Raw genomic sequence first — 45,415 nt, forward strand, 5'->3', positions numbered from 1 at the left:
CGGTCGACTTGGCCTGGACCGCGGCGGCCACGAACGCCGCCGTTCCCTCGGGCGGCAACGGCCGGGGTGCGAACGCCGCCCGGGTGTGGAACAAGCCTGACAGGCGGTCCACGCGAAAGGTCCTCCAGTCGTCCCGGTCCAGGTCCCAGGCCAGCAGGTACCACCTCGACTCGGCGGGCACCAGGGCGTAGGGCTCCGCGTGGCGGGTGGTCTCCGCGCCACCGGCCGCTGTGTAGGCGAAGCGCACCCGCTCCTGATCGCGGCAGGCCAGGGCCAGTTCGCCCAGGACCTCGGGTGAGGTGCTCGGACCGTCCGGCCCGGTGGGCTGGACGAACTCCCCCAGCGCACCCACCCGGCGCCGGAGGCGGGAGGGGAGCAGCTGTTCCAGCTTCGCCAGCGCGGCCAGGGTGGTGTCCGGGCCTCCCACCAACCGCTGGGTGGCGGCCACCCGCAGGCCGATCACCATGGCCACCGCCTCCTCGTCGGTCAACAGCAGGGGTGGCACCGCGGCTCCCGCCTCCAGCCGGTAGCCACCGTCCAGCCCGGGGACGGAGTCCACCCGGTAACCGAGCTCCCGCAGCCGCTCCACGTCGCGGCGCAAGGTGCGATCCGAGACGCCCAAGCGGCGCGCCAGCTCCGAGCCGCCCCAGTGCCGGTGGGTCTGCAGCAGGCTGAGCAGGTTCAGGGTCCGTGCGGTGGTGTCGGCCATGCCCACCATTCTGTCTGTCAATGCGGACGGAAACTGACCGCGGTGGTTCCTAGCGTGGTGCCATGACCACAGACACCATCATCCACAGCCGCGGTCTGGCCAAGCGCTTCACGGCCCCGGGTTCCCCGGGAAAGCACCTGCAGGCGGTGGCCGGCCTCGATCTCGACGTCTCCCGCGGCGAACTCCTCGCCTTCCTCGGCCCCAACGGCGCCGGCAAGTCAACCTCCCTCCGTCTGCTCACCACGCTGCTGCGTCCCTCGGCCGGCACCGCCACGGTGGCTGGTTGCGACGTGCACACCGATCCGGCGGGGGTGCGCTCGCGCATCGGCTACGTCGGGCAGGGTACGTCCGGCAGCCTGTCCCAGCGGGTGCGGGACGAGCTGCTCAGCCAAGGCGCCTTCCACGGCCTGGGGCGGCGCGAGCGGGCCCGGCGCGCGGATGAGCTCATCGAGTCGCTCGAGTTGGGCCCCTTCGCCCGGCGCACCGTCCAGCAGCTCAGCGGCGGCCAGAAACGGCGCGTGGACATCGCGCTGGGCCTCGTCCATGCCCCCACGCTGCTCTTCCTCGATGAGCCTTCCACCGGCCTGGACCCACAGAGCCGGGCCAACCTGTGGCAGCACATCCTGGACCTGCGCGAGAGCCATGGCACCACCGTCTTTCTCACCACCCATTACCTGGACGAGGCGGACCGCTACGCCGAGCGGGTGCTGGTCATGGACGCCGGCCGGGTCATCGCGGACAACACGGCTGAACACCTCAAGGCGGGGCTGGCCGGGGACGCCGTCACCCTCGGCTTCCCGGACACCGGGCACGCTGAGGCCGCCCGCGTCCTGCTCGGCCGCCTCCTGCACACCGAGACCATCGCGGTGACGGACGACGCCGGCCGCCCCGGCCTCGCGGTCACGGTCCCCGACGGCGCCGGCCGACTTCCCGACCTCATCCGCGCCCTCGACTCCGAGGGGCTGCCGCCGGCATCGGCCGCCGCCGTCCCGCCCACCCTCGACGACGTCTTCCTGTCCCTGACCGGGCGCTCGCTGCGCGAGGCCGACCTCGCCGCCGGCCCTGACCCGGACGCATCTGACACTGCGGTGCCTGACACCGACACGTCCGACCCTGACCACACCCTCCAGGAAGCGACCCGATCATGAGCTCCATCGCCACCCACAGTTACCACGTCCTGGTCCGCGAGCTGCGGCCCATGGTCCGTGACCCCTTCTCCCTGATCTTCAGCCTGGTCCAGCCCCTGGTCTTCCTCGGACTGTTCACTCCGCTGCTCATCGGCCAGTCCGGCGGTTCGACCGCCGAGACCCTGCAGTGGTTCGTCCCGGGCGTGCTCGTGATGATCGTGCTCTTCGGCACCGGCGCCGTCGGGTCGAACCTGCAATACGACCTGATGACCGGCGCCCACGAACGCACCCTCGTGGCCCCGGTCTCCCGTTCCTCGCTCCTGGTGGGACGGGCCCTGAAGGAGGTCGTGCCGATCACCGTGCAGTCTTTGGTCATCGTGGCCGTGGCGTTCCCCTTCGGTTTTCGCGCGGATCCCGTGGGCCTGGCGGCAGGTCTGGTGCTGCTGGCGGTGTTCGGGATCGGCCTGGGCGCGTTGAGCTATTCACTGGGGTTGGCCACCAAGGAGCACGAGTGGCTGTTCTGGGGCGTGCAGCAACTGCTGATCTTCCCGCTGCTCATCCTCTCCGGCATGCTGCTGCCCCTGGAGGACGGACCCGCCTGGATGCGGGTGGTGGCGGCCGTCAACCCGGTCAGCCACGTGGTCACGGCCGAGCGGGTCCTGCTGGCCGGGGATCTGGCGGCCCTGGAGGTGCTGTGGGGTGCGCTGGCCGCCGTGGCGGTCGCCGGCGTCGGGCTGGTGGTGGGTGTGCGCACCATGCGGCGCGATTGACGGCGGACCCGGAGGTCGGGGCCTCTGGCTAGACTCGGCCGGGTGAACGGACAGCAGACCCCCCAGACCCCGACCGCCCCGGAATCCGCAGGTGCCCTGCCGGAGAAGGTCTCAGATGTCTTCGACCCGCAGCACTGGCGGGTGGTGAACGGCTTCGACTTCGAGGACCTCACGTACCACCGTCAGGTGCAGCGGGACACCTCCGGGGCGATCCTGCGGGACCTGCCGACCGTCCGCATCGCCTTCGATCGCCCGGAGGTCCGCAACGCGTTCCGTCCCGGCACCGTGGACGAGCTCTACCGGGCGCTGGACCACGCCCGTATGACGCCGGACGTCGGCTGCATCCTGCTCACCGGCAACGGCCCCTCCCCCAAGGACGGCGGCCATTCGTTCTGCTCCGGCGGTGACCAGCGCATCCGCGGCCGGGACGGCTACCGCTACGCCGAGGGGGACACCGCCGAGACCGTGGACCCGGCACGGGCCGGCCGCCTGCACATCCTCGAGGTCCAGCGGCTCATGCGGACCACGCCCAAGCCGGTCATCGCCGTCGTCAACGGCTGGGCGGCCGGCGGCGGGCACTCCCTGCACGTGGTGGCCGACCTGACCATCGCCTCGCGCCAGCACGGCCGGTTCAAGCAGACCGATGCCACCGTCGGTTCCTTCGACGCCGGTTACGGCTCCGCCCTGCTGGCCCGCCAGCTGGGGCAGAAGAACGCCCGGGCCATCTTCTTCCTGGCCCGCGAGTACTCCGCCGAGCAGATGGTGCAGATGGGCGCGGTGAACGAGGCCGTGGACCATGAGCGCCTCGAGGAGGTGGCCCTCGAGTACGCCGCGGACATCAACCGCCAGTCCCCGCAGGCCATCCGCATGCTCAAGTTCGCCTTCAACATGGCCGACGACGGCCTGGCCGGCCAGCAGGTCTTCGCCGGCGAGGCCACCCGAATGGGCTACATGACGGATGAGGCCGTGGAGGGCCGGGACGCATTCCTGCAGAAGCGCGATCCCGACTGGTCGGCGTTCCCGCACCACTTCTGAGCGGGATCCAAGAGGGCAGGATCGGTCCCGCCACTGGCTAGACTCGATCCGTGCCTGTGACCCCTGCCGATCTCGACCGCGCCCAGCGTGCGCTGGCCGCTGCCCTGGACGGCTCCGGCCCTCCGGTCGAGTTCACCGAAGGCGGCCGGATCGTCCCCCGCCCCGAAGCCGCGGATCCGGCGGCCGGCGGTGCCGAGGGGACGGTCGCCGTCGTACGCACCTCCGGTTCCACCGGAGCCCCCAAGCAGACCCTCCCGACGCGCGAGGCCCTGGCCGCCTCGGCCGCGGCGACCGCCGGCCGGATCGGTGGCGAGGGCCAGTGGCTGCTGGCCGTGGGCCTGCACTACGTGGCGGGGCTCGCCGTGCTCTCTCGCTCCCTCGCGGCCGGCACCACCCCCGTCCCACTGGCCCCTGGGCCGTTCACGCCGCAGGCGTTCGTGGAGGCCGTGGACCGGATGGAGCGCGGCACCGGCTTCCGCGCCCTGTCCCTCGTGCCCACCATGCTCTCCCGCCTCCTGGTGCCCGACGCCGGCCCGGGCGCCTCGAGCCCTTCGGGTGCCGGGTTCGCCGGGGCTGCCGTGGACGCCCTGCGCACCTTCGACGCGATCCTCATCGGCGGCGCCCGCCTCCCCGACCGCGTCCGGGAGGTTGCCGCCGAGGCCGGTCTGCGGATCCACCTGACGTATGGCATGAGTGAGACCTGCGGCGGCTGCGTGTATGACGGCGTCCCCCTGGACGGCGTGTCCGCGGACCTCGTCGCCAGCCCGGACGCGGACGGCGGGCACCCGGGCGTCCCCCGCCTGCGGCTGTCCGGCCCGATGATCGCCGCCGGCTACTTCGACGACCCGGAGCGGACGGCCGCGCATTTCGGCTCCGGAGCCCGGCCGGGCGGCAGTACTCGCTGGTTCCTGACCGAGGACGCCGGCACCGTGGAGGGGGCCCCCGGCCGGCAGCGCCTCACCGTGACCGGCCGCGTGGACGATGTCATCAACACCGGCGGCGTGAAGGTCTCGGCGGCGAGGGTCCAACAGGTGCTCGAGGCACTCCCGGGTGTGCAGGCTGCCTTCGTCGGAGGCGCCCGCGACGACGAGTGGGGACAGCGCGTGTGCGCCGCCGTGGCAACGGGCCGGGGTCACGCGCCGTTCGACCAGGCCGCCGCCCGCGAGGCGATCCGGGCCCAGCTGGGACCGGCCGCGGTGCCCAAGCAGTGGCTGGTCCTCGAGTCCCTGCCGCTGCTGCCGAACGGCAAGACGGACCGCCAGTCCCTGCTCACCCGCTTCACCACCTGACCCCCACCGTTTTCAGGGCAGAAATGAGTACTGATTTCTGCCCTCAAAGTTCAAGACCGCTCAAGACCTCGTGACAGCACGCTCCAGCACCTCAGGAAGGTACACACCCCATGGCCACAGCCGCCCAGTGGATCGAGGGTGCGCGGTTGCGCACCCTGCCGATGGCGATCGCCCCGGTACTCATCGGCTCCGCCGCGGCCCACGCCCTGGACGGGTTCCACCTGGGCCGCGCGGTCCTGGCCCTGATCGTGGCCCTGGCCCTGCAAGTCGGCGTGAACTACTCCAACGACTACTCGGACGGCATTCGCGGCACGGACGATGACCGCGTCGGCCCGCTGCGGCTGACCGGCTCCGGGGCCGCCCCGGCGCGCGCGGTCAAGCTGGCGGCGTTCTCCTGCTTCGGGGTCGCCGCCGTGGCCGGCCTCGGCCTCATCGCCTGGTCGGGCACCTGGTGGCTGGCCGTCGTCGGGGTCCTGGCCATCGTGGCCGCCTGGTACTACACGGGGGGCCAGAAGCCCTACGGATACCGGGGTCTCGGCGAGGTCTTCGTCTTCATCTTCTTCGGCCTCGTGGCCGTCCTCGGCACCACCTACACGCAGGCCCTGGCGGTGTCCGGCCCGGCATGGGCCGGTGCCGTGGGCTGCGGCCTGGTCTCCACCGCGCTGCTCATGGCCAACAATGTCCGGGACATCCCCACGGACCGTCAGACCGGCAAGATGACGCTGGCCGCCCGGCTCGGCGACACCCCGGCCCGCTGGTCCTACGTGGCGATGGTGGGCGTGGCGATCGTGCTGCCGTTGTTCTTCACCGGTGAGTACCCGTGGCTGTGGCTCGTGGCGCTCACGGCCGCCGTGGCCGTCCGGCCCTCGATCACCATGATCCGCTCATCCGAACGCCGGGACCTCATCCCGGTGCTCAAGCTGACCGGCATCCTGGGCCTCGTCTACGCGGTGCTGTTCGCCGCGGGGCTGGTGCTCTAAGCCTTCTCGTCGTTACCAGGATCGAAGTACCGGCCCTCGGTGTAGGAATCCTCGGCGTCCGCATCGGCCCGCTCGGATGTGAACTGCTCCCGTGTCCCGCGGCCCTCCCAGGCGCTGGCCACGTCACTTCCGGCGCCGGTGCGCAGGTCGTTGAAGAACAGGTACCCCGCGGCCAGTGCGATGACGGCAGCCGCGATGGTGGAGAAGACCCATCCGAGGCCGAGCAGCATGCAGGCGCCCCAGACCACGAAGAAGACGGCCAGGCGGATCACGGCATACTTGAAAACTCGCACCAGGGCAGTCTACCGGGATGGGCCGGCGCACGATCGGCGCGCAGTCAGCCGGTTTAGCTGTGCTGGCACCGGTCCGTAGACTGGAGCCATGCCCCGCTTCCTCATCCCCCTCGGCATCGTCGCCGCCGGCCTCATCATCTATTCGCTGATCGAGTGCCTGATGACCCCACGCCACCAGGTGCGGGCCATGTCGAAGGCCGTGTGGATCCTGATCATCGTGCTGGTCCCGCTGGTGGGTGCGCTGCTGTGGCTCTTCCTGGGCCGGCGTCGTGGGTCCTCGAGTGGCGGTGGCACCGCCGGCGGCCCGGCGCGTCCCCAGCGCCCGCAATCCCCGGACGACGATGCTGCCTTCCTGCGCCAGCTCGACGTCCAGCGCAAGCAGGCCGCACGCCAGGCCGAGCTGGACCGCCGGGATGCCGAGCTGAAGGCGCGGGAGAAGCGGGATCCGAAGGGCAACGGCACCCCGGAGCCCGGCGGATCCAATACCCCCAAGCCCGACGGCGGCACCGACCAGTCCTGACGCCCCGCCTCGGGTGCCCGGCACCGGGGCATGAACCGTGGCGTGAACCACGATGGGGAGTTGTCCCCATCGTCGTTCCCCGTCATCGGTGCGACGCTGAGGACCGTGGCACACGACATCCAGCCCGAGGGCATTCACTCCACCCTGGTTCGGGTGGCCGGAGACGGACAGATCCTGGACACAGCCGCCGTGGCGGCCCGCACGGCCGGGGACGAGATCTCCGGCGCTTTCGGCACGGCGTCCACCGCCCAGACGGCCTTCTCCGTCTTCTGGTCGCAGCGTTCGGGCACCGGTGAGCGGATCTCCAACCTGATCCTGCACCAGGCCTCCTGTGTGGCCGATGCCGCCGACGCCTTCATCGAGTCCGACGGCATCATGAGCTCGGACGGCCGCTCGGCCCTGGGCTCCCTGGCGGACATCGTCGTGCCCGAGGACGAGGGCTGATCCGCACACCATGAGCCTTCCCCACCTGAAGACCTATCCGGCGGTCGAGGCCGCGTGGGACACGCTCAGCGATGCGGCCGCGGACCTGAAGACGGAGTCGAAGAACGTCCAGGGCTCCATGACGGATGCCCAGTCCTCCTGGCAGGGGTTCCGGACCTGGTACCGGCATGACGACACCGAGGACGCGGTGTGGGCCGGGCTGGACGCCCTCGAACCCCATGCCGAGGACTGGGCCACCGCGTTGGCCTCGGCCCAGGACGCCATCGATGATTTCGTTGCCACGGGCCAGCCGCTGCAGACCGAGCGGGAGGACCTGGACCACGAGGAGCCCGGACTGTCCTCGCGGCGCAGCGCGGCCCTGTCCTCGGAGGATGAGGCCGAGGTGGAGGAGGTCCGGGCGGCCATCCTGACCTTCAACGAACGGGCCACCAGCCTGGCGACCGATTGGGACAACGCCCAGGAGACCTTCGAGTCGGCGATCGGCGCCATCTCCATCGGCACCACGGAGGGCCTGCCGGCCGTCAACAGCCCCCGGAAGGACGGCACCCTGGACTGGGCGGCCATGACCAGCGAGCTGGATGAGGCGTTCGGCGAGCTTGACCCCCGGAGCATCTGGCGGGACTTGCGAGGACTGACCGAGGATGAGCTGAGGGATTGGCTCGAGGCCAACCCGGAGGCAGCGCGGGCCCTGGCGGAGAACGAGGTGCCGGGGAATCCGATCCCCGGTTCCGCCGAGGAGATCATGATCGAGGCCATGGCGGGTGATGCGCAGCTCAGCGAGGAGGGCATCGCCGGTATCCGCGAGGCGTGGATGGGACTCGAGGACCATGAACGCGAGCGCCTGATGCTGTTGTTTCCGGCCGTCATCGGCAATCTCAACGGCATCCCGCTGGCCACGCGCGGGCAGACCAACCAGGTCACCGTGGCGGGGCTGCGGGAGCAGACCGCGGAGAACCTCGCCGAGCACCGGGAGAACAGGCCGCAGCACGCTCCCGGCAATGCCTACGAGCGCGGCCAGTGGGAGGACGAGGAGGCCCGTCTCGAGACCGTCCTGCAGGGCCTCACCCAGGCATGGGACGCGTACGGGCGAGATGAGTTCCCCGAGCCGGATCCGCCCGCGGCCGCCAACCCTGATTCATTCGTACTCCCGGGCTACTCCACGGTGTACGTCTCCACCGAGGGCCTCGGCCAGATCGCCACCATGCGGGGCGAGCCCTCCGGTGACACCGAGCGGGCCGTGACCTTCGTGCCCGGGACCAACACCACCATCGCCAGCGTGGATCATTACAACAGCGCCTTGAACGCGATGGACGGCGATGACCCGGAGGGCACGGTCTCCATCTACTGGCAGGGGACCGACCTGCCCCAGGACCTGATCCGGGACAATGCGACACCCCACTTCAACGAGCAGGGCGCGCCCCGTCTCGCTGCCTTCGACCATGCCGCCGATCTGGAGATGTCCACCCATCGGACCCGGGATGTGGACACGACCTATGTGGGCCACAGCGCGGGCGGTTCGTTGCTCGGCACGGCCGAACGCGAGGGTCTGGACTCCACGAACATCGTCTACGTCGCACCCGCCGGGACCGGCCATGAGGTGTCCTCCCCGGACGACACCGAGAACGAGTACGCGCACCGTTACCTCATCCAGACCAACGACGACCCGATTGCCGCCGCGCAGCTCCTCGGAGGAGGAGCCCATGGCGGTTCCTTTTGGGAGGGGTCCAACCCGGTTCAGCAGATGGGAGCCGTCCGGCTGGAATCCGGGTTCATGGGCAACGGATCCACGGTGATGGGGGGCCACACGGATTACTTCGAGCACGGGTCCACCTCTGCCGAGAACATCGCCGGCGTGGTGTACGGAGGGGAGGTCGCCCCATACCTGGAACCGGAGATCCACGCCACCTTCGGCTCCCCTTATCCGGCCATCGGATACCCGTTGGAGACGGACACGGACCACTACCGCGAGAACGGCATCCCGACGGTGCCGGTCCAGGACCTGCACTGAGGGGTGCAGATCGCCGGCATGCAAGACTGGAAACACCAGGCGACGAAACGGGACCGCACGATTCACATGGGAACTGGACACACAGGCCGCAACACCGCCATGCTGGCCCTCGCGGCCTTGGCACTGGCTTTAGGGGGATGCATGAATCCGGATGCCGACACCACCTCGGACGCCGAGGCCCGTTCCGCCGAGCAGGGCCGGGCCATGGAAGCGGAGATTCCGGATCTGGTGCGCGCCGCCGGTTGGGACTCCGTTGGACAGCTGGCCGAGAACAGTTGCCTGGGGGATCCCGATCCGGAGCAGGCCAGCCGCAAGACCCATTGGACGGGAGCCTCAGGTCGCGTCGGCGTCTCCCGGGAGGATGCCGAGATCGCGGCTGAGCGGATTCAGGACGCGGCCGAACAACGGGGATGGGAACCCCTGAAGCGGGGCAACACCGCGCCGAATTCGGAGAACCTCTACGCTGCGGCCAAGGGAGACCTGGCCCTGGCCGTCACCTACACGTCCGGCACCGGCCGGCCGGGGCTGTCACTCCAGCTGTCGACGGATTGCTTGGAGATGCCCGCCGGACACACCATGACCCGATCGGTGCTGGACCCGATGTACGGATCAGCCGACCCGCTGTACCCCAACGACGACCGCTCGAAGTTCAGCAACGGAGAGCCGAAGCCCCTCCCGGAGTGACCTCTACTCCGGGATGCCCGCGTAGGAATGCAGGCCCGGGAAGTACGTGTTGACGATGGTGAAGTTGAAGACCAGGCAGGCGAAGCCGATGATCGAGAGCCAGGCGGCGCGATCCCCGGTCCAACCGCGGGTGGCGCGGGCGTGCAGGTAACCGGCGTAGACGACCCAGATGACGAAGGTCCACACCTCCTTGGTGTCCCAGCCCCAGTAGCGGCCCCAGGCGGCCTCGGCCCAGATGGCGCCGGCGATCAGGGTGAAGGTCCACATCACGAAGCCCACGGCGTTGATGCGGTAGGACCAGTTCTCGAGGCTGAAGGCGGACGGGACCAGGCGCATGAAGGCGGGCTTGCCCTCGCCCCCGGCCCTCAGACGGGCCTCACGGCGGTGCTGGAGCAACTGCAGCACGCTCATCGCGCACGTCAGGCCGAACAGTGAGGAGGCGAGCACGGCCACGGAAACGTGGATGACGATCCACGGTGACTGCAGGGCCGGCTGCAGGTGTGCGATCGGGGTCGGGAAGCCCATGGTGGCAGCGCACATCATGACCACGACCAGCCCGGAGACGAAGGTCCCCAGGAAGCGCAGATCCTTCCGGATGAGGAACAGCAGGTACACCGCGGCGACCAGCAGGGCACCGGTGGTGCAGAACTCGTACATGTTGCCCCACGGAACCCGGTTGGCCGAGACGCCGCGGGCGATCACGGCGAAGGCGTGCAGCAGCACGCTGATGACCATCAGGGCCACGGCCACGTTGGCGGCCGGGCGCCGCGTGGTGCCCAGGTATGCCATGTCCTCGTCCACGAGGTTCTGGTCGGTGACCGTCCCCGTCCCCCCGCGGCCCGTGACGGCCCCGGAGGAGCCGGCTGCCGGCGGCATGCTCGTCTCGGTGCCCGCGTCCTGGCCCACGACGCCGGCCCCCACCAGCTGACCGCGGTGCTGCAGCGCCGCTGCGGTGGCGTCATCGGACGCGCCGGTCTCGGCGGCCAGTTCGGCCTCGAGGGTGCGGATGGTCTTGGACGAGGTCGCCATATCGATGGCGAACACGATGAAGGCCGCGGCGTAGACCAGCGCAGCGATCAGCATGAACAGGTCGCTGTAGCTGGCCAGCTGCAGATTGATGGACTGCATGGGTTACTCCGGTCGATTCTCGGTGGCGCCGGTGGTCCCGGCGGTGGATGACGTGGTCTGGCGGTGGTCGAGGTCGTCCTCGGGGGCGACCACGGGCCAGGTCTTCTCGAACTGGCGGCGCAGGGAGACGTTCTCCTCGCGCAGCCCGAAGTCCTCGCCGCGGGCGAGCAGGCCGTACTCCACCATGGTGGACCCGTCGGGGCCGGTAGCGCTACGGACCCACACGCGGCGGCGGCGCACGAACAGGCTCACGCCCAGGGACACCAGGGCCAGGATGGCGAAGAAGCCGACGCCCCACTTGCCGGGATCGTGGTGGATGTCCAGGCCGACGTACCGCTGGACACCGTCGAAGCTGATGGAACCCTTGCCCTCCGGCAGGTCGTAGGACTCCCCCGGGCTCAGCGTGATGCCGCCGGACGCGAGGTCCCGGTTGTTCAGCTCGGTGAGGTTGTCCGTGTCCAGCACGTACACGTTCTGGGGTTCGCCCTCGTCCAGGCCGAGGTCCCCGTAGTACGAGTTCAGGTTCAGCTCGGGCTCGTACAGCTCCGGGTCGATGGAGACGGCCACGCCGTCCTCCCCGGTGTAGGCCGTGGGCAGGAAGAACCCGACGAAGCCCAGCTGCTCCGGTTGCGCATCCGGGGCCTTGATGACCATCAGCGAGGTGTAGAGCTGGTCCTGGACCTGCGCGACGACGGGCCCCTGGAACGCGATGTCCCCGTTGCCGTCCCGGACGGTGACCTCCGGTGCGTAGCCGTTGCCGACGAGGTAGACGCGGGTGCCGCCGATGTCGAACGGGTGGTTGACCTTCAGGTCCTGCTGCGTCGCCTCGCCGTCGGTTCCCTCCTGGACGGTCATGTGCGCGGTGAAGTCCAGGGGCTGGCCGTAGTGGGTCTCCGACTCACGGTCGAACACGGCCTCGAAGCCGTCCAGGGTCATGGAGAACGGCTCCAGCCGGTCCTCCGAGAAGGCACTGCCGGGGGTGAAGGAGTCATAGGCCACGAGGGTGTTGGCGAAGCCCTCCCCCTCCACGATGATCTTCTGCCCCGAGTAACTCAGCAGACCGCCGATGGCCATGAAGGCCAGGACGCCGATCAGGGACAGGTGGAAGAAGATGTTGCCGATCTCCCGCACATAGCCGCGCTCGGCACCCACGGAGGCGCCGCCGTCGGGCTCCTCGCGGATATCCGTGCGGTAGCCGCGCTTCTTCAGGATCGCTGCGGCCTGGGCCACCGCGTCCCGCGGGGACGGCCCGGTGGTCTCGAGGAGCACCTTGCCGTACTCGGGCAGCCGGTTCAGCCGGCGCGGGGTCCGCGGCGGGGCGGAGCGCAGGTCCTTGGCGTGCTTGGCGGCGCGCGGCAGGACGCAGCCGATGAGGGAGACGAAGAGCAGGATGTAGATGGCGGAGAACCAGACGGACGAGTACACGTCGAACATCTGGAAGCGGTCCAGCCATGCACCCTGGACGGGGTTGTCCTCGAGGTACTGGTTGACGATCTCCGGGCCGGCCGGACGCTGCGGGAACAGGGAGCCGGGCACGGCGGCCACGGCCAGCAGCAGCAGGAGCATCAGCGCGGTGCGCATGGACGTCAGCTGCCGCCAGGCAAAGCGCAGGGACTCCTTGAAACCCAGCGCAGGGACGGCCACGTCCTCGCGCTGGCGGTTCTTCCGGCCCGACTGGGCCTCCTCGGCCCGGGTGGCCCGCAGGTTGTCTTCTTGGCTCAAATCGGCAGCCTCACTTCGTTGGCGAACCAGGTCTGCAGCTGGACGACCCAGGAGTTCCACAACCCCGACACCATCAGCGCGCCGAGTACGATCAGCAGCCCGCCGCCGAAGCGCATCACGGCCACCCGGTGCCGGCGGAAGAAGGCCATGGCACCCAGGCCGCGGCGCAGGCCGAGGGCGATGAGCAGGAACGGCAGGCCCAGGCCGAGGCAGTAGATGAACGCCAGCAGCGCACCCTTGCCGGGATTGGTGGACCCCGCGGTGGACATGGCGAGGACGGCGGCCATGGTCGGGCCGATGCAGGGGGCCCAGCCCAGGCCGAAGGTCACGCCGAGGACGGGAGCGCCCCACAGCCCGGCCTTGGGCTGGACGTGCAGTCGGCGGTCCTGCTGCAGCCGGTCGAGCCCGCCCATGAACACCACGCCCAGGACTATCACCACCACGCCGAGCACGCGGGTCAGCCATTCGCCGTCACCCTGCAGCCAGATGGTGACCTGGGAGAACACGATCCCCACGAGCACGAACACCGCGGAGAAGCCCAGGACGAACAGGGCGATGCCGAGGAGCATCCGTCCACGCTTCTGGTCCTGCAGATCCGCGCCGGTCAGCCCGGTCACGTAGCCGAGGTACCCCGGCACGAGCGGCAGCACGCAGGGCGAGAGGAAGGAGACGAGACCGGCCAGCAGGGCGATGGGCATGGCCAACAGCATCGAGCCGTCCATGACGATCTCGGCAAAGGGATTGTTGACTGTGGTGGTGGCGGTGGCGATGGCGGCCTGCAGCATCGGGCGGCTCAGGCCTGCTCGTCGGCAGGGTCGGCCGGTTCATCGACGACGGTGGCGATCAGCGTCTTGAGTGTGGAACGCTCCGCCACCCCGAGGATGCGCGCCGAGACACGGCCCTGACGGTCCAGGACGATCGTGGTGGGCACGGCCTGCGGCGGCACGTAGTCCGTCATGGCCAGCAGCACCTGGCCGCCGCGGTCCTCCAGCGAGGGGTAGGTGATCCCGAAGTTCCGCTCGAAGGCCTCGGCGGTACCGGCGGTGTCCCGCACGTTCACGCCCACGAACCGCGCCCCCTGTGGCTCCCACTCCTCATGCAGGGACTGCAGGTCCGGGGCTTCCACGCGGCACGGGGCGCACGCCGCATACCAGAAGTTCAGCACCACGGGATCCCCGAGCCAGTCGGCAGCACTGACGGATTCGCCGGAGAAGGCGGTGGACGTGAACTGCACGGGTTCACCGCGGTCTTCGGCGGCGATCTCCAGCACGGATCCGTCACCGGCGATGTAGTTCTTGCCGTCCGCGTTCCCGGCCTGGGCGGCCAGCGGGTCCTCGGTGGCGCAGGCCGCCAGCAGCGGCAATGCTGCCAGTCCGGCGAGCCCGGCCAGCACGTTCCGCCGGCTCGGGCCGGTCCCGGTTCGGGGACCGGAGCCGTGGGCTGGTCGGTGCTGATGTGGAACGGTCATGGCAGCTCGGATACTCCAGTGGGGATTGGGCGTCCGTTGGATTCTACCGCCTGTAGTAGACGCGGGCGGAATCCGCCGGGAGGAACGCCGCGGTGGCGTGAGTGGCTGAGGTGCCGCGTCAGGCGCCCGGCAGGTTGGAGGCGTGGGCCAGCAGGGCGGCATTGGGCTCCCGGTACTCCACCCGCGGGGCGGACTGTCCCGGCTCGAAGTGCAGGGAGGTGACGGAGGTCAGGGTGCACTCGCGCTGGCGGGGATCATGCCAGAGCGGCCTGCCCTCGGCTGAGAGCCGGGTGACCCAGATGGGTAGCTGGTGGGAGACCACGATCGCCTCGGCGCCCTCTCCCCCGAGTTCCACGGCCCGGTCACGCAGCTCGAGGATGCCCTCGCTCATCCGGCTCACCTGGGATCGGTACGGCTCACCCCAGGAGGGACGCATCGGATTGAGCAGGAAAGGCCAGTGGCGAGGCTTCCAGAGCTGCCTGGCGACCCTCGAGCCCCCCTCGAAGTGGTTCGTGGCCTCGATGAAGCGGTCATCGACGCCCGGCTCCAGGGACAGGGCCTGGCCGATGGGGGCCGCCGTCTCCCGGGCGCGCTGCAGGGAGGAGGAAACCAGCAGAGCAGGGGTCCGCCCCGAGGCGCGGGCCTCACCGGCGAACCAGTCTCCGAGGTCCGCCGCCATCCGGTGCCCGAGTTCCGAGAGGTGGTACCCGGGGATGCGACCATAGAGGACCCTGTCCGGATTGTGGACTTCTCCATGGCGGACAAGGTGCACGGTCGCAGAAGGCATGGGTCCATACTGTCAGAATCGGGCGATAGCGTTGACCCCAGACCATTCGACCCGAGAGTCCCGCAGGAAGGGCCCGCCATGAACGAGCAGCATCCCGAACACCCCGAGCAGCCCGACGAGCCCCAGCAGCCGGGTCAGCCGGGTCAGCCGGGTCAGCCGGGTCAGCCCCGGGACGATCGCCCCCAATACGGCATCCGCCTGACGCCGGATCAGCAGGCCGAGCACCAGGCCCGACTGAGCCAGGCACAGCAGGAACGGCAGGGCCAGCAGGGCCAGCATCCGGCCCCGCCTTACGGCCAGCCGCCGCACGGTCAATCCCCCTATGGCCAGCCTCCGCAGGGGCAGAACGCCTACGGTCAATCTCCCTACGGACAGCCCCCGCACGGCTATTCCGCCTACGGGCAGCCGCCGGTCAACCAGCCCGGCCCGGGATACGGCTATCCGGGTCAGGGCACCCCGCAGCAGCTCGGTCCGATCACCCGGCCGGCCACGATCGACCGGTCCTACTGGCTGATCCTCGCGGCCGGCCTCGCGTTCCTGGTCATCGAGCTGTCCTCCCTGTTCTCGCCGAACATGGGGCTGACCCCGGAGATGCTGGACCTCTACCAGGAGCAGATGGAGGCGGCCGGCCTGGCGATCGACATGGAGTCTTTCCTGGCCTCGGTGCGCATCTTCGCCGTGGTCTTCACCGTGCTCCTGGTGGCCGTGTACTGGTTGATCGCCACCGGCATCCGCCGCGGTTCCAACGTGGCCCGGATCTTCGGCACGATCTTCGCCGTGCTCTCCCTGACCTCCGTCTTCGGCCTCGGCTTCATCTACGTGGCCCTGGGCGTCGCCGGCATCGTCTTCGCCTACCTGCGCCCCTCCAGCGAGTACCTCCGCGCCAAGGCGTGGGAGAAGGCCATGCGCCGCTAGGCCCCGCACCTCCGGTCCACCTGCCCGGCCGGCACCGCCTACTGCCGCAGCTCAGCCTGGTGGAACGCCAGGATCTGCAGTTCGGTGGACAGGTCCACGGCACGCACCGTCACCCCGCGGGGCACCACCAGGTCCACGGGGGCGAAATTCAGCAGTCCCCGGATCCCCGCCGCCACCAGACGGTCGGCCACGGATTGCGCGACGCCGGCCGGCACCGCCATGATCGCCAGCCTCGCCTCGGACTCGACGACGCTTTCCTCCAGCTCCTCGAGCGGGCGGACCACCACGGAACCGCGCCGTTCCCCGACCAGGCGGGGGTCGGCGTCGAGCACGGCACACAGGCGCATCCCACGCTCCCCGAAGCCGGCATAGCCGGCCAGCGCCGAGCCGAGGTGCCCGGCACCGACCAGGACCACGGGTTGATCCTCCACGAGACCCAGGGCACGGCTGATGGCCTGCTGGAGTGCCGCCACGGGATAGCCGACCCCGCGGCGGCCCAGCTGGCCCAGGCTGGACAGGTCCCGGCGCAGCACGGCCGGACTGACCCCGGTGTGCCGGGCCAGCTCGGTGGAGGACACGCGGGCGGTTCCGGCCCGGGCCAAGGCCGCCAGGGCGCGCAGATAGCCGGGCAAGCGGGACACCGTGGGACGGGAGAGGCCGGACCCCGGTCCCCGACCGTGGCCGGCGCCGTGACCGATGCCCGTCCCGGCGCCGTCTCCGATGCCGCCGGTGACACCGTCACCGCTCATGGCCGGTCCGCGGTCAGCATCCGCTCCAGGCGGACCGGGTCGATGCGCCAGAAGTCCCGCTGCACGCCGTCCACCATCAGGACGGGGATCTCCTCGGCATGCCGCTCCGCCAGGTCCGGACGCCCGGCGATGTCCACGGCATTCCAGCCCACCCCGAGCCGGCCACAGACCTCCTCCACCACGGCCAGGGCGTCCGCGCACAGGTGGCAGCCGTCCTTGACGAGGAGCTCGACGGCGGGGACGCGGCCAGGGGTGCGGCCGGGCGCGTGGCCAGGGGCGGAGCGGGGTGCCGGCGGGGGCTGCATGTCAGTCATCGGCTCCATCGTAGGCCCGGCAGGGGTTCACCAGTTCCGAGCGGCTTAAACAGATTCGGGGCCTTGCGGCGGGACGGCCCCGAATACAGCGAGACCTCGCGGTCAGCGCCTACTTCTTGTTGCGGCGCTGGTGACGGGTCTTGCGCAGTTGCTTGCGGTGCTTCTTCTTGGACATCCGCTTGCGGCGCTTCTTGATCACTGAACCCATAGGGAAACCTCTTGTGTGGTTGGTGAATCCGCAACAGACGCCTGTTGAAGATCCGTACATCTTTGGTCAAAAACGTTCCCTAACACCTTACCCTGCACTCGGGTGTGGCAACGAACCGGGAACATCGGCCGGCGTCAGGGCCGGCCAGAATGCCGGCACGGTGGCCGGCAGACATCAAGCGTGGCCGCCATCCGTCCCGGTGGCCCGGTGGTCCGTGGCGCCGGTCTGCAGGATCTGCTCGACGGCGGACTCAGGCACCCGATAGGAACGGCCGAAGCGCACAGCGGGGAGCTCGCCGGCATGGATCATCCGGTAAACGGTCATACGGGACACGCGCATCATCTCGGCCACTTCCGTGACCGTCATGAAGCGCGTGTCGGCGAAGTTACCGGCATCAACCACTTGCGTTCCCCTTTTCCACTGCCCTGCTTCGAACTGTCTCGATCTGGCGGCACAGTACATCTACCGCGCTAGGCGTGGCATCCTCAGACATCCTATCGAACATGCGGAGTACTCACGTCACCACAGGCTCTCCACCAGAGCATACAACGGCGTGTCAGTCGAACCAGGGATCCAGCCCATGATAGGGAAAGATCTCCTTCCGCGTCGCCATGATGGTCTGATCCACGGGGTCCGAGGGATCGTAGCCGACCTCCCAGGAGCGCCACCAGACATCCACCCCGTCCGACATGATGGCCGGGATCCCCACCATCTCCTCGTCCGGTTCCATCCCGGCAGCCCGTGCGGCGTCCTCTCGCCATGACTGCGGGATGACCGTGCTGGTCCGGAGAGGTTGTCCGGTGGCCGCGGCCACCAGATGCGTCCAGGTCCGCGGGACCACGGAGAAGGGGCTGTAGCCACCGCCCCCGGTGGCCAGCCAGCGGTCCCCGGCGAAGTCGCGGGCCCAGTCCGAGGCGTCCAGGGCGAGCTGGCGCTGACCGTCCACGGACATCCGCAGGTTCGTCAGGGGATCGTCCCCGTGGCCGTCGCAGCCGTGCTGGGTGACCAGCACCTGCGGGTCGAAGGCCCGGAGCAGCTGCGGGACCACGGCGTGCGTGGCCCGCAGGTAGCCCGCATCACCGGTGCCCGGCGGGAGCGCCACATTGACGGCCGAGCCGGGCGCCTCCGGCCCGCCGGAGTCGTTCGCGAAGCCACTCCCCGGGAACAGGGAGATGCCGGTCTCGTGGACGGAGATGGTCAGCACGCGTGGATCGTTCCAGAAGATGGACTCGACGCCGTCCCCATGATGGGCGTCCAGGTCCACATAGGCGACCCGCCGGGCCCCTCGGTCGAGGAGCCGCTGGATGGCCGCGGCACAGTCGTTGTAGATGCAGAATCCGCTGGCCTTGCCACGGCCGGCGTGGTGCAGCCCCCCGGCGAAATTCACGGCGTGCAGGGCCTCCCCCGCCCAGATGGCCTCGGCCGCCGCCACGGAGCCGCCCAGGATCCGGGCTGAGGCCTCGTGGATGTGCGGGAACACCGGGTTGTCGTCCGTGCCCAGCCCCCGCTCCAGATCCTCGGCTCTCTCGCCCGTGCTGACGGCGCGGACGGCACGGATGTACTCGAGGTCATGGACGGTGGCCAAAACCTCGTCAGAGGCCACCTCCGGCTTGATGAGACTCACTCCGGGCCGGTCGAGCAGGCCGAAAGCCTGAGAGAGCCGGTGGGTCAGGTCAAGGCGCACCGGGGACATGGGATGGGCGGTGCTGAACTTGTAGCCCAGCAGTGCCTCGTCCCAGACCACGGCCGTCGCCAAGGGGGGACGGTCCTCGGGCGCCGGGACGGGGGCCTTCTTGGGGGCAGGACTGGACACGGCGCTCGGGTCGATACCTGGATCGGCACGTGGAACAGTGCCGGCCGCGTCGTTCGGTGTGTTGGTCATCACCACACAGACTATGCTTCCGGCGTCACCACTGGCAGGTGATGACGTCATGGACCGGATCTCGCACCGGATGGTGGATGATGGGATCCTTCATGACAAGGGACGGAACAGGCGGAACAGCGGAACAGAAGGGACGTGATCACCGGCGCATGACCCGGCACCAACGCATCCCCCGCCCCCATTCCCTGTCTCGCTCCCCGTCCCGGCCCCCGGCCCGCCGCAACACCGGAGGCCGGATCCCGACGCCGTCGGGCGGCCGCGTGGCACGCCCGCCTTCCGCCCTGCGCAGGGCGCTGTCCCCCCGCGTCGGTCCCCCGGCCGGCGGTCCGGACCGCTCCGGGCTCCGGGAGGTGTTCGAGCGCCTCCGGTTGTTCGTCTCCACGGTGGCCGGAGCATCACCGGCGCGGGCCGCGCTGCTGGCCTTCGCCGTCGTCATCCTGGTGTTCACCGCCCTGCTGTCCCTGCCCTTCGCCTCGAGGACGGGGCGCGTCACGGCCTTCCACGACGCCCTGTTCGTGGCCACCTCCGCGGTCTCCGTCACGGGATTGACACCGGTGAACACGGCGGAGCATTGGAGCTTCGCCGGCCAGCTGGTCATCCTCGTGGCCATGCAGATCGGCGGGTTGGGGATCCTCTCCATGGCCGCGCTGCTGACGTTGGCCGTGTCCAAGCGGCTGGGCGTGCGGTCCAAACTGATCACGCAGGAGGGCATGACCACCGGCAGGATCGGGGAGGTCGGGTCCCTGTTGCGCGTGGTGGTCGGCACCACGTTCTTCTTCGAGGCCGTCCTGGCGGTGGTGCTCGTCCCCCGGTTCATCGTGCACACCGGCTCGTGGGGAGACGGCCTGTGGAACGGGATCTTCTACTCGGTCTCCGCCTTCAACAACGCCGGTTTCACCCTCCACGCGGATGGGGTGGAATCTTTCATGCACGACCCGTGGATCATCTGGACCCTCATGGCCGGGGTCTTCGCCGGCGCCCTGGGCTTCCCGGTGGTCATGGTGCTGATGCAGCAGCGCTGGCGGTGGTCCCGGTGGAACCTGCACACCAAGCTGACCGTCACGACCACCACCGCCCTCGTGCTCGGCGGAGCCCTGTTGATCGGGATCTTCGAGTGGTCCAATCAGGCCACGCTCGGCCAGTTCGGGGTCGCCGAGCGCCTCCAGTACTCGCTGTTCGGCTCGGTGATGTCCCGGTCCGGGGGCTTCTCCGTCTATGACATCAACGAGCAGTCGCCCGAGACCCTGCTGCTGACGGACGCCCTGATGTTCGTGGGCGGCGGATCGGCGTCCACGGCCGGTGGCATCAAGGTCACCACCCTGGCGGTGATGTTCCTGGCGATCGTGGCCGAGGCCCGCGGCGACCGGGAGGTCACCGCCCACGGTCGCACCATCACCCCGGGATCGGTCCGCGTGGCCATCTCCGTCCTGGCCCTGGGCGCCACCCTCATCCTGGTCGGCACCATGGCCCTGGTGGCCATCAGCGAGGAGTCCCTGCAGCGCCCGCTGTTCGAGGTGCTCAGCGCGTTCGGCACCTGCGGGCTCACCACCGGGCTGACGGCCGAGCTGCCGCCGGCGGGCAAGTACGTGCTGACCGTCCTGATGTTCGCGGGTCGTGTTGGTACGATCACCTTCGCGTCCGCGCTGGCCCTGCGCCAGCGCCGCATCCTGTTCCGGTACCCCGAGGAAAGGCCGATCATTGGCTGAGAACCGTCCGGATCCGCACGCCCCGGTGCTGCTGATCGGCCTGGGCCGCTTCGGTGCCGCCGTGGGCGAGCAGTTGGTGACCCAGGGCCGCGAGGTCATGGCGATCGAGCGTGACGCGGGCCTGGTGCAGAAATGGGCCGGTACGCTGACCCACGTGGTGGAGGCCGACGCCACCGACCTCCAGGCGCTGCGCCAGCTCGGCGCCCAGGAGTTCGCCACGGCCGTGGTGGGCGTGGGGACCTCGATCGAGTCCTCCGTGCTCATCACCGTGAACCTGGTGGACCTGGGCGTGGAGCACATCTGGGTCAAGGCCATCACCCCGGCCCACGGCAAGATCCTGCGCCGGATCGGCGCCCATCACGTGATCTTCCCGGAGCACGACGCCGGCGTCCGGGCCGCCCACCTGGTGGGCGGGCGCATGCTGGACTTCATCGAGTTCGACGACGACTTCGCGATCGTCAAGATGTATCCGCCGGCGGAGGCCGTGGGTTTCACCTTGGCCGAGTCGGACATCCGTGCCAAGTACGGGGTGACGATCGTGGGCGTGAAGACCCCGGGCGAGGATTTCACCTACGCGCAGCCGGATACCAAGGTGGGGCCGCGGGACACGCTCATCGTCTCCGGCCACACCGACCTGCTGGAGCGCTTCGCCTCCCGCCCCTGATCCTGATCCTGATCCTGACGAGAAACCAGCGGTCAGAGGCACCCCATGTTCACGACTACCGGCCAGCATGCGGTGCACTATCGACCGCTAGTTCGGAGCGGGGGGTCAGGACCCGTATTCGCGGCTCATCGCCTGGCCGCGGGCGGCGGAGGCCTGCATGCCCCGGGCGATGAGGTCGGCGAGACCGGAGTCCAGGAAAGAGTTGACCGCAGCCTCCGTGGTGCCATGGGGGCTGGTCACCGCCCGGCGCAGTGCCGCCGGGTCCACGTCCGGCTCCGCGAGCATCCGGCCGGCCCCGGCGACGGTGGCCCGGGCGAGGTCCTGCGCCAGGTCCTCGTCCAGGCCCATGCCCACTCCACCGGCGGCCATCAGCTCGGCCAGCAGGAAGGCGTAGGCGGGCCCGGACCCGGAAACGGCGGCCACGGCGTCGAGCTGGGACTCCTCGACCTGGTAGACGGAACCGGAGCCGCGGAAGAGACCGGCAGCCAGGTCCACGTGGTGCTCGGTCACGGCGGTCCCGCCGGCCAGCCCGACCACGCCCATGCCCACCGTCAGGGGCGTGTTCGGCATGGTCCGCACCACCGGCTGACTCTCTGGCAGGTTCGCCTCCATGGCCGCCAGCGGGATCCCGGCGGCCACGGACACCACCACGGTTCCGGGGCGCACGGCACCGTGGATCTCCCGGCACAGAGCGAGGATGTCCTTAGGCTTGACCCCCAGGACCACGATGTCGGCCCCCGCGGCCGCGGTGCGGTTCGCCTCGGGATCGGACTCGGTGGCGGCCACACTGACCCCGTAGCGCTCCTGGTTCTCCCGGGCCCGCTCGGCGGAGTGGCCGGTGGCGTGCACCGAGGCGGCATCCGTTCCGGCGGCGAGCATCCCAGCCAGGATGGCGCCGTTCATGTTCCCGAGTCCGAGCAGGGCGATCTTCATGGAAGGGGGGACCTTTCGACGGTGTCTTGATCGGTGTCCTGATCGGTGTCAGGATCTTCCGGCTCTCCGCCGGAGACAGAACGGGCGGCCCCGGCGGCGAGGTGGTGACGGGCGAACTCGAGCGAGTAGATGAGCATCTCCTCGCGCTCCCCGGCATATTTCGTCTTGCGGGTGCCGACCTCCACGCACACGGCGCCGTCCCAGCCGGTTTCCCCGAGGTATTCGATGCACTCGGCCACGGGCTGATCCCCGTCACCGGGGAGCATGTGCTCGTCCCTGCCGTTGGCGGTGCCGTCCGTGAGGTGGACGTGGCGCAGCCGGTCCCCGAGGGAGCGGAACGCGTCGAGGGAGTTCTCCTGGGCGATGGCGGCATGGGAGAAGTCCCAGATGACGTAGTCGTAGTCCTCCGGCACCGGGTCCCAGTGCGGCAGGTACATCTTGGCCTCGCGGCCACCGGCCCGCCACGGATACATGTTCTCCACACAGATCAGCACTCCGGTGGCGTCCATGATCTGCCGGATGCCCTCGGCGAAGCCGGAGGCGTAGTTGCCCTGCCACCGGAACGGCGGGTGGGCCACCACCACCTCGGCCCCCACCTCACGGGCGAGGTCCGCACTCTTGGCCAGCTTGTTCCAGGCCGAACCCCACACCTGCTGGGTGAACAGCAGCGTCGGGGCGTGGATCGAATGAATCGGCATGCCGTGCTTCTCGGACAGCCGGTTCAGCTTCACGGGGTCCTGGGACCACGCGTTGTGCGTGACCATGACCTCCACCCCGTCGTAGCCGAGGTCCTCGGCCATCGCGAACACATCCTGCGTGCCCAGGGGGAACACGGAGGACGAGGACAGGGTCACGGGAATCTCAGCCGGTCCAGTCACTGGTCACCCCCACGGAGAAGCCGGGCAGCATCGGGTCCGGGTTGAGGTAGACGTTCCCGACGCCCGGGGTGTTCTCCCGGCCCAGGATGCCCTCCTGGACCAGCGCGTCCAGCCGGCGCATGATGAGCCCCTCACGCAGGGCCCAGGGGCAGATCTCCACCTGGGTGACACCGAACGCGTCCATCGCGGCCTCGGCCACCATGCCGCCGGCGAGCATCTGGGCGGCCCGGATCTCGGACACCCCCGGCAGACCGGCCCGTTCCTTGGCGGTCATCGCGGCCATCCGGTTGACCCACAGTGTGAGGTCCTCCCGCCGCAGATGGCGTTTGACGAACGGTCCGGCGGCCAGGGGCGCCGCGCCGGCGATGCGGGCGAGGGAGCGGAAGGTCTTCGAGGTGCCGGTCACCAGCACGGGCGCAGTCATCAGTGGGAATCCCTCGGCCGCCTCGGCGATGGTGGCCTTGATGTGTTTGCGCAGCTTCTTGGTGGACTTCGGCGTGGGCGGGTCCGCGGGCAGCCAGTCACGGGTCAGCCGGCCGGCGCCCAAAGGGATGGACACGGCGTAGCTGGGCAGCTCGTCCATGCCGTAGGCGATCTCGAAGGATCCGCCGCCGATGTCGAAGTTCAGGATCGAGCCGACGTCCCAGCCCTGCCAGCGGCGCACGGCGAAATACGTCATCGCGGCCTCCTGATCACCGGAGAGCTCGGTGAGGTGCACCGAGGTCTCCCGGGTGACCCGCTCCAGCACCTCCGCACCGTTGCCGGACTCCCGGATGGCGGAGGTGCAGAACGCGATCATGTCCTCGGCACCATTCGCCACGGCGAAGGCGACCGCCTCCCGGATGAAGGTCACCAGCGCATCCTGGCCGGATTCCTTGATGCGTCCATCCCCATCCTGGTGGTTGAGCAGGGACAGGGACCGCTTGTGGTCGGCGAACGCCGAGGGACGCGCGCCGGGGTGCGCGTCCACCAGCAACAGGTGGACGGTGTTCGAACCGATGTCCAGCACACCCAGGCGCATGGTGTCTGCCTTCTTCTTCCGCTACTTCTTGCCCGACGTGCCAGCACCGGACGTGGACTTCGAGCGCGCGGCGGGCTTCCGGGCCGGCTTCTTCGCCGGACCCTTGGCCCGCTTGTCCGCCAGCAACTCATAGGCCTGCTCGGCCGTCAGCGACTCCGGGTCCATGGCCCGCGGCACGGTGATGTTCGTCTCGCCGTCCGTGACGTAGGGACCGAAGCGGCCGTCCTTGACCACCACCTTCTTGCCCGACGTCGGATCCTCGCCGAACTCGGCCAGCGGCGGCTTCGCTGCCCCGCGCCCTCGCTGCTTGGGCTGGGCGTAGATGGCCAAGGCCTCCTCCAGCGTGATCGTGAAGATCTGCTCCTCGGACTCGAGGGACCGCGAGTCCGTGCCCTTCTTCAGGTACGGACCGAAGCGGCCGTTCTGCACGGTGATGTCCACGCCCTCGGCATCCTGGCCGAGCACGCGGGGCAGGCTCATCAGCTTCAGGGCGTCCTCGAGGGTGACAGTCTCGATGGACATCGACTTGAACAGGGAGCCGGTGCGCGGCTTCTCCTTGGCTGGCTTCTTCTTCGGCTTGGGCTTGCCGTTCTTGTAGTACTCCGTCGGCTGGGCCTCCATCCAGGCAGCCAGCTCCTCCTCGTTCATCTCGTGGATGACCTCGGTGACGTAGGGGCCGAAGCGTCCGTCCCGGGCCATGATGGTGCGGCCGGTCTCCGGATCGGTCCCGAGCTCGCGCTCGGACGGGCCGGCGGTCGCGAAGAGCTCTTCAGCCTTCTCCGCAGTCAGCTCGTCCGGGGGCAGGTCTTCGGGGACGTTGGCGCGTTCCGGGTCGGTGCCCTCCGGGGAGCCCGCCGGGATGTCCTTCTCCAGATACGGGCCGAACTTGCCCACGCGCAGCGTGATGCCGTCAGCCACCGGGATGGAGTTCACAGCGCGGGCATCGATGTCACCGAGGTTGTCCACCACGTTCTTGAGGCCTTCGGCACTGGACTCGGCACCGAAGTAGAAGTGCTGCAGCCAGGCCTCACGCTGGAGCTCGCCGGCGGCGATCCGGTCCAGGTCGTCCTCCATGCGGGCCGTGAAGTCGTAGTCCACGTACTTGCCGAAGTGCTCCTCGAGCAGCCGGATCACGCTGAAGGCCGTCCAGGACGGGACCAGGGCGCTGCCGCGCTTGGTGACATAGCCACGGTCCATGATCGTGGAGATCGTCGGGGCGAAGGTCGAGGGCCGGCCGATCTCCCGCTTCTCCAGCTCGGCCACGATCGAGGCCTCCGTGTACCGCGGCGGTGGGGAGGTCTCATGGCCGGAGGCGATCACGTCCTCACCGGTGAGGGTCTCGCCCGAGGACACCTCCGGCAGGCGCTTGTCCTTGCCGCCCGTGCCGTCGCCGCTGCCAGCTCCACCGGAGCCGCCCTCGGCGGGTTCGGAGCCGGCGTCGCGCCCCTCCTCGTAGGCGGCGAGGAACCCCGGGAAGGTGATCACGGTGCCCGAGGCGCTGAAGCCGGCGAGCCGGCCCGCCATCTCGCCGGAGGCGGCGGTCTCCTGTGCGGTTCCGGAGAGCTTGACGGTGGCGGTGTAGCCCTTGGCGTCAGCCATCTGGGAGGCGATGGTGCGCTTCCAGATCAGTTCGTAGAGGCGGAACTCGTCCGCACCGAGGGACCCGGAGACCTGGCCCGGAGTACGGAACGAGTCCCCCGCGGGGCGGATGGCCTCGTGGGCCTCCTGCGCCGAATCGCTCTTCGCCTTGTAGACCCGCTTGGCCTGCGGGATGGAGTCCGGGCCGTAGAGCTCGGTGGCCTGCCGGCGGGCCGCGGTGATCGCCTCGTCCGAGAGCATCACCGAGTCGGTACGCATGTAGGTGATGTAGCCGTTCTCATACAGCCGCTGTGCCACCTGCATGGTCACCCGCGAGGAGAACCGCAGCTTGCGGGAGGCCTCCTGCTGGAGCGTGGAGGTGGTGAACGGGGCGGCCGGCCGGCGCGTGTAGGGCTTGTCCTCGACCGAGTCGACGGTGAAGGTGGCCCCCTGCAGGCCCGCGGCCAGGGCGGTGGCCGTGGCCTCGGTGAGGGTGGAGACCTTGCCCGCGGCGGACTTCTTGAGCTGGCCGCGGTCGTCGAAGTCGCGTCCGGTGGCCACCCGCTGGCCGTCCACCGAGTTCAGGCGCGCGGTGAAGGACTCACCGGCCCCCTTGCCCTCGTTGGCGGTGAAGGTGCCGTCCAGGTCCCAGTACGACGCCGGCACGAAAGCCATGCGCTCGCGCTCGCGTTCGACGACCAGCCGGGTGGCGACGGACTGCACGCGTCCCGCGGACAGGCCCTGGCGGACTTTGCGCCACAGCACCGGGGAGATCTCGTAGCCGAAGAGTCGGTCGAGGATGCGCCGGGTCTCCTGGGCGTCCACCAGGTCCGCGTCGATCTCGCGGACGTTCTCGAGGCCGCGGGCGATGCCCTCCTTGGTGATCTCGGTGAACGCCATCCGGTACACGGGCACCTTCGGCTTGAGTTCCTGCAGCAGGTGCCACGCGATGGCCTCGCCCTCGCGGTCGGCGTCCGTGGCGAGGTAGAGGGCGGAGGCGTCCTTGAGCAGCCGCTTGAGGTCGGCGACGCGCTTCCGCTTGTCCGGGTAGACCACGTAGTACGGCTCGAAGCCGTTGGCGGTGTCCACGGCGAACTTGCCGTAGGGGCCCTTCTTCATGTCCGCCGGCAGGTCGGACGGCTGCGGAAGATCCCGGATATGACCCGCCGATGCGTCCACCACCCAGCCATCGCCGAGGTACTTGGCGATGGACTTGGACTTGGCGGGGGACTCCACGATGACCAGTTTCGTTCCGTCACCGGAGGAGGTGGTCTTCTTGGACGTCTTCTCAGACACTCGGGCTCCTTTTCGTCGCCGGGCGGGGAACAGGTCCGCTGGGCCCGGCTGGCCCAGTGGATGGCCGCCTGTGACTTCCAGGCGGACCGCCCGGTGCCCTACTAATGTAACGGCACCGCGCCCTCGGTCCTCGACCGTCGGCGCGCCCCGGGCTCCCGATCAGGCGTGACCGGGGGTTTCCGGGGCCGAGTCTGCCAGAACAGAGACGAGGTAATACACACGTTCGGCATCCACCGAGCGCTCGGAGGCCGGATTGAGCTCCTCGAACTCGTCAATCAGTTCGGCGAGGCGTCGCTGGAACTCGGCGCGCTGCTCGGCGTTGACGAACACCATGCCGGTGGACAGCACCGGGGGCCGGCGTCGGCCGGGCTCGTGGAGACCGATGTCCCGACCGTCCAGGGGCGCGTTGGCGTCCCGTGCGGTGGCCACGGCCTCCTCCGCCGCCTGACGCAGGATCTTGTCCTCGGCCTCACGGCGGGCCACCTCCTTCATGATCCGGTCCCGGAAGGTGTTCAGCTGGACGTCGATGAATGCCTGCTTGGAGGCCGGGGTGTGGTTCAGGGAGTCGACGAGCAGCGAGTAGCCGGCCGCCTTCCATCGCCGCTCACGGCCGTCCCCCTCCGAGGGGGAACGCTCCACGAAGCCGTATTTCTCCAGGGCCCGCAGGTGGTAGCTCATGGCCGAGGGGGTGAGGCCGCACCGGGAGGCCAGTTCGGTCGCGGTGCGAGTGGACTGCGAGGCGTAGAGTTCCTCGAGCGCCTCCAGCCGCGCCTCGTGGGCGAGGGCCCGGATGGCCTGGGGATCGGAGATGACCACCGGCCGTCGGGCGGCCGGCACCGTTCCGCTCCCGGGGGTCGGAGCGGTGTCTAGTTCAGTCATGGACCAAGATTCTAGGCAGTTCTTTCAGATTTGGCGTGTCCTCGTTCACATTCCGGACGATATCGGTGCGGTAACGGTCAGGAATCCGTCCGTGATCAGCTCCGCCACGGCGGCCACCAGGGCCCGCTCCCCCGCCTCGTCCAGGTCCAGCAGACCGGCCACCGCACCGGTCAGCTGCCCTACCGAGAACTCGCCGTCCGCGGCGGACAGGAACCCGGCGGTGGCGGTGTCCACGTGGGCCGTCCGCCGGAAACCGCCGCCCTGACGGGCCAGGATGATCTCCGGGTGGTCGGAGCCGAAGCGCTGGTGGCGTTCCTCGGTGACATCGCCGGGAACCGTGACATGCAGCTCCCTCAACGCCGTCGGGTCTCCGGTGACTCCGGTGACTCCGATGTCTCCGATATCTCCGGCGACGAGGTCCCAGCGGACCACCGCCTCGCCCCATGCCGGCCCCAACGGCTGCTGCAGCTCGGACTCGAGGACCTCGGTGCGGATCCGGCCGGCCCGCGGTGCGGCCGGGCGGCGCAACCACACGTACCCGAACCCGACGGCGGCCACGCCCCGTTCTCCGAAGTCCTCCAGATAGCGCCGGTACCCCGCCGCATACCTCACGGGATCGAGCTGCTCGGAAGAGTCCTGCAGCCAGGTCTCGGCGTAGCCGGCCGGGTCCAGGACGTCACGCTGGATGAACCAGGCATCGACGCCGGACGGCACCCAAGAGCACGGGCGCACCTCCCAGCCGGGCAGCTGGGGGCTGGCGGCCCCGGCCACACGGTCCGGTGCGCTGTCCAGCCCGCCATCCAGGGTGCTGTCCAGCCCACCCTCCACGGCGTGGTCCGGGAGCCCGTGGATCTCCCAGTTGCCCAGCATCTGCGCCATGCCGCCGGGCTCGAGGTGTTCCGGCAGGGTGGCGACGAGCTCGGCCAGCAGCCGGTCCCCGGGGCGTCCGCCGTCCCGGTACGTGTTGATCCCGTCTCCGCCCTCCCCGGTGAACCGGGCCGGCTCCGACCCCGAGCGCGGGGTGATGACGTACGGCGGGTTGGAGACCACCAGGTCGAAGCGGCAGCCGCTCACCGGCTCCAGCAGGTCTCCCTGCAGCAGGGTGACGCGCCCGCCGAGCGTGAGGGGGAATCCGCTGCCGGTTCCCTGCGATTGACCGTCCCGCTCCTGGAGGTCAGCCAGATCCGGGTCCAGGTCCAGGTCCAGACCGAGCGCCTGGGCGTTGAGGGCCAGGTTGAAGGCCGTGAACTCGAGCGCCCGGAGGGACAGGTCCGTGGCGGTGACGTGGTCGGCGTGGGCCAGCAGGTGCAGGGTCTGGATGCCGCAGCCGGTGCCGAGGTCCAGGGCCCTGGCCACGGGGCGGCGAATCACGTTGCCCGCCAGGGTCATCGACGCCCGACCGATGCCGAGCACGTGCCAGGGGGGCAAGGTGGTCCGGGTCTGCAGGGCGGTCTGGTCGCTGGCCACCCACAGCTCACCGAGGTCATCGGTCGAGTAGGGCGAGAGATCGACCACCGGGTGGAAGACCCCGTCCCGGGTCCAGCCCAGGCTGAGCTCCGCGGCACCGGCGGCCGTCAGCGTGGGCAGGGCGGTGTCCAGCGCGGTGGTCGGCACCGGGTCGCCGAGCATCCAGCAGGCCACGGCGGCGGCGAGCGCACGCTGGGAGGCGGAGGCGCCGGCGTCGCGCATCACCTGGGCGAGGCGGCGGCGAGCCGGCTCTGCCTGCTCGCGCTCCAGCGCGGCGGTGGCCATCGCCCCCAGGAGATCGCCGACCGCGTCCGTGGTGTAGGGCAATGCGCGCAGGTCGGCGGCCAGGTTGGCGACGGCGGCGTCCCGGCCCCACCGCGGCGGATCGGCCATCGCGTGGGTGGAGGGATGGTCTGTGCTGGCAGTGCTGGCGGTGTTGACGGAGCTGGTGGCGCTCGGACGCGGATCGGTCATGGCTCCATTGTGGTGCGTCGCCGGCCCGGCACCGGCATCACCCCCGACCGGTCTCACGGTGCTGCCGCGAGGAGCCCCTCCCGGAGTTTCTCGACCTGCCGGTCGAACGCCGCCACCACGGTCTCCGGGTCCACGAGGATGCCGCTGACCATGACGTGGTGATGGCCCACGGTCTCCACCGCGATGGTCACGCTGGCGTCCCCGAGCAACTCGTCTCCGCTGCTGTGCGCCACCACCCCGTCCCGGCCTCCGGGCCGGGGTTCCACGGTGACAGTGGCCTCGCCCTGACGCAGCTCCGCACCCTCGCAGTCCCGGCCCACCGCGGTGTAGAGCGGTCCCGGTTCCGGCCCATCGCCGTCCTCACGGGCGAACAGTGCGGTGGACAGGACAGGAGGCAGGTAGGCGTCTTCGTTGCCCTCCACCACGCTGACGGCCTCGGCCGCGCTGGCGGTGGTCTCGAACGAGGCGGACTGCAGGGCCTGCAGCGCGTCAGCGCAGGCGCCCTCGGCCTGGGAGGGGTCGTCGACGACGGTCGCGATCAGGCTGGGGTCGATCTGCTCCCCCGGGCCGTCGGCTCCCTCCAGTCCATATTCCTCCATGGTCAGGAGCATCGCCCGGAGCTGTTCCTCCGACTGGGGTGGGGTGTCCGCCGGGTCGGGCGCCCCACAACCGGTCAGCAACAGCCCCGCGAGGACCAGTCCGGCGGCCCGGCGTCTCACGGGCACACCGCGCAGGTGCGGTCCGGGACGGCCTGGGCGCAGGCGTCGCACACCGTGTCCAGGGTCTGGCAGGACGGATCGGAACAGTTCCGCAGTTCCGAGGTGGGACCCGCACAGAGGGTGCACTCGCCGATCGTCACGGATTGCTCGGAGAACTGGACCCTCATGCGCTGGTCGAAGACGGCCAGGGATCCCTCCCAGAGGCCGGAGTCACCATAGGCCTCCCCGTATGTCACGATCCCGCCGTCCAGTTGGTAGACCTCCCCGAAGCCGCGGTGGTGCATCAGCGCGGTCAGCACTTCACAGCGGACCCCGCCCGTGCAGTAGGTGACCACGGGTTGGTCCTTGAGATGGTCATAGGCTCCCGAGTCCAGTTCGGAGACGAAGTCCCGGGTGGTGACGGTGTCCGGCACCACGGCCCCGGCGAATCGGCCAATCTTGGCCTCCACGGCGTTGCGCCCGTCGAAGAACACCACGGGGGTACCGGCGGACTTCTTCTCCTCCACCAGGCGGTGCAGGTCCTCGGGCGTCAGGTGCACACCGCTGTCCTGCACGCCGTCCTCGGTGACGACGATCTCGTCCGGGGCGTCGAAGGCCACCAGCTCGGGCCGCACCTTGACGGACAGCCGCGGGAAGTCCTCCGCCGAACCGTCGGACCACTTGACCTCCAGGCCGGCGAAGGGGCCGTAGGTGCGGGTGGTCTTGACGTATTGTTTCACCGCGTCCAGGGGCCCGCCCACGGTGCCGTTGATCCCGTGCGGGGACACGATAATGCGCCCGGTCAGCCCCCAACGCGAGGCCAAGGCGTGCTGCCAGAGACGCACGGCCTCCGGATCGGCCAACGGGGCGAAGCGGTAATACAGGGCGATCTTGGACTGGCTCACTGCATCAAGGGTAGTCCGCGACGCCCCTCCCGACGAGGCCCGTCCAGGGCCTGCGTGCGGACGGAAACCGCAGGATACCGGCAGATGACGATTTGACCTGGATGTTGTTCCGGCGGGTGCGGGCAGGCTGCGGCTCGGGCTAGTCTCGTCCCATGACTTCTGCCTTGAATGACGCGCTGGTCAGCACCTGGGTGACCGGCTGGTCCCGCTGCCGGAACTACGACGTGCAACATGACGGCGTGGTCCACGCGTCCCTGCGCAGTGGAGTCCAGGCCGGCGACGGACAGGACTGGGAATACGTCCTGGCCCATCCGGACGAGACTGCCCTCGAGGCGGTGTCCGCCGAGGTCCAGAACCATCCCGGACGGCTGCTGACCGTGGTCGGCCCGCCGCCCACCGTGCCGGCCGGTATCCCCCTCAAGGCGCTCTCCACCGGCGAGAAGCTCATGGTGGTGGACATGGGAGGCCAGGACGTCGAGGCTCCCATCGTGCCCGAGGAGTTCGAGGCCACCGTGGAACGCAAGGACCCGGACTGGTTCCTCGTCACCATCATCAGCACGGAGGAACATCCCCAGGGTGAGGGCTCCGTGGCCGCCCGCGGCCGGGTGGCCGCGGTGGAGGGCTATGCCGTGTTCGACCGCATCTGGACCTCCCCCGACTTCCGCCGGCAGGGCCTCGGTTCGCTGGTGATGCGCTACCTCGCCTCGCTGGCACTGGAGCACGACGTCGAGGAAGGCCTGCTCGTGGCCAGCGCCGACGGTCAGGCCCTCTACGGCCACCTCGGCTGGACCGAGCTCGCCGACGTCACCGTCTACGGCGCCCTGGAGGACGACACCGAGAACCCGTCCCACTCGGACGCCGGCTGAGTGGACCCCCGCGGGGAACACCCCCCGAACGGCACCGGAGAGGGCCCTGGGCGGCCGGCGGGTGGACCGCGCACGGATGATCCCCGGGACGCTGAGGCCCTGAGCCGCACGCTCGGCCGCCGCTCCATTCCGCCGCAATTGCTCCATGTCCGGCACCTGCCCGAACGGCAGGCCGTCACGGTGCCCTGGCCGGAGGGCACCCCGGACGGCCTGATCCACGCGCTGGGGGGCTCCGGGGCCCTGGAGCCCTGGAAGCACCAGGCGGAGGCGGCCGGCCTCGCGGCCGGCGGGACCAACGTGGTGCTGGCGACGGGGACGGCGTCGGGCAAATCCCTCGGCTACCAGCTTGCCGCCGGCACCGCCCTGCACGATGACCCTGCCGGGACTGTGCTCTACCTGTCTCCGACGAAGGCGCTCGCGGCCGACCAGCTCAACGCCTGGCGCGCCCTGGCCCGGGACGGCGCCACGTGGCTGCGGCCAGCCCCCTACGACGGGGACACGGACATCGCCGACCGCAAGTGGGCCCGTGAACACGCGAACGTGCTGCTGACGAACCCGGACATGCTGCATGTCGGGATCCTGCCGCACCACGAACGCTGGTCCCGGTTCTTCCGGCGGCTGCGCTTCGTGGTGGTGGACGAGGCGCACGTGTACCGGGGGGTCTTCGGCTCCCACGTGGCCGTGCTCCTGCGACGGCTGGCCCGAGTCTGCGCGCACTACCGGTCCGGGCGGCGTGAGCGGACCGAGGGCGCGGGCACAGTGGGTCCGGTGTTCATCGGGGCCTCGGCCACCAGTGCGGACCCCGCAGGGTCCTTTTCGCGTCTGATCGGCGCGGACGCGGTCGCTGTGACCGAGGACGCCTCCCCCCACGGAGCCGTCACGGTCGGCTTCTGGGAACCGGAGCTCACAGACCGCCGCGGTGAGAACGGGGCACCCCTGCGACGTTCGGCCACGGCCGAGGGTGCCGGGATGATGGCTGACCTGGCCGTCACCGGAACCAGGACCATCGCCTTCATCCGCTCCCGCCGCGGCGCCGAGGCGATGGCCTCCGCCGCCAAACGTGAGCTCGCCGAGGTGGACCCGTCCTTGCCGCCCCGAGTGGCGGCCTATCGGGCCGGTTACCTGCCGGAGGAACGCCGTGAGGTGGAGACGGCCCTGCGTACCGGCCGGTTGCTCGGAGTCGCGTCCACGCCGGCGTTGGAACTGGGCATCGACATCGCCGGACTCGACGCGGTGCTGGTGGCCGGCTGGCCGGGCACCCGCGCGTCGTTCTTCCAGCAGGTGGGACGCGCCGGACGGTCGGGGCAGGAATCCGTGGCACTCTACGTGGCCGGGGACGATCCACTGGACACCTACGTGGTGCACCACCCGGAGGCCGTCTTCGAACTGGCCGTGGAGGACTCGGTCACCGACCCGACCAACCCGCACATCCTCGCCCCCCACTTGTGCGCCGCGGCCGCCGAATTCCCGTTGGTCCCGGAGGGGCTCGGTGACTTCGGAGACCCGGAGGAGGTCCGCGGGCTGGTGGAACAGCTCGTCGAGCAGGGCTACCTGAGGCGCCGTCCGGCCGGCTGGTTCTGGACGCATCCCGAACATGCCGCGGGGCTGGTGTCCCTGCGCGACGACGGCGGCGGACCGGTGAACATCATCGACACCGAGACCGGCGCCCTGCTGGGCTCCATGGGCTCCCCACAGACCCACTACCAGGCCCATCCCGGTGCCGTGTATGTCCACCAGGACCGCACGTATCTGGTGGAGGACCTCGACGAGGACGCCCACGCCGTCCTGGTGACGCGGGCGTGGCCGGATTTCTTCACGCAGGCCCGGGACATCACCGAGATCGAGATCCTGGACACGGTCCACCGGGTGGACGCGGGAGATCTGCAATGGTGCACGGGACCCGTGAAGGTCACCACCCAGGTGGTGTCCTACCAGCGCAAGGCGCTGGTCTCCGGGGAGGTCCTCGGCGAGGAGCCCCTGGAGCTGCCCGCCCGGGACCTCTTCACCACGGCCGTCTGGTTCCACTGCCCTTCGGAGGTGCTCGTGGCCGCCGGGCTGACGATGGACCGGCTGCCGGGATCCCTGCACGCCGCCGAACACGCGATGATCGGGCTGCTGCCCATCGTCGCCTCGAACGACCGCTGGGACATCGGCGGGGTGTCGATGGCCCTGCACCCGGACACCGGCCAGCCCTCCGTGTTCGTCTACGACGGCCACCCGGGCGGTGCCGGCTTCGCCGAGCGGGGCTTCGCGGAGGCGGCGACCTGGCTGCAGGCCACCTTGGACACGGTGCTCTCCTGCAGTTGCTCCTCGGGCTGCCCGTCCTGTGTGCAGTCTCCGAAGTGCGGCAACCGCAACAACCCGCTGGACAAGGACGGCGCCGCCACCCTGCTGACCTTCGTGTTGCAGGGCATCCGGATCGAGGCGGCACGGTCGCGACGGGCCGGCGCTCACCGCGGCACCGTTGACGCTGGAGGACCGGCCCGGGACACCCCCTCGGAGGGCCACGGCAGCGTCGACTCATAGCGGGTGCGCACCTGTACGGTGCCGTCTCCGGCGGCAGCACACTCGGTGACCGTGGCCCCATGGCGATCAGCCGTCTGGGCGGCCAGGGCACAGGGATCGGCCAGCACCAGTCCACGGGCCGCATCGGCGGCGGCGAGCGCGGCGAGGTCCGCGGCCCCAGAAGCCCGCGCCGCCGCCGTGGCCGCGGCGCCCAATGCCGCGGTAGCCCCCAGCAGTGCCAGTGTCAGGAACACCGTGGCCAGCACGGTGACACTTCCGGCGCCGTGTTCGCTCGGCCTGCTCTGTTCGTCTTGGTCATCGCGTACGCCTGGCCGGTGGGCCGTCGTCCGGCTCATGGTGTTCCCGTGGGTGGCACGGCCCACTGGTCCGGCGCGTGGGCCGTCGCCTCCAGTTCCCACCCGTCCCACCATGCCAGGGGCCCTGGAGGGGCGTGGGCCACGGTCACCGCGACCCAACCGGAGCTACGGTCAGTGCTGAGTGCTGTGGCCTCACCGGCCATGCGCCGGGCGGTGGAGTGGACGTCGGACTCACTCTCGCCCCGTGCCAGCTCCCGGACCGAGGCCGCCGCGGCTTCCTCCAGCCGGACCTGCTGCAGTGTCGCGGCACCGGCGAGCAGGGCGCCTACCAGCACCAGGGCCGCGGCCGGCAGCATGACCGCGTATTCAGCGGTGACCGATCCTCGTTCGGCCTCGGCCGCACCGGCAGGTCCGGAGGGGCGCTCGGGCCACAACGGGCGGCCGGGGCTGGCAGGAGGGCCAAGAGATGCGGGAGAGCCGAGAGCGCGGGGAGGGCTGGGCGGGCTGGGCGGGCTGGGATCGGCGGAAGTGCCGGGCCCCGTGGATCGGGCCAAGGGGTGATGTTCGGTCAGAGGACGGCAGTCCATGGCTTCCTCGAGTCTTCGGGTGTCGCTCGGGCGGCACCGCAGCGGTGCGGATGGGGGCAGGATTCGGCCGTGTCCGGCCATGTGCCAGATCGGGATCGGCCGGGGTCTGCCACGGGTACCGGGCCCCGCCGAGAGGGGTATCGGCGGGACCCGGTGGCCGGTGGAGGTTTCTCAGCCGAAGCTGAGGGCATTCTTGACGATGTCCAGCAGCAGTCCCTGCACGTCGGACCCGGCGAGGACGACGGCCAGGACGCCGGCAAACCCAACGGCGGCGAGCGTGACGATGCCGTACTCGGCGGTCTGTGCGCCTGTCTCGTCGCCCCAGTCAGGGGTCGAGGCCGGACGGTCCTGCCTTGCGAGGGCGGCGTCGGCGGTGGAGGCAGCGTCGGCGGTGGAGGCAGGCCGGTGGACTCCGCTGGCCGTGCGCAGAGCGTGGTGTTCGTGTTGCAGTGTGGCGGTCATGGTGTCTCCTCTGGTGTGAAGGCGGCCGGTGTGGTCGCCTGCTTCCAGCCTGCGTCGGTGTTGTCTCCTGTGGGGCGCGGAAGCTGGCAGATCTGGATGGCCGGGGCATTGCGGGCTGGTGTGGAGGACTGCGCTGGGTTCCCGACGGCGGCCCCACCTCCCCCCCGGATGAACGCGCGCCTGCAGGCATGAGGGCAGGCGCCAGGGCGGGTGTCAGGGAAATGTCAGGGCAGCAGGGCCAGGACGAGCGGGACCACGCCCAGGCAGAGGAACGAGGGTAACTGGCAGAGCCCCAGAGGCAGGACCAGGCGGGTACCCAGTTCTGCGGCCCGTTGCTCAGCACGGCGTTTCCGGTGACGGCGGAGCGTCGATGCCGTGGACCGCAGCAGGGCAGCCGTGGGCGCTCCGGTGAGATGGGCGAAGCGAAGTTCGCCGGCCAGCTCCTGCAGGTCGGGGTCGCTGGCCTCGGGCTCGTGGGCCGACCAGGCGTCGTCCCAGTCGACCCCGGCCCGCAGCAGGGCGGCCACCCGCCGGACCGGGGCCGCCCCGGGGACATGGGTGCCCAGCAGGTCGAGACCGGAGACAAGACTCTGCCCCGTTTCCAGCAGACCCGCCACCAAGTCCATCGCCAGAGCGGCGTCCAGCGTGTCCGGTGCGGCCGAGGCGCGGGCCCGGGCGGGCGTACTCGTGGTCATGTGGTCTCCTCCGACCGCCGGATCAGCACTCGTGTCCAGAGATGGCCGATCACCGCCAGTCCCACTCCAGTGCCGATCACGATCCAACCGAGGGGGCCGGCCAGCAGCTCAGTGGGCGGCCCCCCGACCAGGGCCGTCATCGCGATCCCGGCGAGAGGCAGGAAGCCCAGCAGTTGTGCCGTGGAGCGCGGGCCAGCGGCCGCCGCGTCCCGCGCCTGCTGGGCGTCCTGGCCTTCCTCCAGGGCATCGGCCAAACGCTCGAGCAGCCCAGCCAGCGGAATCCCGGCGTGGTGGGAGACCGCCAGACATCCATCCAGCTGGCGCCAGTGACGGCCCTGCCCCGGGGCCTCCACGGCGGCGAACGGCTCGCCACCGAGCATGATCTCCAGGTCAGCGGCGACCAGGACGTGGTGCAGGCAGCATCCCGCCCGACTGGCTGGCCGATGCGGCCCGCCTGGCCTGTTTGGCCCATCGGGCTTGTCTGGCCTGTCTGGTCCGCCTGAACACGACTCGTAGAGTCCGGACAGTTCCGCCCAGACGCGCTCAGGCCGGCGGCCAGCCTGCAACAGCGCGGACGCCCGCCGGAGGAGGCCGACGAATTCCTCGGTCTCGTGTTCACGCCGGCGCCGCGCCTGCCCCGGGAGCCACTGCAGCCAGCGCGACCACCACCGCAGCTGGTTCCGCCGTTCAGGCCCCGATCGCATGCCGGCCCCCACTCCGCCGCAAGCCCGGGTTTCGGTGCATCCCGGCTGTTGACAGGTCCTCCAGCGCCCCCTCGCCTGGCCCGGCAGTCAGGGCGGTTCCGACCAGGGAGAGCGCCGAGCTGACACGCAGCGTGCCGGTCCGGCTGGTGTCTCGGTCCACGACGGCCAGCTCCACGGGGTGCCGTCCGGCATCGGTCCGTTCCAGGTGAAGGACCGCGTCTACCGCGCTGGAGGCCTGTAGCGCGAGGGCTTCCGAACCGAGGCCGGCCAGTGCACCCATCGCCTGGAGCCGCGCCGGGACGTCGGAGGCGGAATTGGCGTGCAGTGTTCCGGCGGCACCTCGGTGGCCGGTGTTCATGGCCGCGAGGAAGTCCGCGACCTCCGCCCCGCGGCACTCTCCCACGACGAGCCGGTCGGGTCTCATCCGCAGTGCCTGCCGGACGAGTTCGGACAACTCGACGGTACCGGCGCCCTCGGAGTTGCCGGAGCGAGCTTGCAGGGAGACCACATGGCCGTGGCGGGGGCGCAGCTCGCGGGTGTCCTCCACGGTGATGATCCGTTCGTCCGCGGGGACCTCCGAGAGTACCGCGGAGAGCAGGGTGGTCTTCCCGGAACCGGTGGCCCCGCTGATGAGCAGGTTGGCGCGGGTGTGCAGCAGGTGCCGCAGAGCGGCCAGCCACTGCGGCCCATGAGGCCAGTGCCGGGCCAGGTCCTCCAGACGCGGCGGCTCCGGTGCGGCCAACCGGACACTGATCTGCGTTCCGCCTGAGGCCAGTGGTGGCAGGATGGCGTGCACCCGGGCGCCGATGACCTGTGCGTCACCGAACGGCTGGCCCTCGTCGAGCCGCCGGCCGCCCTGGGCCAGCAGCCGGACGGCCAGTCGGCGAGCGTCGTCAGCCGGTAGACACCGGCCCGTGTCTCGGAGGCCGTCCAGGCCGTCTGTCCAGATGGTGCCGGCGCCGTCCACCAGCACATCGGTCACGCCGGGACTCCGGGCCGGGGCCGCGAGGGGGCCCAGGCCGGCGAGATCGTCCGTCAGCGCCGTCATTTGGGCGGACGCCTCCTGCGGCGTGGTCACCGGCAGGTGCCGGCGGACGGCCTCGGCCACCAGTTCCGGCGGCACGGTCTCGGACCGCGACGGAGCACCACGGGTTGGAGAACGGACCGGGTCCGCGAGGCGTCCGGCGAGCCACCTGCGGGCCCGCTGCCGGCCCGTAGAGGTTCCAGCGGCAAGGCGCCGCCCTGCGCCCGGTGGAGGTTCCGGCGACCATCCGCGGCTCATCGCAGGGTCCTTCCGGCCACGGGCCGACCGAGTTCCAGGGTCCCCGCTCCGTCCAGCCGCAGTTCGATCTCCGCGGCCAGCCTTCGGGCGGAACGGCGCCGACTCGACCGAATCCAGGAGGCCAGCGACGTACCGTCCCAATCCTGCGCCTCCATCCGCACAGGCCCGGCGGGTTCACTCATCCGGGCTGGTCCTCGACGAGCATCCCCGGAGCCTGAGAAGTGCGGTGGCCGCTGATGTGGAGTGGCCTGCAACAGCACGTCTGCCGGAACCTGCCTGCCGGCCGCCGGTCCGCGATCGGTGCACAGCAGCAGGCCCATCCCCCGTTCGGCCCAGTCACGGGCCCGGTCCTGGTCCTTGCCGACATCGACGACCGTCCAGGGAAACGTCTCCACGGCCACGTGGACCCAGTCGTCGCCCGTCCAGCGGCCGACGGAGGGTGATGATGAGGTCCACCCCCACCACCGGACGCCTCCGGCCCCGGGCAGGTGCGAGGCCAGCGCCGGCCCGGGAACCGGTAGGTCCTGCATCCCGTCCCAGCTCACGCATCGATCCGCTGGAGGCGCCAGCGCTCGGAGCCGTCCACTCAGACTCCCGTGGGGACCTTGGGCATCCACGAGCAGGCCTCGTCCGGGGCCGCCCAGCAGCAGTGTCAGGGCCCAGGACAGCCCGGGCCACCTCTCGTCCCCGTCAGCGCCCGGGCCATCGTGGACCACCACTGCGGCACGCCCCCGGGCGGGAGGTTCGGAGTCCGCCGGACGGGCCCCTGCCAGGACGCGGCAGAGCTGCTGCGACCGGGACGGCAGGCAGAGAACACCGGCAGGTGCGCACGACCCGTCCAGGGTGACAGTCGCGATCGGCGGTTCCGCCTGATCGTGTCCGTCCTCCGGCGCCGGCTCCGGACCGGCCGTCTCACCGGGGGCGAGCCCCCAGAGGATGAGAGCGGGGGGCGCTGGAGCAGCCCGGTGGGGCTGCGCCCCCGCCGCCCACTCGGAGCGCGGTACAACGAGCAGCCGGTGTCCGACCGCGGCGGCACAGGCGGCCACTTCGGTGCACAGCAGTTCGGACAGGAGTGGGGTGCTGCCTAACAGACCATGCGGAACCGCCCCATCCCGATCCGGTGGGGCGACGAACAGGATGGTCAACGGTGAGGATGCTCGGACGGCCATGCTCCCAGCCTGTCCGTCCGGCCCCCGGCCTGCTCCTCGGAGGCCGGCCGCTGTGGAGGACCAGCCCGGGCGCGGCAGCTTGTGGAGGAACTGGAGGTGTACGAGTCAGCGCGGCCGGCAACGTTCCGCGATGGCGGCGCAGCGCGGCTCCACAGCCACAGGGCTACAGGGCTACAGGGCTACAGGTCAGGGCCGGGCACCGGCATGGACGCGTCCCAATCGGTGATGTCCACGATCCGGCTGCGGTCCCAGTCCTGGGTCCACCCCAACAGGTCGAGGATCCGGTCGATCAGGATGGCCGTGAATCCCCACACGAGGGTGCCGGAGACCAAAAAGGCCGGGCTCCTGAACCGCCGGGTGACGCCCGCCGCTCCCCGGGACAGGGAGGTGGTGATGCGATTGGCGGGGTCCACCAGGTCGGCCACGGGGACCCGGAACACGCGGGCCGCCTCCCCCTCGTCGACCACGAAGACGTCGGAGGGCCGGTCCCACCAGCCCAGCACGGGATGAACCCGGAAGTTCGAGACCGTGAGCGGGGCCGGCGGCAGGGTTCCGATGACCCGCACGCCGGTCCGGTCCAGGCCCGTCTCCTCCTCGGCCTCCCGCAGGGCGCAAGCACTGAAATCCACGTCATCGGGGTCTCGGCGGCCTCCCGGGAAGGCGACTTGGCCGGGGTGGTGGCGCAGGGCGAAGGACCGCTGGGTGAGCAGCAGGTCCAGGTCTTCCGGCACGGCGGTGCCGTGGAAGTGTGCCGGCTGGCCGTCCAGGGCACCGAACAGCACCAGCACGGCGGAGTCCGAGGGCTCCTCGGCCGAGGCCGGGGGCACAACGGTGAGGCCGAAGTCCCAGCCCCGGCCGTCGTCGGGAATCCGGGGCGCGGCCGGACCAGTCGGCTGCCTCGCGGCCAGGTCCGGGTCCACGGTCCCGTAGCGCTCCACGAGGGACCGTAGGTCCGCGAGAGCTCCGTCGATCTGCATCATGCCCCCAGACCGTAGCCCTCGGCCCGCAGCTCGGCGCGGGTGGCGCCGGCGAGCATCTTGGCCAGCAACTCGTCCCGGCCCGGAGCCAGCTCGTACTTCAGCAACGACGCCGCCGCCTCTGGATTGGTCTCCCCGGTCCCGAAGGAGGGGCACCAGCGGGCAACGGGGCAGGCCCCGCAGGCGGGGCGCTTGGCGTGGCAGACCCGGCGGCCGTGGAACACCAGGCGATGGGAGAGCATGGTCCAGTCGCGCGGCTCGAAGAGTTCGGCGACCTCGTATTCGACCTTGACCGGGTCCTGCTGCGCGGTGAAGCCGAGCCTCCGGGCCAGGCGACCGAAGTGGGTGTCCACGGTGAGCCCGGGAGTCCCGAAGGCATTGCCCAGAACCACGAAGGCCGTCTTGCGGCCGACCCCGGGCAGTTTCACCAGCTCGTCCACCGTGCCGGGGACCTCCCCGCCGTGGCGTTCGACCAGGGCCCGGGAGAGACCCTGGATGGCGGTGGCCTTGTTCCGGTAGAAGCCCAGGGGCCGCACGATCTCCTGCAGCTCGCGCTCGTCCGCGTGGGACATCGCCTCGGCGTCCGGGAAACGGGCGAACAGCCCCGGAGTGGTCGCGTTGACCCGCACGTCCGTGGTCTGGGCCGAGAGGACGGTGGCCACGAGCAGCTCGAACGCGTTGGTGAAATCGAGCTCGGCGACCGCGTAGGGATATGCCTCGGCCAGCACCCTGTTGATCTTCCGGGCACGGCGCTTCAGGGCGAGGGTGCTTTCCCCGGCGCTGGCGACGCCGGCCGGGACGGGGTTCTGATCCGTCACGCGCGTTCGATGTCCGTGAGGTCCTCCAGCACGCCGGTGCGGCCGTCCGTGTTCTGCACGAGGAACTCGTGGCCACGGTCTTCGAGGGCCAGGATCCAGCCGCCGGGCTCGAGCCCGAAGGCCGGGCTGCCGTCTTCCGGGTTCACGGCCGTGCGGCGCGTTCCCACGGCGAACCAGAACGCCTCGTACTCGGCCGGTTCCGTGCCCCGCGGGGCCGATGGTCCGGTTTCCAGCGGATCGATCGGTGCCGTGTGCTGATCCTGCGGCACCGGTGACGACAGCGACGGCCGGACAGATGCCGACGCCGCTGGCAGATCTGACGATCCAGACTGCGCTGACGGGTCTGACGGGTCTGACGGGTCTGACGAGTCTGTCACGTCTGACGGCTCAGCAGCCGCCGGTGCTCCGAACGCGGCGGTCGCCGAGGCAGCGGCCTCGTTCGTGGACCGAGGGCGCACGCGGGTGATCCCGAGCTCCTCATCGGGATCGGTCGCGGACTGCGGATCGCCGTCCGGGCTGGGCTCAGGGGATGCGGTGGGCTCCGGTGAGGACCGGTACTCCTCGTGGGCCTCCTGCGAAGCAGCCTGACCGTAGGCCGGGGCCTGACCGAACTCCGCGCCCTGGTCCCCGGCAGTCTCGGTGCCGGGCTGGAGGGTGCCGTGTTGTGCGGTGCCGTGCTGGGCGATGGATCCGGCGAAGAGCGGGGCCGTGAGGGAGCGCATCGGGGAGGTGACCACCAGGCCGAAGGCGCCGGCGAGGCCGATGAGCAGGACGGGGTCCAGGGTGGTGACGAACGTGATGAAGAAGTAGGACAGCGCCAGCCAGGCGGTGACGTGCGCGAACTGATCGGTGCTGAGCGAGCCGAGGCGGGGGCCGGCGTCACCCGTGGACTTCTCGGCGGACGCGGCCCGGGCCAGGATGAAACCGGCCGCGACGAGCGGCATCAGGATCCCGATGCCGAGGAAGAAGAGGTTGGTGGTGCCCCACAGGTTCAGGCCCCACCGCGAGGTGGTCAGGGGGACGATGGACCCGGCGAGGACCACGAGGACCGACGCGAGGAAGGCGACGTCCCAACTGGACAGCCTGAGTCCTGAGCCGGGGCCTCCGGTCGTTGCGGTAGCGGATGAATCCGGTGCGATGCTCATGTGGTTCCTCCTGTGCCACCCGGAACGGGCGACTCCCCAGCGATTGATCCAGACCGGGCGGTGCTCGCCGGTTCCCCTATGGATGGTCTCTGCACCATTGAACCAGCCACACCGGACCCTGTCCCCCCAGTTTGACGTGCGCGGCTTCACACCGACAGCGCTGGCGTTAGGCTAAAGACGAAGCCACCTGTGACTCCGGTTACACCCCGGGTGTCATCACGGTGGTCCTCGTCGACCGCGCCACCAAGGAGTACGCATGAGCACAACAGCGTCCAACGAATCGGCCTCCCCCTCCGCAGCCGCCGACGGCGGCACCATGGACACCCTCTCGCACGAGCACCGCAGCTTCCCGCCCTCGGCGGAGTTCGCCGCCCAGGCCGTGGCCGGGGCTGACCGCTATGAGGAGGCCGCCTCGGACCGGCTGGGCTACTGGGCCCACCGGGCGCGTGAGGTGCTGGACTGGGACCAGGACTTCACCGAGGTGCTGGACTGGTCGGACGCCCCGTTTGCGAAGTGGTTCGTCGGCGGCACCACCAACGCCGCCTACAACGCGCTGGACCGCCATGTGGAGGCCGGACTGGGCGACCGTGTGGCCATCCACTTCGAGGGAGAGCCCGGTGACTCCCGCTCCTGGACCTACGCCGAGCTCGCCGCCGAGGTCCGGCGGGCCGCCAACGCCTTCGAGTCGCTCGGGGTCACCAAGGGCGACCGCGTGGCCGTCTACATGCCGATGATCGCCGAGACCGTCATCACCATGCTGGCCTGCGCCCGGATCGGTGCGGTTCACTCCGTGGTCTTCGGCGGCTTCTCCGCGGATGCCCTGCGCTCGCGGATCGACGACGCCGAGGCCAAGCTCGTGGTCACCGCGGACGGCTCCTGGCGGCGTGGCAAGCCCTCGATGCTCAAGCCGGCGGTGGATGCCTCCCTGGCCGAGCCCGGCCATTCCGTGGCCCATGTCCTCGTGGTCCGGCGCAACGAGCAGGACGTGGAGTGGACGGCCGGCCGGGACCTGTGGTGGCACGACGTGCTGGGCGAGCAGTCGGATGAACACGAGCTGGTCTGGCATGACTCCGAGCACCCGCTGTACATCCTCTACACCTCCGGCACCACCGGGAAGCCGAAGGGCATCCTGCACACCACCGGCGGCTACCTGGTGCAGACCGCCGTCACCCACCAGGACACCTTCGATCTCCATCCCGAGACGGACGTGTACTGGTGCACGGCCGACGTCGGCTGGGTCACCGGGCACTCCTACGTCACCTACGCGCCCCTCATCAACGGCGCCACCCAGGTGATCTACGAGGGCACCCCCGACTTCCCGCACACCGGCCGCTGGTGGGAGATCGTGGCCAAGTACGGGATCACCATCATGTACACCGCCCCCACCGCCATCCGCACCTGCATGAAGTGGGGCCGGCAGGTGCCGGACGCCTTCGACCTGTCCTCGATCCGCGTGCTCGGATCCGTCGGCGAGGCCATCAACCCCGAGGCCTGGATGTGGTACCGGGAGGTCATCGGCGGCAACGCCGGCGCCGGAACGAAGAACGACGACGGCTCCGTCACCCCGGGTGCCCGCAAGGAGCACCCCGCCCCGATCGTGGACACCTGGTGGCAGACCGAGACCGGCGCCCACATGATCTCGCCCCTGCCCGGTGTCACGGCCACCAAGCCCGGCTCGGCCCAGACGCCCGTCCCGGGGATCACCGTGGACGTGGTGGACGAGGCTGGCCGGTCCTTCGAGGGTGCCGGTGCCGGCTTCCTGGTGATCCGGGATCCGTGGCCGTCCATGCTGCGCGGCATCTGGGGCGACCCCGAGCGCTTCAAGGAGACCTACTGGTCCCGGTTCGAGGGCGTCTACTTCGCGGGGGACGGCGCCCGCCGGGACGAGGACGGGGACGTCTGGGTCACCGGCCGGGTGGATGACGTCATGAACATCTCCGGCCACCGGCTCTCCACCTCGGAGATCGAGTCCGCCCTGGTCTCCCACCCGATCGTGGCGGAGTCCGCCGTGGTCGGCGCCACCGATGCCACCACCGGCCAGGCCGTGGTGGCGTTCGTGATCCTCACCGAGGAATCCCAGGTAGACGGAGCGGTTGATCCAGTCCAGACCGAGGCTGACCTGCGGGCCCACGTGGCCTCCGAGATCGGGGCCATCGCGAAGCCCAAGCACATCCTGGTGGTGCCGGAGCTGCCCAAGACCCGCTCCGGCAAGATCATGCGCCGGCTGCTGCGCGACATCGCCGAGGGGCGCGAGCTCGGCGACGTGACCACGCTGCGCGACCCGGACGTGATGTCGCAGCTCGAGGGGAAGATCAAGGAGCGCGAGGCGGCCGGCGAGGAGTGAGGCTGCACTGGGA

At 70.3% G+C, this 45,415-nt stretch carries 45 protein-coding genes; 15 read left to right on the top strand and 30 right to left on the bottom strand.

Annotated features, from left to right (window positions below):
• Positions 1–709 (bottom strand): YafY family protein (locus RUH65_RS04775; protein ID WP_313816091.1); only part of this gene is annotated, 709 nt, incomplete at its 3' end.
• Between the two features lie 62 nt (positions 710–771).
• Here RUH65_RS04775 and RUH65_RS04780 point away from each other — a divergent pair.
• The 5 genes from RUH65_RS04780 (at position 772) to RUH65_RS04800 (ending at position 5,910) form a co-directional block, all read left to right on the top strand.
• Positions 772–1,857 (top strand): ATP-binding cassette domain-containing protein, encoded by a 1,086-nt coding sequence (locus RUH65_RS04780; protein WP_313816092.1) that lies wholly within the window; start codon positions 772–774, stop codon positions 1,855–1,857.
• Positions 1,854–2,606, top strand: coding sequence for an ABC transporter permease (locus RUH65_RS04785; protein ID WP_313816093.1), 753 nt, complete (start codon positions 1,854–1,856; stop codon positions 2,604–2,606). Before RUH65_RS04780 ends, RUH65_RS04785 begins: the two co-directional genes overlap by 4 nt.
• A 42-nt stretch (positions 2,607–2,648) precedes the next feature.
• Positions 2,649–3,641 carry a 1,4-dihydroxy-2-naphthoyl-CoA synthase gene (locus tag RUH65_RS04790; protein WP_313816094.1) on the top strand — a complete coding sequence of 331 codons (993 nt, stop codon included), beginning with the start codon at positions 2,649–2,651 and terminating at the stop codon, positions 3,639–3,641.
• A 50-nt stretch (positions 3,642–3,691) separates the two neighbouring features.
• A complete protein-coding gene (locus RUH65_RS04795) occupies positions 3,692–4,930 on the top strand; it encodes an AMP-binding protein (RefSeq protein WP_313816096.1) in 1,239 nt (412 codons plus the stop codon).
• Between the two features lie 110 nt (positions 4,931–5,040).
• On the top strand, positions 5,041–5,910 hold the full coding sequence (locus tag RUH65_RS04800) for a 1,4-dihydroxy-2-naphthoate polyprenyltransferase (protein ID WP_313816097.1): 870 nt from the start codon (positions 5,041–5,043) through the stop codon (positions 5,908–5,910).
• Here RUH65_RS04800 and RUH65_RS04805 read toward each other — a convergent pair.
• Positions 5,907–6,203: a DUF4229 domain-containing protein gene (locus RUH65_RS04805; protein ID WP_313816098.1), complete on the bottom strand. Its 297-nt coding sequence runs from the start codon at positions 6,201–6,203 to the stop codon at positions 5,907–5,909. The genes RUH65_RS04800 and RUH65_RS04805 overlap by 4 nt on opposite strands.
• A gap of 88 nt (positions 6,204–6,291) precedes the next feature.
• Here RUH65_RS04805 and RUH65_RS04810 point away from each other — a divergent pair, with 88 nt between their 5' ends.
• From RUH65_RS04810 to RUH65_RS04825, 4 genes are all read left to right on the top strand, one after another.
• Positions 6,292–6,723, top strand: a complete 432-nt coding sequence (locus tag RUH65_RS04810; protein WP_313816099.1) for a PLD nuclease N-terminal domain-containing protein — start codon at positions 6,292–6,294, stop codon at positions 6,721–6,723.
• Positions 6,724–6,828: 105 nt separating this feature from the next.
• Positions 6,829–7,167, top strand: a complete 339-nt coding sequence (locus RUH65_RS04815; protein WP_313816100.1) for a hypothetical protein — start codon at positions 6,829–6,831, stop codon at positions 7,165–7,167.
• 10 nt (positions 7,168–7,177) lie between these two features.
• Complete coding sequence (locus RUH65_RS04820) at positions 7,178–9,175, top strand: alpha/beta hydrolase (protein ID WP_313816102.1); 1,998 nt, start codon at positions 7,178–7,180, stop codon at positions 9,173–9,175.
• A gap of 141 nt (positions 9,176–9,316) precedes the next feature.
• Complete coding sequence (locus RUH65_RS04825; protein WP_313816103.1) at positions 9,317–9,859, top strand: hypothetical protein; 543 nt, start codon at positions 9,317–9,319, stop codon at positions 9,857–9,859.
• A 3-nt stretch (positions 9,860–9,862) separates the two neighbouring features.
• Here the strand turns inward: RUH65_RS04825 and ccsB are convergent, their stop codons facing one another.
• The 5 genes from ccsB to RUH65_RS04850 all read right to left on the bottom strand — a co-directional run bounded on the left by ccsB (position 9,863) and on the right by RUH65_RS04850 (position 14,964).
• Complete coding sequence (gene ccsB / locus RUH65_RS04830; protein WP_313816104.1) at positions 9,863–10,987, bottom strand: c-type cytochrome biogenesis protein CcsB; 1,125 nt, start codon at positions 10,985–10,987, stop codon at positions 9,863–9,865.
• Positions 10,988–10,990: 3 nt separating this feature from the next.
• Complete coding sequence (locus tag RUH65_RS04835) at positions 10,991–12,709, bottom strand: cytochrome c biogenesis protein ResB (protein ID WP_396179619.1); 1,719 nt, start codon at positions 12,707–12,709, stop codon at positions 10,991–10,993.
• Positions 12,706–13,494: a cytochrome c biogenesis protein CcdA gene (locus tag RUH65_RS04840; RefSeq protein WP_313816105.1), complete on the bottom strand. Its 789-nt coding sequence runs from the start codon at positions 13,492–13,494 to the stop codon at positions 12,706–12,708. The genes RUH65_RS04835 and RUH65_RS04840 overlap by 4 nt, the downstream gene beginning before the upstream one ends.
• Before the next feature lie 8 nt (positions 13,495–13,502).
• Positions 13,503–14,177 carry a TlpA disulfide reductase family protein gene (locus tag RUH65_RS04845; protein WP_313816106.1) on the bottom strand — a complete coding sequence of 225 codons (675 nt, stop codon included), beginning with the start codon at positions 14,175–14,177 and terminating at the stop codon, positions 13,503–13,505.
• A gap of 118 nt (positions 14,178–14,295) precedes the next feature.
• The gene (locus RUH65_RS04850; protein ID WP_313816107.1) at positions 14,296–14,964 is read right to left on the bottom strand and encodes a histidine phosphatase family protein; all 669 of its coding nucleotides are present in this window, start codon (positions 14,962–14,964) and stop codon (positions 14,296–14,298) included.
• Between the two features lie 78 nt (positions 14,965–15,042).
• On the opposite strand from RUH65_RS04850, the gene RUH65_RS04855 reads away from it, so the two are divergent.
• Positions 15,043–15,879: a hypothetical protein gene (locus RUH65_RS04855; protein WP_313816108.1), complete on the top strand. Its 837-nt coding sequence runs from the start codon at positions 15,043–15,045 to the stop codon at positions 15,877–15,879.
• Between the two features lie 38 nt (positions 15,880–15,917).
• On the opposite strand, the gene RUH65_RS04860 is transcribed toward RUH65_RS04855, so the two are convergent.
• The 5 genes from RUH65_RS04860 to RUH65_RS04880 all read right to left on the bottom strand — a co-directional run bounded on the left by RUH65_RS04860 (position 15,918) and on the right by RUH65_RS04880 (position 19,032).
• Positions 15,918–16,628, bottom strand: a complete 711-nt coding sequence (locus RUH65_RS04860) for a redox-sensing transcriptional repressor Rex (protein WP_313816109.1) — start codon at positions 16,626–16,628, stop codon at positions 15,918–15,920.
• On the bottom strand, positions 16,625–16,942 hold the full coding sequence (locus RUH65_RS04865; RefSeq protein WP_313816110.1) for a glutaredoxin family protein: 318 nt from the start codon (positions 16,940–16,942) through the stop codon (positions 16,625–16,627). Before RUH65_RS04865 ends, RUH65_RS04860 begins: the two co-directional genes overlap by 4 nt.
• Positions 16,943–17,051: 109 nt before the next feature.
• Positions 17,052–17,150, bottom strand: a complete 99-nt coding sequence (locus RUH65_RS04870; RefSeq protein WP_009882927.1) for a 30S ribosomal protein bS22 — start codon at positions 17,148–17,150, stop codon at positions 17,052–17,054.
• A gap of 174 nt (positions 17,151–17,324) precedes the next feature.
• Positions 17,325–17,552, bottom strand: a complete 228-nt coding sequence (locus RUH65_RS04875) for a helix-turn-helix domain-containing protein (protein WP_313816117.1) — start codon at positions 17,550–17,552, stop codon at positions 17,325–17,327.
• Between the two features lie 154 nt (positions 17,553–17,706).
• The gene (locus RUH65_RS04880; protein ID WP_396179623.1) at positions 17,707–19,032 is read right to left on the bottom strand and encodes an acetoin utilization protein AcuC; all 1,326 of its coding nucleotides are present in this window, start codon (positions 19,030–19,032) and stop codon (positions 17,707–17,709) included.
• Between the two features lie 260 nt (positions 19,033–19,292).
• On the opposite strand from RUH65_RS04880, the gene RUH65_RS04885 reads away from it, so the two are divergent.
• Together RUH65_RS04885 and RUH65_RS04890 are read left to right on the top strand one after the other, a co-directional pair.
• Positions 19,293–20,738, top strand: a complete 1,446-nt coding sequence (locus RUH65_RS04885; protein ID WP_396179625.1) for a TrkH family potassium uptake protein — start codon at positions 19,293–19,295, stop codon at positions 20,736–20,738.
• The gene (locus RUH65_RS04890) at positions 20,731–21,402 is read left to right on the top strand and encodes a TrkA family potassium uptake protein (protein ID WP_313816118.1); all 672 of its coding nucleotides are present in this window, start codon (positions 20,731–20,733) and stop codon (positions 21,400–21,402) included. The genes RUH65_RS04885 and RUH65_RS04890 overlap by 8 nt, the downstream gene beginning before the upstream one ends.
• A gap of 105 nt (positions 21,403–21,507) precedes the next feature.
• Here RUH65_RS04890 and proC read toward each other — a convergent pair whose 3' ends face one another.
• The 8 genes from proC to RUH65_RS04930 form a co-directional block, all read right to left on the bottom strand.
• Complete coding sequence (gene proC / locus RUH65_RS04895) at positions 21,508–22,335, bottom strand: pyrroline-5-carboxylate reductase (RefSeq protein WP_313816120.1); 828 nt, start codon at positions 22,333–22,335, stop codon at positions 21,508–21,510.
• Positions 22,332–23,189 (bottom strand): sugar phosphate isomerase/epimerase family protein, encoded by an 858-nt coding sequence (locus RUH65_RS04900; protein ID WP_313816121.1) that lies wholly within the window; start codon positions 23,187–23,189, stop codon positions 22,332–22,334. Before RUH65_RS04900 ends, proC begins: the two co-directional genes overlap by 4 nt.
• 7 nt (positions 23,190–23,196) lie before the next feature.
• Complete coding sequence (locus RUH65_RS04905) at positions 23,197–24,234, bottom strand: Ppx/GppA family phosphatase (RefSeq protein ID WP_313816122.1); 1,038 nt, start codon at positions 24,232–24,234, stop codon at positions 23,197–23,199.
• Positions 24,235–24,255: 21 nt separating this feature from the next.
• Positions 24,256–27,108 (bottom strand): type I DNA topoisomerase, encoded by a 2,853-nt coding sequence (gene topA, locus RUH65_RS04910; RefSeq protein ID WP_313816123.1) that lies wholly within the window; start codon positions 27,106–27,108, stop codon positions 24,256–24,258.
• 159 nt (positions 27,109–27,267) lie between these two features.
• A complete protein-coding gene (locus RUH65_RS04915; RefSeq protein WP_313816124.1) occupies positions 27,268–27,987 on the bottom strand; it encodes a winged helix-turn-helix domain-containing protein in 720 nt (239 codons plus the stop codon).
• A 45-nt stretch (positions 27,988–28,032) separates the two neighbouring features.
• Positions 28,033–29,928 carry a methyltransferase gene (locus RUH65_RS04920; RefSeq protein WP_313816125.1) on the bottom strand — a complete coding sequence of 632 codons (1,896 nt, stop codon included), beginning with the start codon at positions 29,926–29,928 and terminating at the stop codon, positions 28,033–28,035.
• A 53-nt stretch (positions 29,929–29,981) separates the two neighbouring features.
• Positions 29,982–30,647 carry a hypothetical protein gene (locus RUH65_RS04925; RefSeq protein ID WP_313816126.1) on the bottom strand — a complete coding sequence of 222 codons (666 nt, stop codon included), beginning with the start codon at positions 30,645–30,647 and terminating at the stop codon, positions 29,982–29,984.
• A complete protein-coding gene (locus RUH65_RS04930) occupies positions 30,644–31,531 on the bottom strand; it encodes a rhodanese-related sulfurtransferase (RefSeq protein ID WP_313816127.1) in 888 nt (295 codons plus the stop codon). The genes RUH65_RS04925 and RUH65_RS04930 overlap by 4 nt, the downstream gene beginning before the upstream one ends.
• Before the next feature lie 152 nt (positions 31,532–31,683).
• Between RUH65_RS04930 and RUH65_RS04935 the strand changes: the two genes are divergently transcribed.
• Together RUH65_RS04935 and RUH65_RS04940 are read left to right on the top strand one after the other, a co-directional pair.
• Complete coding sequence (locus RUH65_RS04935) at positions 31,684–32,397, top strand: GNAT family N-acetyltransferase (RefSeq protein ID WP_313816128.1); 714 nt, start codon at positions 31,684–31,686, stop codon at positions 32,395–32,397.
• A gap of 99 nt (positions 32,398–32,496) precedes the next feature.
• Positions 32,497–34,923 (top strand): DEAD/DEAH box helicase, encoded by a 2,427-nt coding sequence (locus RUH65_RS04940; RefSeq protein WP_313816144.1) that lies wholly within the window; start codon positions 32,497–32,499, stop codon positions 34,921–34,923.
• Here RUH65_RS04940 and RUH65_RS04945 read toward each other — a convergent pair.
• From RUH65_RS04945 to RUH65_RS04990, 10 genes are all read right to left on the bottom strand, one after another.
• Positions 34,848–35,258, bottom strand: a complete 411-nt coding sequence (locus RUH65_RS04945) for an Rv3654c family TadE-like protein (RefSeq protein WP_313816129.1) — start codon at positions 35,256–35,258, stop codon at positions 34,848–34,850. The genes RUH65_RS04940 and RUH65_RS04945 overlap by 76 nt on opposite strands.
• Entirely contained in the window at positions 35,255–35,653 is a 399-nt protein-coding gene (locus RUH65_RS04950) for a TadE family type IV pilus minor pilin (protein ID WP_313816130.1), read from the bottom strand. Before RUH65_RS04950 ends, RUH65_RS04945 begins: the two co-directional genes overlap by 4 nt.
• Positions 35,654–35,977: 324 nt before the next feature.
• Positions 35,978–36,268: a DUF4244 domain-containing protein gene (locus RUH65_RS04955; RefSeq protein WP_313816131.1), complete on the bottom strand. Its 291-nt coding sequence runs from the start codon at positions 36,266–36,268 to the stop codon at positions 35,978–35,980.
• 224 nt (positions 36,269–36,492) lie between these two features.
• Positions 36,493–36,963, bottom strand: a complete 471-nt coding sequence (locus RUH65_RS04960) for a type II secretion system F family protein (RefSeq protein ID WP_313816132.1) — start codon at positions 36,961–36,963, stop codon at positions 36,493–36,495.
• Positions 36,960–37,343: a hypothetical protein gene (locus tag RUH65_RS04965; protein WP_313816133.1), complete on the bottom strand. Its 384-nt coding sequence runs from the start codon at positions 37,341–37,343 to the stop codon at positions 36,960–36,962. Before RUH65_RS04965 ends, RUH65_RS04960 begins: the two co-directional genes overlap by 4 nt.
• 307 nt (positions 37,344–37,650) lie before the next feature.
• Entirely contained in the window at positions 37,651–38,790 is a 1,140-nt protein-coding gene (locus RUH65_RS04970) for a TadA family conjugal transfer-associated ATPase (RefSeq protein ID WP_313816134.1), read from the bottom strand.
• A gap of 155 nt (positions 38,791–38,945) precedes the next feature.
• Entirely contained in the window at positions 38,946–39,494 is a 549-nt protein-coding gene (locus RUH65_RS04975) for a hypothetical protein (protein ID WP_313816135.1), read from the bottom strand.
• A gap of 803 nt (positions 39,495–40,297) precedes the next feature.
• A complete protein-coding gene (locus tag RUH65_RS04980; RefSeq protein ID WP_313816136.1) occupies positions 40,298–41,098 on the bottom strand; it encodes a CoA pyrophosphatase in 801 nt (266 codons plus the stop codon).
• On the bottom strand, positions 41,095–41,913 hold the full coding sequence (gene nth, locus RUH65_RS04985; protein WP_313816137.1) for an endonuclease III: 819 nt from the start codon (positions 41,911–41,913) through the stop codon (positions 41,095–41,097). The genes RUH65_RS04980 and nth overlap by 4 nt, the downstream gene beginning before the upstream one ends.
• Positions 41,910–43,058: a hypothetical protein gene (locus RUH65_RS04990; protein WP_313816138.1), complete on the bottom strand. Its 1,149-nt coding sequence runs from the start codon at positions 43,056–43,058 to the stop codon at positions 41,910–41,912. Before RUH65_RS04990 ends, nth begins: the two co-directional genes overlap by 4 nt.
• Positions 43,059–43,314: 256 nt before the next feature.
• On the opposite strand from RUH65_RS04990, the gene acs reads away from it, so the two are divergent.
• Positions 43,315–45,402 (top strand): acetate--CoA ligase, encoded by a 2,088-nt coding sequence (acs, locus tag RUH65_RS04995; RefSeq protein ID WP_313816139.1) that lies wholly within the window; start codon positions 43,315–43,317, stop codon positions 45,400–45,402.
• Positions 45,403–45,415: the final 13 nt, after the last annotated feature.

The organism is Citricoccus sp., assembly GCF_032154715.1.
Lineage (GTDB): Bacteria > Actinomycetota > Actinomycetes > Actinomycetales > Micrococcaceae > Citricoccus.

What these genes read in the sequence shown, in the direction of transcription:
- RUH65_RS04980 (WP_313816136.1), bottom strand. Translation starts at nt 41,098, where the DNA reads ATGATGCAGATCGACGGAGCTCTCGCGGACCTACGGTCCCTCGTGGAG.
- RUH65_RS04935 (WP_313816128.1), top strand. Translation starts at nt 31,684, where the DNA reads ATGACTTCTGCCTTGAATGACGCGCTGGTCAGCACCTGGGTGACCGGC.
- RUH65_RS04855 (WP_313816108.1), top strand. Translation starts at nt 15,043, where the DNA reads ATGAACGAGCAGCATCCCGAACACCCCGAGCAGCCCGACGAGCCCCAG.
- RUH65_RS04920 (WP_313816125.1), bottom strand. Translation starts at nt 29,928, where the DNA reads ATGACCGATCCGCGTCCGAGCGCCACCAGCTCCGTCAACACCGCCAGC.
- acs (WP_313816139.1), top strand. Translation starts at nt 43,315, where the DNA reads ATGAGCACAACAGCGTCCAACGAATCGGCCTCCCCCTCCGCAGCCGCC.
- RUH65_RS04850 (WP_313816107.1), bottom strand. Translation starts at nt 14,964, where the DNA reads ATGCCTTCTGCGACCGTGCACCTTGTCCGCCATGGAGAAGTCCACAAT.
- RUH65_RS04840 (WP_313816105.1), bottom strand. Translation starts at nt 13,494, where the DNA reads ATGCTGCAGGCCGCCATCGCCACCGCCACCACCACAGTCAACAATCCC.
- RUH65_RS04780 (WP_313816092.1), top strand. Translation starts at nt 772, where the DNA reads ATGACCACAGACACCATCATCCACAGCCGCGGTCTGGCCAAGCGCTTC.
- RUH65_RS04965 (WP_313816133.1), bottom strand. Translation starts at nt 37,343, where the DNA reads ATGCTCGGTGGCGAGCCGTTCGCCGCCGTGGAGGCCCCGGGGCAGGGC.
- proC (WP_313816120.1), bottom strand. Translation starts at nt 22,335, where the DNA reads ATGAAGATCGCCCTGCTCGGACTCGGGAACATGAACGGCGCCATCCTG.
- RUH65_RS04810 (WP_313816099.1), top strand. Translation starts at nt 6,292, where the DNA reads ATGCCCCGCTTCCTCATCCCCCTCGGCATCGTCGCCGCCGGCCTCATC.
- RUH65_RS04990 (WP_313816138.1), bottom strand. Translation starts at nt 43,058, where the DNA reads ATGAGCATCGCACCGGATTCATCCGCTACCGCAACGACCGGAGGCCCC.
- RUH65_RS04820 (WP_313816102.1), top strand. Translation starts at nt 7,178, where the DNA reads ATGAGCCTTCCCCACCTGAAGACCTATCCGGCGGTCGAGGCCGCGTGG.
- RUH65_RS04845 (WP_313816106.1), bottom strand. Translation starts at nt 14,177, where the DNA reads ATGACCGTTCCACATCAGCACCGACCAGCCCACGGCTCCGGTCCCCGA.
- RUH65_RS04880 (WP_396179623.1), bottom strand. Translation starts at nt 19,032, where the DNA reads ATGACCAACACACCGAACGACGCGGCCGGCACTGTTCCACGTGCCGAT.
- RUH65_RS04825 (WP_313816103.1), top strand. Translation starts at nt 9,317, where the DNA reads ATGAATCCGGATGCCGACACCACCTCGGACGCCGAGGCCCGTTCCGCC.
- RUH65_RS04915 (WP_313816124.1), bottom strand. Translation starts at nt 27,987, where the DNA reads ATGACTGAACTAGACACCGCTCCGACCCCCGGGAGCGGAACGGTGCCG.
- RUH65_RS04860 (WP_313816109.1), bottom strand. Translation starts at nt 16,628, where the DNA reads ATGAGCGGTGACGGTGTCACCGGCGGCATCGGAGACGGCGCCGGGACG.
- RUH65_RS04905 (WP_313816122.1), bottom strand. Translation starts at nt 24,234, where the DNA reads ATGCGCCTGGGTGTGCTGGACATCGGTTCGAACACCGTCCACCTGTTG.
- RUH65_RS04800 (WP_313816097.1), top strand. Translation starts at nt 5,041, where the DNA reads ATGGCCACAGCCGCCCAGTGGATCGAGGGTGCGCGGTTGCGCACCCTG.
- RUH65_RS04945 (WP_313816129.1), bottom strand. Translation starts at nt 35,258, where the DNA reads ATGAGCCGGACGACGGCCCACCGGCCAGGCGTACGCGATGACCAAGAC.
- RUH65_RS04870 (WP_009882927.1), bottom strand. Translation starts at nt 17,150, where the DNA reads ATGGGTTCAGTGATCAAGAAGCGCCGCAAGCGGATGTCCAAGAAGAAG.
- RUH65_RS04785 (WP_313816093.1), top strand. Translation starts at nt 1,854, where the DNA reads ATGAGCTCCATCGCCACCCACAGTTACCACGTCCTGGTCCGCGAGCTG.
- RUH65_RS04955 (WP_313816131.1), bottom strand. Translation starts at nt 36,268, where the DNA reads ATGACCGCCACACTGCAACACGAACACCACGCTCTGCGCACGGCCAGC.
- RUH65_RS04960 (WP_313816132.1), bottom strand. Translation starts at nt 36,963, where the DNA reads ATGACCACGAGTACGCCCGCCCGGGCCCGCGCCTCGGCCGCACCGGAC.
- RUH65_RS04865 (WP_313816110.1), bottom strand. Translation starts at nt 16,942, where the DNA reads ATGACTGACATGCAGCCCCCGCCGGCACCCCGCTCCGCCCCTGGCCAC.
- ccsB (WP_313816104.1), bottom strand. Translation starts at nt 10,987, where the DNA reads ATGCAGTCCATCAATCTGCAGCTGGCCAGCTACAGCGACCTGTTCATG.